This is a genomic window from Pandoraea sp. ISTKB (assembly GCF_001721285.1).
In the GTDB taxonomy this organism is placed as follows: Bacteria; Pseudomonadota; Gammaproteobacteria; order Burkholderiales; family Burkholderiaceae; genus Pandoraea; species Pandoraea capi.
On sequence record NZ_MAOS01000041.1, the window covers coordinates 1 to 57,139 of the forward strand.

Genomic DNA, 57,139 nt, shown 5'->3' on the forward strand with positions numbered 1-57,139 from the left:
GTGGCCGCGACACGGGATTCGCCGGCAAGCGTTTCGGCGGGAATGCCGATTTTCATAAGATCTCCTGCCATGGCAACGCACTTCCTCGTGCCAATTGGCGTCATTGGTTGGCACCGCGGCATCAAACGGCACACGCGTCATTTATCGACGCAATCGCATCGTTGGTCTCGCCGTGGTCGAACTTGATAAACATGTGCGCAAAAGCGACGCGATCGCCCGAGGGCGATCACGATGTCATGCGCAAGAGGGCTGACCTTATCAATCCGACGCGGCCGCGTCGCCGGTCATGATGGCCTTTTGACCTACAGCGAAGACCTGGAGCGCGAACTGCGACGAGGCGGGTGTTGCCTGCACGCAAGCACGTGCGGGGGCAACGCCGGCGGGAAGCCAGTCGCCCCAGGCACGATTGATCTCCTCCAGATTCTCGAGATCTTTGACGAACAATACGGCGAGCAACATCGACGAGCTGTTCCCTCCAGCGACCTCCAGATACTTCCCGACCTTGTGCATGGCCTCAAGCGTTTGGTCATAAGCAGACGCCGCAGCGTTGTCGGGGACTTGCCCGGAAACGAAGATAAATGAACCTGAAGCGACGGCCTTGCTCAGCTTTTCAGTGGTGTTGAATCGTTCGATAGGAAACATACGGGTCTCTTACAGTGGGGCGTTTAATACATACGTCTGATATGACGGGCGCAGACTGAGTGCTTCGTGCCAGCGCGTCAGACTGCGGGGGATGCTGACTAACGGCGCCATTTCGTGCCAGCGCTGAACGGCAGGCCCTAGCGCGTAGTCGGCGATGCCTGGATGTTTGCCACCGATGAATCGTGTGGTTTCCAGGGACTCAGCGAGAATCCGCCATAACGCAGTGGCTCTGCGCCAATGGTGTTCTTCAGCAGCGGCCGGCAAGGTCTTTCCTCGTTTGAGGTAGCCCCACAGGGCGGTCATATGGGTGCCGATCTCGCTGCCGTACCAGTCCATCCAGCGGTCCTGTAACGCTAAGTCACGAGCGTCCCCGATCTCGTGTCCATATGCACGGCAGAGATATCGAACGATGGTGTTCGATTCCCAAATGACGAACGGCCCGTCCTTGAGCGTCGGCACGAGGCGATTGGGATTCAGGGCGAGGAACTCGGGGGTGTCCAGACCGCCACTATTTCCGCCGACGGGGACGTGGTGCACCGGAAGTTGTAAATCGGAGGCGCAGAACAGAACACGCTGTACGTTCAGGGAATTGAGGCGTCCCCAAACCGTCAAGGGCTCGGGAGTCGGGCGCACACGAAAGGCATCTTGCATGATGAGTGTTCTGATGACGTTCATCGGGTTGCTACGATAAACAGGCGGGCAAAGGGAAGCACCACGGTTCCGTCCGGCAATGCAGGGTAGGCGTGCGCGATGCCCCGGCCCGCCCGGGGGCGCTTGCTTTTGCAGACGCCCCCCTTACCGGTCCAATCAACGCAGCGTGCCTTGATTGGAGACGAGTCCCGTCGGATGCTCGATAGGGTGCGCAGGCAAACTCGGCGTGTGCGCAGCGTGCAGCAGGTCGGGTTGCGGGGCTTCCTTGGGAACATGCTTCGATTCCCACTTGGCAAGGGCTGCAGCGGCAACGCCGTTGCCGAGCAAGTTCGTGACGGTGCGGCCCATGTCCACGAAGATGTCCACCGCCAGCAGCAGGACAACGCCTTCCACGGGAATCCCGAACGTCGGCAGCATTGCCGTGAGAATGACGAGGGAGCCCCGCGGCACGCCTGCGCTGCCTTTACTGGCAATCAGCATCACGAGGAGCATGCCGATTTGCTGAGAGAGGGTGACGTCGATGTGATACGCCTGGACGAGGAAGATGGTGGCGAACGCCTGATACATCATCGCGCCGTCGAGGTTGAACGAGTAAGCCAGCGGGAGAATGAACGTGCTGATCTTGCGCGGTACACCGAACTTCTCGAGCCGTTCGAGCAGTTTCGGCAACGCGGCCTCGCTGCTTGCCGTCGAGAAGCCGACCAGCAGTGGCTCGCGCAGCGACTTGATCAGTTCGAAAACCTTCCGTCCGAGAAAGGCATAGCCTGCACACATGATCAACACGCCGAGCAGCAGGAAGCCGCTGTAGACGCCTCCGACAAACTTCCCGTACACGAGCAACACCGAAATGCCGTGCTGAGCAATGGCAGAGGTGACCGCCGCGAACACGCCAATCGGTGCGAAGTACATGACATAGCGCGCCATCTTCATCATGACCTGGAACACTTCTTCGAGCACAGGCACCAACGATTTCGTCGCGTTCGCTTTACACACGGCAGACAGGCCGAAGCCGAAGAACACCGAGAACAGCAAGATGGCCATGATTTCGTTCTGTGCCATGGCCTGCGCGATGCTTTGCGGCACGATCTTGGAGACCATGGCTTTCATGCTGAAAACGGCGCCGTTGAACTCCACGGGCACGCCGGAGTGCGGCATCTTTACGCCGTCGCCCAGACCGTAAAGGTTGGATAACGTCATGCCGAGACCCAGCGACACGAACGACGCGACAATGAACCACAACATGGCCTTGCCGCCAATGCGCCCCAGTTCTTTGGGACCGTCGCTGTTCGTCATGCCCGTGACGATGCCGCTGAACACGAGCGGTGCGATGACCATCTTGATGAGCCGAAGGAAGACATCGGCAATGACGCTGAAACTATCGGCGATTTCCTTGTTCTTCGCCCCTGGCGGAATGTAGATGTTGATCAGGTATCCCGCGATGACGCCGAGGATCAACCCGATGAATATGTAAGTGGAAAGGTGATGACGCTTCATGTTTGTCTCCGGAAGCATGGATATCGCGTGGCCGAACGCTTCGTCGGCCTTTGACGCATTTATTGGGTGGATGTGGCGAATGTGCTCGGCGCTTCGTTAACGTCGTGCATGTCGTGCAGGTGGGCGGGCACGAGGACTCGACCCTCCATGATTCGTCGCGCGGTGCGCAGAATCGATGTCGACATCACTTGCCCGTCATGAGGATCGATGTCGGCCTCAACGCGCATGACGCCCGACGGATGCTGAATATCGACGATGCCGGTGGCATGCCGGGGCGCAACACCCGGTTCGCCTGCGTGGCGCATTGCCGCATGTGCGAGCGTGCCGGGGATGCAGGCAGCCGCAGCGAGCGCCATCGCTGACGTGACCGGTGCGGCGCGATGCGGTTGATCGCAGGAATAGAATCTCGCGCGAATGCCGGTTTCCGAACTGTCGGGACACGACACCAACACAACGTCGGGCACGTTCTTGTATGTGCTTCTCGCTTCATCCCACGTCTTGGCGCAGCCCATCGCGACAGCCGCCGCACATCTCACGTCGGTCAATCGCTGTGTGATGTCGGCGCGTGCGCTCAGCGCGCCGTATGACTCGTCGCCACGCAGGCCGAAAGCCCTGGCATCTACGATCACACAAGGAATGCTGACGTCGATCAGCGTGGCTGCGAGCACTTGCCCATCCGGCACACGGAGTTCGTCGACCGGGTGTCCCGTCGGAAACGTTTCTCCGACCATCGAGCCGCCCGGGTGCTCGAACGTCAGCGAGATTGGCGAGCCTTGCCCGGCAACGCCCGAGATGGCGATGAACGATTGCGTCGGCGCGCTGTTATCGAATCGCGCAACGATCCGCGTGCATGTGTTCTCGTTGAAGATGCGCACGGTCGTCTCGCCGTGGCCGGGAAGTACCCAGCCTTCATCTACCGCATATGGGCCCACGGCCGATGAGATGTTGCCGCAGTTGGCGCCAAGCAAGACGGCCCCGGTCTTCGGGTCGATCTGGGCGAAGAAGTAGTCGACGTCAATGCCGGCTCGCGCGGAGGGAGAAAGGACCGCGATCTTCGAGAGGGATGTGATGCCGCCCCCTAAACCGTCGAGCTGCTTACTCTCGGGATCGGGGCTGCCGAGCACTGCGCGGAAGATGTCGGGCCACGCATGGCGGTCCGCAGGGAGGTCGTCCCGTTTGAACACGACAGCCCGGCTGGTGCCGCCGCGCACATAGACGGCCGGGATGGCGAGATTACCTTGGCGCATGGACCGTCTCCTGAAGCAGTGCGCGCGTCGACATGCCGGCGGACTCGGTCACGCGTAGGTAGGCGAGTCCGGCAATGGCGATATCTTCCAGCCCGACGCCCACCGATTTGTAAACAACGATGCCGTGATGGCCGGGGGGCGGGGCATCGGCCGGCATTGCCAGAGCGTCGGCAAGCTCGATGAGCTTCTCATCCGGAAGGACGGCCTTCGCCGCCAGAATGATGTCGCCCGCTTCGCTTGTCGCTTGGGGTTTCCACTCGACAACCACCCGGGAAGCGCGCGCAAGGGCGACATCGTTCAATTCCCGCGTCGTGGGCAGGCTCGATCCGATGGCGGCGACGAACGCGTTGGGCTTGAGCCAGGCGCCGTCGAACAGCGGGGTCTGCGACCGTGATGCCGTCACCACGATATCGGCCTGTTCGACCGCCGGCTGTGGCGCGCTGACGTGCACAGGCACGTCGCACGCGTTCGCAAGTTCTGCAATGGCATCTGCCGACACGTACGGGTCATGGAGCAGTATCTGCTCGATCGGAAACGCGCGGGACAGCTGGACAGCATGCTGGCGGCCCTGGATTCCGGCGCCGAAGAGCGCAAGGGTGGCAGACCCGGGGATCGCGAACTGTTTCGCAGCAATCACCGAGCACGCCGCAGTGCGCAGGCGTGTGATGGCATTGGCATCGAGTACTGCGAGTGGCTTGCCGTCACGTGCCGAGAAGAGAACGATCACGAACGAAAATTGGCCTGAAATCGTCGTGTAAACCTTGGCGCCGACGACGTCTTGCGTCGGTATGACGGCCCCGAGCGTCGATAGCTTGACGCCATTTGCCTCCGTGCGAACGCGGGCTTGCATTGCCGCGTCGCCACGACCGAACGCGAGAAAGCTCTCTCGCAACGTCGTTTGGGCGTCTGCGGCCGTAACGTGCGCGTCTACCAATTCATCTGTGATGTGAAGCATCTATCCGTTCCTTGTCTGGGATCGTGTCTTCGCGCTTTGCGAATACTGTATCCAGGATTCAGAATGGGGTGTCGTTCTGCGAATGTCAAGAAAACAAAAATGAACGTGCGCCAGATCAACAGTGGTGGCGATGATTATTCGTTATTTATCAGGTGTTTGATTGAAATTTGATTGTCGATTGTAGGCCGGCGCTCCCCGAGAACTTGCTGACCTGTTGCCAAGAAAACACGGCTTGTTGTTTTTTTTATTGCGTTTTATACTCACAAAAAACGCAATTCGACGGTGTGAGGCTATCGCTCGTCGGGTTGCCTTCATTCATCAGGCAAGAGGTATTGCCTCGTCCCCAAGGAAGGAGATGTTCATCATGTCGGAAGCATTGCGGGTGTATTGGCAACCGGGTTGCTCCAGTTGCGTGAAAGTGAAGGAGTTGCTGACGCAACTCAACGTGCCGTTCGAGGCCATCAACATTCAGGAGCAGCCGGAGGCATTCCGGGAGTTGGCGAAGCGCGGGATTCGAAGCGTGCCGGTGCTGATCCGCGGCGACGAGTCGATTTTCGGTCAGTCGCTCAATGACGTTGCGACGTTCGTGGGCAAGAAGCTGGATCATCAACGTTTGCCGGTGCCGGAACTGTTGCAGCGCTGGACATACTTTCTGCACACGGCGCGCGCATTGATCGCACAGATTCCCGATGCGCTCATCGATCAACGTCCGGTGGCGGAGCGGGATCGCACCTACTGCCAGTTGAGCTATCACATCTTCCAGATCGCAGACAGCTTCCTGCTGTCGGTGGAGGAGGGGATGACCGATACGCGTGAAGTGACGGACGCAGTACTGGATCACATCAGAACGGTGCCCGATCTGCTTGCCTATGCCGATCCGATCATTGCGCGCCATGCCCGGTGGTGGGAAAAGCAGGCCGACAAGCATTGCGACTTCAGCATAGAGACGTATTACGGGCCGCAGGATGCCGCTACCGTGATCGAGCGCAGCACGTGGCACACGGCGCAGCACGCGCGTCAGCTCGATCACACGCTGGGGGCGGCGGTGCCCGGCGTAAAATCGCGGATCAATCCCGACATGTTCGTCGGGCTCCCGATCCCTCAAGCCCTGTGGCAATAAGATGACCGATCTGCCGGAAACCCCATTGACCCCGACGCAACAGCGTGTCGTACGCGAAATCGTAGCGATCACCAGGAAGGACGCGTTGGCGGTCGGTGACCGTTTGAACGAATCGAGTCTCGCGACACGAATCGGTACCTCACGGTCGCCCGTCAATGTGGCTTTGCGGCATTTGAGCGCCATTGGCGCGCTGAGTTACGACGCCAATCGCGGATTCTCAATCGCTCGCCCACCGTCCGATATCGACGATGGTCTTGGCATTCAGCCTGACGACGCGCTCTATCTCGCGATGGCGCGCGCACGTCTCGCCAACGACTTGCCCGAGATCGTTTCGGAAGCGGAACTCATGCGCCGCTTCGATGCGCCGAGAACCGCCGTGCTGCGTGTTCTGTCGACGATGCAGCAAGAAGGGTGGGTTGAGCGCTCGGTCGGACACGGATGGCAGTTCATGCCGATGATCGACTCGCTGAGTGCCTACGAAGAGAGCTACGTGTTTCGAAGCGCGGTAGAACCGGCTGCGTTGCTGTCGCCGACGTTCGTCGTCAAGTCCGACGAGTTGCTGGCGCTGCGAAAGCGGCAGCAGCACGTGGCGGAAGACGGCTATCGCACGATGAGTCCGTTGGATCTCTTCGAGGCGAATCGTGAGTTTCACGAGGCGCTGGCCGACTGGTCGAACAACCGTTTCTTCTCGCAGGCGGTGCGTCGCATTCATCGGATGCGTCGGCTGATCGAATACCGAAAAGACAGGGCACGCGAACCGAGGCGTCAAGACGCGCTGGAGCATCTGGCGATCCTTGATGCCATTGAGGCTGGGAATCTGCGGTTTGCCGCGACGTTGATGCGTGACCACATCGAGTCCGGTCGACACATTGCCGAGCAAGCGGGCCCGGCATTCGCAGCGGGCGAGCGCGGTAGTGCGCAGCGCCCCGATTTGAACTAATTCTGCGGGTCGGATCCGCTCGACCTCGCACTACTGTTGCAGATTTCACAGATGAAACATGCCAAGGTGCTGATTCTCGGGTCCGGCCCGGCCGGCTATACCGCTGCGGTATATGCCGCCCGTGCAAACCTATCTCCGTTGTTGGTGACCGGCCCGACGCAAGGCGGGCAATTGATGTCGACGCTTGACGTCGAGAACTGGCCCGCAGATGGCGCGGGTGTGCAAGGCCCCGCGCTGATGCAGCGATTTCAGGAGCACGCGGAGCGATTCCGGACCGAGATCGTGTCGGACCAGATTCGACGTGTGGATCTCAGTGCCCGACCGTTCAAGTTGACGGGCGACTTCGGATCGTACAGTTGCGATTCCCTGATTGTGGCGACCGGTGCGTCGGCGCAGTATCTGGGCCTGTCGTCCGAGCAGCAGTTCATGGGGAGAGGCGTGTCTGCCTGTTCGACCTGCGACGGCTTTTTCTACCAGGGACTGCACGTCGCTGTCGTCGGTGGCGGGAACACTGCGGTCGAAGAGGCGCTCAACCTCTCGAACATCGCCAGCAAGGTGACGGTCATCCATCGTCGTGACCGATTTCGCGCCGAGCCCATTCTCGTGGATCGACTCATGGAGAAAGTACGGTCGGGACGAATCGACCTTCGCTGGAATCACGTGCTGGAGGAAGTGCTGGGTGACGAGTCGGGGGTCAATGCGTTGCGGGTTCGCGATCTCGGGACGAATTCGATTAGCGAACTTTCTCTGCAAGGCGTGTTTATCGCCATCGGTCATAAGCCGAACACCGATCTCTTCGACGGTCAACTCGACATGTGTAACGGTTATCTCGTGACCCGGGGCGGTCATCAGGGATTGGCCACGCAAACGAGCATTCAGGGGGTGTTCGCTGCAGGGGACGTTCAAGACCATATCTATCGCCAGGCGATCACCAGTGCAGGGTCCGGATGTATGGCGGCGCTGGATGCTCAACGCTATTTGGAGGCTTTGGAGTAAACCGCGGCGCATCAAGCGCAGAACATGACGAGAAGGGCGCCGGCGTCGCATGCGATCGGCGCCCTTTTTTTGTCCTTGCCATGGATTGGCAAACCCACTTCGCAGTCAGCCGTCACTCATGATTTCTTCAATTCGAACTTTGATTTCCGCCGTGTGCGTCTTCATCGTCGTGCTCGCACTGGTTATCGCCGGGAGCGCTAACTATTGGGTAACACGCAACTACAACGACGAACAAATCCGCCAGACGGCGCAAGCCGTATTGCGGGGGCATCGGATCGCGATTGACGAGTGGGTCGCCGCCAAAGGTCACTTAATCGATTCCATGCGCGATGTCGCAATGACCGACGATCCAGCGCCGGCTTTTGCGAAGATGGCGGCGGCCGGCGGCTTTACCAAAGTCTACGCCGGCTACCCCGACAAGCGGTTTGTCACATCTGATCGTGCTGGCGTCAAAGCCGATTACGACCCGACGCAGCGCCCCTGGTATCTGCAAGTGATCAAGCTTGGCAAGCCGCTGCTCACGGCCCCCTATGTCAGTTCGAGCACGGGGAAATTGATCGTGACGTTTGCGTCGCCGATCGTCCGAGGCAGCGAGATTGTCGGCGTTGTCGCCGGCGACATGAGCATGGAAAGCGTCGCCGCCAACGTTGACGTGATTCACCCCACCGCTGCAAGTTTTGGTTTCCTGGTGGATGCGACGGGATCGGTGATCGTCCATCCGGATCGAAATCTGACGCTGGCACCGGTCTCAACGTTATCGTCCGAACTGAGTGCGGCGGCGCTTGCACAGTTGAGTGCAGCGCCGGACACGCCGCTTTCCGTGACGATCGATGGCAAGCGGAAGCTGCTGTTTCGTCAAGGCGTGGCAGGAACGGACTGGGCGCTCCTCCTCGCGTTGGACGCGGCCGACGCCAATACCGGATTACGTTCGCTCGTCGCTACGTCGTTGATCGTGCTCGTCATGACAGGCGGCCTGGCGGCACTGGTTCTGACGGTTCTCGTCACGAAGATATTCCGTCGCCTCTCTGTCGTGCGCGATGCCATGGACGCCATCGGTTCGGGAGACGGTGACCTGACGCAGCGGTTGCCTGCTGACGGGCGGGACGAAGTGGCGCAGATCGCCCGGTCCTTCAATGCATTTGCCGACAAGCTCACGGCGGTGCTGGTACGTGTCAAAGGCGGCAGTGACGAAGTGAGCGTCGCAGCCACGGAAATTGCCGCGGGTAACGACGACCTTTCCAAGCGAACGGAAGCGCAGGCGGCCTCGCTCGAGGAGACGGCGTCGAGCATGGAGCAACTGACCAACATGGTCAGGCAAACGAGTGACAACGCGCAAGAAGCGAGAGGGCTTGCCGCCAAGGCGTCGAACGTGGCGGGGCATGGCGGCGAAGTCATGGGGCAAGTCGTCGAGACGATGGGGGCCATTCACGACAGCGCCAAACGGATCGCTGAGATCACCGCAGTTATCGAGGGCATTGCGTTCCAGACCAATATTCTTGCCCTGAACGCAGCGGTCGAAGCCGCGCGGGCCGGCAGCGACGGGCGAGGGTTCGCTGTCGTTGCGGGGGAGGTGCGCAGTCTCGCCCAGCGCTCCGCATCTGCTGCCACCCAGATCAAGTCCCTGATCGACGACTCCGTGAGCCGTGTCGGAGCGGGCACCGAGCTTGTCGAACGCGCCGGCAAGACGATGTCGGACATCATTACCGCAGTTTCCAACCTGACTTCCCTCATGGGGGAAATTTCGCTGGCGTCCGAGCAGCAGAGTGCGGGCATTGAGCAAGTCAATGCAGCGATCGGACAGATGGATCACGCGACTCAGCAGAACGCGGCGCTCGTCGAGCAAGCGTCGGCTGCCGCGACTTCGCTGCGTGAGCAGACCCAGAATCTCAACGAAGCGGTTTCGACGTTTCGGCTGCACGCGGCGTTGGGCGCATAACGCTCGTGCATGTATCGGAGCGATCGAGGCGGTTCGCGTCGCGGAGACCCTTCGGCGTCAAATCATGTGCGACATGTCCGACGAGATCGACGCCAAATATCGGTTCCATGGGCCGTGACGCCAACGGACAACATCTCGTAATCGTGGGGGGGGGGACGCTGATCGGTCGTACAACGCCCGATCAGCGTCGGTTAGTGAGGCCTCAGGATGTTGTGACTTCAATGACTTTGTAGACCACCATTCCGACTGCCACCAGCAGATAGACACGCAGCACACCCAGCCAGACCTTGTTGCTCAGCGACATCGTGAGCGGCTTGAGCTGATGCAGCGGTGGCATGCGCCACTTGCTGGGATCGTCAACGCGCGTCGACGTCGTGGCCGAGCCAACGCGACCGTTGCGCTTGGGTGTCGGGAATTGTGTCGCGGCGACCACGAATATCCCGACGACACTGCCGCCGATGAGGATGCTGGTGATCGTGCTGCCAGAGATGTCCGGCCACATCACTGCGGCGGTCAGAATGATGGAGAGCATCACCAGGACCGACACGATGATGCCGGTAAAGACGTTGGTGAAGCGCTTGTTCACCCACGGCCCGAGGACTTCCTTGTCGTTGCAAAGCAAAAGAAGGAAGACGGATGCGCTTGGCAGCAGCACGCCGGCCAGCGTTTGGACAGCGTTCGTGAGCAAACCGAGCGGAACCCCGGGGATTAGCACGAGCGCGGCTGCCGCAGCGATCAGGAGCGAATAGATCCCGTAAAACGCCTTGGCATCGGTCGGTTTGCGATGCAGCGAGTGCTTCAGGCTAAGCACATCTGCGACCGCGTATGCCGTCGAAAGCGAGACCGCCGATGCACCGATCAGACTGGCATCGATCAACGCGATAGAGAAGAGTGTGCCGGCCAGGGGGCTGTGATACTTGGCCAAGGCCGCAGCCACTGCGCCTGCGTCCTGGAAATTCCCGAACTCTGGACGATTGACGAAGATCTCGGCGGAAATCGCGATGATGGCGACGGCGCCGATGATGACGAGGACGATACCCAGCCAAAGGTCGGCACGCTCATAACGGATGAACCGTGGCGTCACACGTTTGTCGATCACGTAGCTCTGCTGGAAGAACAGTTGCCACGGCGCGACGGTGGTTCCGACAATGCCAATGATAAGCAGCATCACGTCGCTGAGCTTCTCTCCCGCCGGAAAGCCCGGCACTAGCAAGTCGCGACCAATCTGAGCCATCGGTGGGTGAACCATCACCAATACGGGGATAAGCAGCATGCTGGCGAAGACCAGCGTAAGAGAGAATCGCTCGAAACGCCGGAAGTCGCCCGTGCTGACGGCGAGCATGATGAGTCCCGCCGAGGCAATGACGCCGGGGACCTTCGGAACACCGAGATAATTCAAGGCGAGCGAAATGCCAATGAACTCGGTGACTAGCGTCAAGGCGTTGAGTATGAACAAATCGATGGCGCTGAAGGCTCCCCAGAACTTGCCGAACCGTTCAAGAATCAGCCGGGCGTGTCCAACGCCGGTGACGGCTCCCAAACGCAGCACCATTTCCTGATTGACGTAGAGCACGGGGATCAGCAAGGCGAGCGTCCACAGCAGTGTGGTGCCGTAGTTTTGCCCTGCTTGTGCGTAAGTACTGAAGGCGCCGGCATCGTTGTCGCCGACCATGACGATAAGACCCGGTCCAATAATGGCGAGCAACGTTCTGAAACGGTGCCACCAGGTGCGGCGGGCAGCGACATCGCCGTGGGCGATGGTGCCGAGCGCTCCGCGAATGTCGCCGATGTGTGCGTCATCGAGCACGGCGACTTGTTGAGTTTCTTTCTGCATGAATCACATTCCCAATACGTGTGGCGTGGCTGGTGTTCATGAGCGATCTCGAGTCGGTTCGATGGCGGTTGGCGTATCAGGCGCGACGCCTTGAGTGCGCGTCACGGACAGCGCGGCGCAGACAATGCTTCCTGCCGAAGGCGTCACTCGAACGGGCAGCAAGCTGAAGACTTGCCGTCGAAATTCAGTGAGCCTTGCGGGAACAAATGTCGGGAGGCCGGTGAATCAAACCGACTCTAGATGCTCTTGCTTCGGCGAGTTAAGTCACTACTGTCACTGTCGGGCATCAGGTTCTCCTTTGGGGTGAGAGGGGCTTCGTTTGGCGAGTGTCAATTGCCTCGCAAGATGCGCAGGAGGCGGTTCGCCAACTGATGAAGGCGCGTCCGAGCGATCGGTGTTTCGGGATCGACGGCGGGCGCTGGTGCGGGCAATTCGGCGTGGACATTCATGTTGGAAAGGATGTGGAGGATCGTCTTTAACGCTTCCGGGCTATGCACCACGGTGATCCGGCGCTGCTCCATATCCAGGTCTACGTTCCGCAACCCCCGAACGCCATCAAGACTTGCATTGATGCGAAGCATCTCCGCCGGACAGTCCATTTGTCTTACGCGAAGCGATGTCCGAATGTCCTTGCCATCGGGGTCGCCCGACATTGGCATTGACTTCGCGGGCACGATGTCTTCTGAGTGATGCGAAGCGTGTGCCGGTGCCGCCAACGCTCGCCATTCATCGAGCAGGCAATCGGGAGCGGGTACCTGGATGGTCACAATGCCGCGACGGTCGACATCGAATGAGGTGTACTTCATGATCACGTCTCCACTAAACTTGGTGCGTAGTTCACACCATGAAGCCACTTCAAGGTCAAGCAATGTGGCGCGAAGCAGGGAGAACGCGATGAAAATTGGTGAGCTTGCAAAGGCTGCGCGCTGCACGACCGAGACCGTTCGGTTTTACGAGAATCAAGGCTTGTTGCCGGCCCCGCAACGCAACGAGAGCAACTATCGGAGTTACACGCGTGCGCATCTCGAGCGTCTGCGATTCATCCGGAACTGCCGTTCGCTAGACATGACGCATGAGGAGATTCGCGCGTTGCTCGAGGCGGTGGACGGCGTGGAGAGCGCGTGCGGGGCAATCGGTGACTTGTTGCTCGACCACATCGAACATGTGGACGTTCGCCTCAAGGAACTCACGCGTCTCAAAGCGCAACTTCAGGCGATTTACGCGCGGTGTGGCCGCGAGAGCGAAGGGGAGATCTGCGGGATATTGCGAGGGCTCACCGATATGGATGGCGCTGTCGATCCGAAGGGAAACACACATCTCCGGTAGCATGCGCCGCGCCGTGGACTCGCATTCTGGGTGCGAGGCGTGAGCGCTGAGTATTTCGTCGCGTAGAAACGCCGTCGATATGGACGGGCGCTTTTCTAAAATGCCAATCCAGGCAGGGTTTTAAGTTTGTGGCTCAGCCCTGAAAAGGTTGCGGAGCGCATGCTCACATCGGTCGGCAATCTCGCTCAAGAAAGCCCAGAAATTCTGGCCTTAACGGTCCGGTGAACGACTAGGTGCCGGCTACATTTCTCGCCCTGTCGTCGTTTCTGGTTGCCGCCTTTGGCGCACGAAGCCCAGTTCGGTAGCGACGTGCGGGTTGTGTTCAATGAGCGCGCGAGCGAGCTTGGCCGTTACGTTGGTCATCCCAGTCAGTCTCCTGCTGGTCGCCTCCAGTCTGGTTTCCATGGCGTTCTGCTGACCATTCCAGCGGCGAATCTCCATGTGTTTAGCCTTACTTTTTTCGATGCCGCGCTCAAGGCAGTGCGGGTAGCCAACTTGTTGTGCGAAATTGGTTTGCATCTGGGTGAGCGCTTTCGCGCCGCCGAGGAAAGCGCGGCAATTAAGGCGTCCGCGAGAGTCGATGGGTACGACATACGCGTATAGGTGCGGCGTAGTTTCGTCACGGTGAATTTCTGCATAAAAGACGTTTTCGGCTCCGTGTTTCGCGCGAATCCACTCCAGCGTGTCGGAGAAGTACGCGTCCTGTTGCTCGCGCGTCTTCTGGCGCATTGCATCTGGGCTCGCTGTTACTAGATATTCGACCGCAAGAACGGCATTCGAGCGAACCTTGCCGACGGTTTCGAGCCGGATTTGGAGCGCTTCAAGGGCCTCTGCTGTTGATGATGCGCCGATGTGACTGTTGCCACTTGTGCGGGTTGCATCGGCGTTCGGCGTGTCGTTATCGCGAAAAGCGTGCGCGATGGATCGCCGAATGCCGGTCGTGGTCTTCAGTTTTGTTGCCCGGAGAATTGCCTATACCATCGTTCGGATAGGTGAGTTGGACACATTCGGTATAGCTCGACCAGATGGCCGTGTGTTCAGGAATGTGGACTCACTACACAATTTCGAAGAAATTGTCGTTCGCCGCCGCTATGCGGCGGGAGGCTCTGTCATCAGCATTCGTGTCGGGACAGTGTCTGGCCAAGAACTGACGTTCGACATCGTGGTTTAAATCATCGACAATCGCAGCGCAGGTAACAACCACACCTCATCAACCTCTTTCGATGAGGCTGCCATTAAGAGCGGCAGCGCTCTTAATGGGCGGAGTTTGATTTCTCGGGGTTGCATATGAATATCAAGAAAGAAGAAAAATATGGTGGTGGATATTTTTTTGTCAAAAGCTTGCTTTGGATTGCAATCTTTTCGGCATTGATGGCGGCAATATCCATTGTGGTTTCGTTGATATTAATTGACTTCATTCACGGGAATCCAAATAGGTCCAAAAGTAATGCTGGTTTGATGATGGTATTGTTTCCGTTTTTAATCGGTGTGATAGCTATAATTGGCGTATTTATTGTGTTTTCCCCATCCCAGTTTATTCAGGGATTGATGGCGCGAATTCTTTATCCTCGGTTTGGTCGTTATTCGTATATCTTTATTGGTCTTGCGATTCCGTTGATTTCGATTGTGACTTGGTATTGCTATGATTACCTGACGCCCACGAATTTTAATATTGGAATAAATGAGGGGGCGGATTGGGTGCCGTATCGGAACGGTATAACTTTAAAGAGATATCTCCTGGCTTTGGCGTGCCAAGGGGTTGTAACGGCATTTAGCATTCTTTACTTTGATGCCGGAGTCCGGAATCGCTCCAAGAAACCAGTCTTGCTAGGAATTTTGGTCTTGGCGATTATCGTCGGCGCGACTTTGGGGCATCGCGAGGCAATCGCACAATATCAATTCATAGACCATCCGTCTCAATAGTCAAAAGAATCGTCGCTCTGCATAGCAAAGCAAAAACCGCCCATGGCGGCGGTTTTTGCTACGCGAGTAAAAGTCACCTTGTCGGCATGGTCATGGCGATAAGAAAATTGCCCAGCAGGGCGACGACAAGCAGAGGCATGGAGACAGCCTGGACGGGCTGAAACAGCACGCTACCGAGACCAATTTCGAGAATGGCCATGACGACGGCCGCAGACAGGCTTAGGCCCGTATGTAGGACAGTTTTGTAGGTGAGTGGGGACATGTTGCAAGCTCCATAGAGTGGCCGATGTGGCTTATATGTATAGCTCGCTGACAGCCCCATGGCTGGCATCAGAGGGAAGGCTTTAGTGCCGCAGTACCGGCTACGCTCCCGGGCTGTCTGGACCCAAACGCTTGATGAAATTGGCCTTGCCGAGATGGTCTCGCAAGTTTTTGGGAATGGGTCGGACGAACTTGTAACCGTGGACGTCTTTGCGCATGTAGAGAGGCATGTCAGCATCCTGTGCTGACCGAACCTTGCGCCGCCGTTGTGTACCGATCATTTGTACCCGTCAGGGTGAAGAACTCCCTGCTATATCGGCAAATCAACGACTTGGCTTTATCTGGCGGAGGCGGTGAGATTCGAACTCACGGAAGGGTTACCCCTTCGCCGGTTTTCAAGACCGGTCCATTAAACCACTCTGGCACGCCTCCGGGGCGTTGCGCACGACGCGGGGTCGTGGCTTTGGGATGCCATCCCTGCGATGGCTTGAGATGCGTGCGGTCCGGGGAAATCGGCGTCGGAATCCCGGCGCAGGCCGGTACCGCACGGCAGCGCGCATTATACCTGCTCATTCCATCATGTGAAGCCTTCATTCCACCTAAATCGCCTCACACCCCGCTAATTTCCTCGCTTTCCCTACGCTTACCCCCCGTCCCCCTTGTCTTGTCTTCGTCCGGCATGCATCATGCCCCAATGACGTGCGGTGTACGCCCCCGGCGTTACCGTGCGAGGCCAGACATGACCCGGAGACACCGCATGGATGCCGACACCTCCCGCGCCCCCGCCCAAGAGACGTCAAATGACGCCAGTGGCGAGCGCAAGGCGATCGCCCCAACCGACGACGCCCAGACTGCCAAGGCCTTCATCTGGCAGATTCCCACCCTCTACAACATCGGCGTCGATGTCTGCGACAAATGGGCGGACGGCACCAACCGCCTGGCACTCGTCCACGAAAGTGGCGACGGCTCGCACGTGCGCCTCACGTTCGACACCCTCAAACAACTCTCGAACCAACTCGCCAACGAATGGCGCGCTAACGGCGTCAAAGCCGGTGACCGTATCGGCATCTTCCTGCCGCAGTCGCCCGCGACCCTCGTCGCCCACGTCGCCGCCTACAAGCTCGGCGCCATCGCCGTGCCGCTCTTCACGCTCTTCGGACCCGAAGCGCTCGCCTATCGCCTGCAAAACTCCGGCGCCGCCGTCCTCGTCACCGACCTCGCCAGCATCGGCAAGATCGACGACATTCGCGCCGAATTGCCCGATCTGCGCCTCGTGTATGTCGTCCATGACGACCTCCCCGAAGCCCATCACCACGTGTCCGACGATCAGGACTGGGGTGTCGCCGAAGACGGCCTGCTCGCCCTGTGGCCGGCCATCGTGCAGCGCGATGCCCACTTTGAACCCGTCCAGACACGCGCCGACGCCCCCGCGCTGATCATCTACACCTCCGGGACCACCGGCAAACCGAAGGGCGCCCTGCACGCGCACCGGGTGTTGCTCGGTCACTTGCCCGGCGTGGAGACGTCGCACAACGGGTTTCCGCAGGACGGGGATCTGATCTGGACGCCCGCAGACTGGGCCTGGATCGGCGGGTTGCTCGACGTGCTGCTGCCGGCGCTGCATCACGGCGTGCCGGTCCTGTCACGACGCTTCGAAAAGTTCGACCCCGTCGCCGCATTCGATCTGATGGCGCGCCACGGCGTGCGCAACACCTTCCTGCCGCCGACCGCGCTCAAGATGCTGCGCACGGTGGAGGCGCCGCGCACGCACTGGCCGCTGCAACTGCGCTCGGTCGCCAGCGGCGGCGAGTCGCTCGGCCCCGAGCTGCTGGCATGGGGACGCGAACACCTCGGCGTCGATATCAACGAGTTCTACGGGCAGACGGAGTGCAATATGGTCGTGTCGTCGTGCGCGGCCGAATTCCCGGCACTCCCGGGCGCGATCGGGCGCGCGGTGCGCGGGCATGACGTCACCATCGTCGACGACGAGGGCACGCCGCTGCCCATCGGCGCGGTCGGCAACATCGCCATCGCACGGCCCAACCCGGTCATGTTCCTCGGCTACTGGCATAACCCCGACGCCACGATGGACAAATATCGCGGTGATTTCCTGCTCACGGGCGACTCGGGGTTCGTCGACGATAACGGCTACATCACGTTCACCGGCCGCTCGGACGACGTGATCACCAGCGCAGGCTATCGCATCGGCCCGGGGCCGATCGAGGACTGCCTGATTCGCCATCCGTCGGTGCAGTTTGCCGCCGTGATCGGCGAGCCGGACGAATTGCGAACCGAGATCGTGAAGGCCTTCGTGGTGCTGAGGGAAGGCCACGAGCCGTCCGAGACGCTCGCCAGGGAAATCCAGACGTTCGTGAAGAACCGACTTGCGGCGCACGAGTATCCGCGCAAGGTCGTCTTTCTGCCGGAACTGCCGATGACTGTCACCGGCAAGATCATTCGCAAAGCCTTACGGGAGATGGGAGCGGCGTTGGGGTGACGGGCCGTTGACCCTGAACGGCGCGCCGACGACCTGCATCGAGGCACTAAATCAAACGGCGGAACATCTCCGATGAAGATGTCCCGCCGTTTTCGTCAATGCCATCGTCAGACGCTTACTTGTCGTCCCTGTCGAGGAACATCTCCTGAAGATCGTTCAGGAAGCGCTGTCCCAACTCGGTCGGGGCAATGCGTTGCGGATCGTCCACGAGCAGACCTTTCTCGACGCCCGCAGCCAGCACCTTGCCGATCTTCGCCATCGGCAGACCGGTGCGGTCGGCGAATATCTCGCTCTTCACGCCATCGGTCAGACGCAACGCGTTGAGCATGAATTCGAACGGCAAATCGCGCGCGTCTACCTCGCGCTCTTCCTGAATGGCATTGCCCGTCGCCGCCGTCTCCATATACCGCTGCGGATGCTTGTGACGCACCTGCCGCAATACGCGATGGGGAAACGAAATCTTGCTGTGCGCACCCGCGCCGATGCCGAGATAGTCCCCGAATTCCCAATAATTCAGATTGTGCTTCGCGCGTCGGTGAGGCTGCGCGTATGCCGACACTTCATAACGCCCGTACCCCGCGGCGGCCGTGCGCTCTGCAATCCAGTCCTGCATATCGGCTGCCGTATCGTCGTCCGGCACGGTCGGCGGGTACTTATGGAACTGCGTGTTGGGTTCGAGCGTGAGGTGATACAGCGACAAATGGGGCGGCGCGAACGAGATCGCCGTCTCCACGTCCTGCTGACATTGCGCCAGTGTCTGGTTCGGCAGCGCGAACATCAGATCGAGGTTGAAGTTGTCGAAGTTCGCCTGCGCGATCTCGATGGCGTGACGCGCTTCGTCGCCATCGTGAATGCGGCCGAGCGCCTTCAGATGTTCGCTGTTGAAGCTCTGAATCCCGATGGACAACCGGTTGATGCCGCTCGCACGGAAGCTGCGGAATTTGTCCGCCTCGAAGGTGCCGGGGTTCGCTTCCATCGTGATTTCGGCGTCGGCATCGAGCGGCAGCAGGGCGCGCAGATCCGAAAGCAGACGGTCCAGCCCGGCCGCCGACAGCAGGCTCGGCGTGCCGCCGCCGATGAAGACGGTATGCACCGGACGTCCCCACACCAGTGGCAGTGCCTGTTCGAGATCCTGACGCAACGCGTCGAGATAGGCCTGCTCCGGGAACGCCTGCGCACCGCCGTCACCACGCCACTCGTGCGAGTTGAAATCGCAGTACGGACATTTGCGCACGCACCACGGGAAATGCACGTACAGCGACATCGGCGGCAACGCCGGCAAACTGATCTTGCCGGGCCGCAGGAAGTTCTGCACGGGCAGCACGGACTGAGGGATACCGCTCATGCTGCTTACGCCTCCCGCCCCAGCTTTTCCAGCAGTACGCGCAACGCGCGTGCACGATGGCTGTGGGCGTTTTTGACGGCAGGATCCAGCTCGGCAGCCGTCTGATTCAGCGAACGGATGAGGAAGTGCGGATCGTAGCCGAAGCCATGCGCACCGCGCGCCACATCAACGATTTCCCCATCCCAACGACCTTCTGCAATGATCGGTTGCGGATCTTCTGCATGACGCACGAGCACCAGTGCGGCGAAGTAGTAGGCGTCGCGATATCCGGGTTGATCAGCGTGCGGCGCCAGCTGTTCGATCAGATGACGGTTGTTCGCGGCATCCGATTTTTCGCGTCCGGCACGCGCGGCGTAACGGGCGGAATAGACGCCGGGCGCCCCGCCGAGAATCGGCACGCACAGCCCCGAGTCGTCCGCCAATGCCGGCAGACCGGTTGCCGCCGCCGCGTGACGCGCCTTCGTCAGCGCATTCTCGATGAAGGTAACGTGCGGCTCCTCGGCTTCGGACACACCGAGCATGCCCTGCGGCACGAGCTCGATGCCGAGCGGCTCGAACAGCGACGCGAACTCGCGCAGCTTGCCCGGGTTGTTCGAGGCCAGCACGATCTTCTGCATGGCCATCGTCAGACTCCCAGCGCGCGCTTCTGCGCGTCGATCAGTTGACGAATGCCGGCGTCGGCCAGATCGAGCAGCACATTGCTTTGTGCACGCGTGAAAGGTTCACCTTCTGCAGTGCCCTGAATTTCGACGAAACCGCCTTGGCTCGTCATGATGACGTTCATGTCGGTATCGCACGCGGAGTCTTCGACGTAGTTCAGATCGAGGACCGGCTGGCCCTGATACAAGCCGACGGAGACGGCTGCGACATGCGCGCGGATCGGGGACGTTTCAAGCTTGCCGTCGGCGATGAGCTTCGAGACGGCGTCGTGCGCGGCGACGAATGCGCCGGTGATCGACGCGCAACGCGTGCCGCCGTCGGCCTGAATGACGTCGCAGTCGATCTGGATCGTGCGCGGGCCGAACTTCTCCAGGTCGAACACGGCGCGCAGCGAACGGCCGATCAGGCGCTGAATTTCCTGCGTGCGGCCGCTTTGCTTGCCACGCGCGGCTTCGCGGTCGCCACGGGTGTGCGTGGCGCGCGGCAGCATGCCGTACTCGGCCGTGAGCCAGCCCTGGCCGGAATCGCGCAGGAAGCCCGGCACTTTTTCTTCGACGCTGGCGGTGCAGATGACCTTCGTCTCGCCGCATTCGATCAGCACCGAACCTTCGGCGTAGCGGGTGTATTGGCGGGTGATGCGCACGGGGCGCAATGCGTCTTGCGCACGGCCGTCCGGGCGGGTGATTTGCGTCATGAGTGAGTGTCCTGCGAGGTGAATTTATGCGGCAATACCCGAATGGTATCGCTAAACGCCATCGGCTGGCCTGCACGTCATGTCGCCGCAGTTCGATTCGGCAGCGCAATCGCGCGTTCAATCTGGGCGGAATCGGGAGCCTGATCGGGAGCCTTGGGCCGGAAAATGCGATAATCGCGTTTCATCCATTGCATGCGAAACCGGTCGCCGCATTGTTCCGCGAAAATTCTGTCACGGCGCTGTGGTACCGGTCACCCCGATGAAAGACAACAATATCTTCAGTATGACCGGCTACGCCAGCGTCACGCGCGACATTGCGCATGCCGATGGAGCCGCAGGCGCGAGCGTGTCGGTCGAATTGCGCACGGTCAATTCGCGCTTCCTCGATCTGGCATTCCGCATGCCCGAAGAAGCGCGGGCGTGCGAACCGGTGCTGCGCGAAGCGCTCACCGCGAAACTCTCACGCGGCAAGGTCGATATCCGTATCAACGTGCAACGTCCCGAGAACGGCACGAACGGCGCGCTGAATCTCGGCGCCGTCAAACGACTCGCCGATCTCGAACAGCAAGTGCTCGCGCTCTTCCCGGATGCCGAACGCATGCGCACGGGCGAAATCCTGCGCTGGCCGGGCGTGCTGGGCGAAGAGTCGGTAACGGCCGAAGCGCTGCGCGACGCGGTGATCGATGCGGGCCGTACGGCCATCGGCGATCTCGTGGACGTGCGCAAGCGCGAGGGCGCGCAACTCAAGGCGAGCCTGATCGAGCGCATCGAAAAGATGGAGACGATCCTCACCGGCCTGCAACCGCTTGTGCCGGAACTGATCTCGCGCCATCAGCAGAAAATCGTCGATCGCCTTCAGGAAGCGCTGGGCGTCGTCGTGCCGGAAGGTTCGGTTCCGCCGGGCAAGGAAGAAATCGCAGAACGTATTCGTCAGGAAGTGACGATGTACGGCGTGCGCATCGACGTTGCGGAAGAACTCACGCGACTCGACGCTCACCTGAAGGAAACCCGCCACATCCTCGACAAGGGAGGATTGGTCGGCAAACGGCTCGACTTCATGATGCAGGAGCTCAATCGCGAAGCGAATACGCTCGGCTCGAAGGCGGCCTCGAAGGAACTCGCGGATGCCTCGATGGAGCTCAAGCTCTACATCGAGCAGATGCGCGAGCAAGTGCAGAACCTGGAGTAAGTCGTATGTCTTCGCCATCCCAAGCCCCGCATAGCCCCCTGCATGCCGAGTATCCCGGCAATCTGTTCATGGTGGTCGCCCCCTCGGGCGCGGGCAAATCCACGCTCGTCAATGCCCTGCTCGCGCAGGACAGCGACATTCGCCTGTCGATCTCGAGTACTACGCGCGCACCGCGTCCCAACGAGGAAGAGGGCGTGCATTACAACTTCGTCTCGGTCGAGCAGTTTCTGGAGCGCCGCAAGCGCGGCGAATTTCTGGAAAGCGCGGAAGTGCACGGCAACTATTACGGCACCTCGCGTGTGTGGATCGAAGATCAGATGCGCGAGGGCCGGGACGTGCTGCTGGAGATCGACTGGCAGGGCGCACAGCAGGTGCGTAAGCGCTTTTCGAATGCCGTGGGCATCTTCATTCTGCCACCGTCCATCGAGGCGCTCGAAGAGCGTTTGAAGAAGCGGGGGACCGACGAGCCCAAAGTGATTGCGCGACGTCTTCTGGCCGCAGGCGGTGAAATTGCTCACGCGCCCGAGGCGGATTTCATCATCATCAACGACGAATTCCAGCGCGCGCTCGATCAACTGCAATCGGTCTTCACCGCGGTGCGTCTGCGCTTTGCTTCGCAGTACGCGCGGCACAAGACGTTGTTCACGGATCTGGACATCCACGCGCCGAGCGAACATCAGTAACACCCGCAGGACAAGCGGCCTTCGCGTGGTGCGCGCGTTTTGCGCGTGTCTGCGCCGGCTGCGATAGAATACGCTTTATATTGAGAAGGAACCTCCTTATGGCCCGAATTACCGTTGAAGATTGCCTGAAACAAATTCCGAATCGCTTCGAGCTCGCACTCGCCGCGACCTACCGCGCCCGCCAACTGGCGCAAGGTCATACGCCGAAGCTCGAGAACAACAAGGACAAGCCGACTGTCGTCGCGCTGCGCGAAATCGCTGCGGGCCAGGTTGGCATCGAGATGCTCAAGAAAGTGCCGCTCTGATCGGGAGACTGCACTGATGCGATGTGACGTTCCGGGCCGCTCGACGATGCAGGTACACGTATGAGTCACGCGAAATCACCGGCCGCGTCCATCGCTGCGGATGAACCCAAAGCGGGGGAGCCCAAGCCCGAACGCAAGAAGAAAAAGGGCGAAAGCGCCACGCGACAGTACATCGACGCGCTGCTTGAGCAGTCCTATCGGCACCTTTTCGGTCCGACGGCAACGCCTGAGCAGCCGCGCAAGCACGAGGTCGTCTCGATCGCCCGTCTCAAGGGCATGCTTGGGGAATACCTCAAGGAAAGCGACCTCGCGCTGATCAAAGAAGCCTTCCAGTTCAGTGACGAAGCCCACCTCGGGCAATATCGTCAGAGCGGACAGCCTTATATTACCCATCCCGTTGCCGTTGCCGAGATCTGTGCCGAGTGGAAGCTCGACGCGCAGTCGATCATGGCCGCGTTGCTGCACGACGTGATGGAAGACCAGGGCGTGACCAAAGCCGAACTCGCCGAGCGATTCGGGCCGAAGGTCGCAGAACTGGTCGACGGTCTGTCGAAACTCGACAAGATGGAGTTTCGCAGCCGTGAAGAAGCGCAAGCCGAAAGCTTTCGCAAGATGCTGCTGGCGATGGCGCGCGACGTGCGCGTCATTCTCGTCAAGCTCGCAGACCGCCTGCACAACATGCGCACGCTGGGTGTCACGTCGACGGAGAAGCAGCGCCGTGTGGCGCGCGAGACGCTCGACATCTATGCACCCATCGCGCACCGCCTCGGTCTGAACAATACCTATCGCGAGCTCCAGGATCTGAGCTTCGCGAATTACCACCCGCGTCGTTACGCCGTGCTCGACAAGGCCGTGAAGGCCGCGCGCGGCAATCGGCGCGAAGTGGTCGGCAAGATTCTCGACGCGGTCGAGAAGGCGCTCAAGGACGGCGAGGTCAGCGCCGACGTCTTCGGCCGCGAGAAAACGCTCTTCAGCATCTACACGAAGATGCAGGAAAAGCAGTTGTCGTTCTCGCAGGTGCTGGACGTGTACGGCTTCCGTGTCGTGGTCGAATCGAATGCGCAGTGTTATCTCGCGCTCGGCGTGCTGCACGCGCTCTACAAGCCGGTGCCGGGCAAGTTCAAGGACTACATCGCGATCCCGAAGGTCAACGGCTATCAGTCGTTGCATACCACGCTCGTCGGTCCGTTCGGGGCACCGATCGAATTCCAGATCCGCACGCGCCGCATGCACGAGATTGCCGAAGCGGGTGTGGCGGCGCACTGGCTGTACAAGAACGGCGGCGCAGACATGAACGACGTGCAGAAGCACGCGCACCAATGGCTGCAATCGCTGCTCGACATCCAGAGCGAGACGGGCGACTCCACCGAATTCCTCGAACACGTCAAGATCGACCTGTTCCCCGACGCCGTCTACGTCTTCACGCCCAAGGCGCGCATCATGGCGCTGCCGCGCGGCGCGACGGCGCTCGATTTCGCCTATTCGGTCCACAGCGATCTGGGCAACCAGTGCGTGGCCGTCAAGATCAACAACGAGTTGCTGCCGCTTCGCACCGAGCTGAAGAACGGCGACATCGTGGAAGTCATTACCGCCCCCTATTCGAAGCCGAACCCCGTGTGGCTCGGCTTTGTGCGTACGGGCAAGGCACGCTCGGCCATTCGTCATTACCTCAAGACGATGCGGTTTGCCGAGTCGGTGCAGCTTGGCGAGCGTCTCGTCGAGCAGGCGCTCAAGGGCTACGGCCTGACGATGAGCGAAATTTCGCCGGAGATCTGGGACAAGCTCGCGCAGTGGACCGGCAACAAGGACCGTCAGGACATCTTCGCGGACATCGGGTTGGGGCGTCGCGTGGCGGCGGTCATGGCCAAGCGTCTGGCGGTGCTCTTGTCGGGCAAGGAAGGCGAGAACGACGACAGCCCGGACGATCCCGATTCCCCGCGTACGGGGGATGACAATGTCGGCCCGCCGGTCCTCATCACCGGCACCGAAGGCATGTCGGTGCAGTTCTCGGCGTGCTGCCGTCCGATTCCGGGCGATGCGATCATGGGCTACATCGGCATCGGGCTGGGCATGGCGATTCATACGACGGATTGCCCGGTCGCGCGCCGCATCCATCGCAAGGATCCGACCCGCTGGATCGATGTGGCGTGGGCGCCGCAGCCGGGCCGTCTGTTCGACGTCGGCATCAAGGTGCTCGTGCATCACAACCGTGGCGTGTTCTCGCGCGTGGCGGCGGATATCACGGCGTCGGACGCCAACATCGTGCACATCGGCATGGACGAAGTGGTGCCGGACGAGTCGGCCACGCTGCGCTTCCTCATTCAGGTGAGCGACCGCGTGCATCTCGCCAACGTGATGCGCCGGATTCGCGTGAATCCTGACGTGATGCGCGTGGCGCGGGAGCGTCCGAGCGAGCGGCATCAGGAAGAGATCCACGCCAATCACGCCATGCGTATTGCGCGCGAGCGCGGCAACTACTGATCGTCGTGTTGATGACATGAAAAACGCCTCCCTCGGGAGGCGTTTTCGTTGGTGTAAGGACCGACGTGTCAGCGGTGGCGATTACTCCGACGGCGGATAACGCACGTCCAGAATCTCGATCTGATCGAGCCCGGCGGGAGTGCGCAACGGCACGGTGTCGCCGACCTTCGATTTGGTGATGGCGCGAGCGATCGGCGATATCCAGCTGACGTGACCCCGCTCAAGATCGACCTCGTCGATACCGACGATCATGATCGTATGCTCGTCACCTTTGCCGTCGGCATAGGTCACTTCCGCCCCGAAAAACACCTGATCGACGTTTTCCTGACGACGCGTGTCGACCACCTCGGCATTGTCCAGTCGTCGCGTCAGGAAGCGGATGCGACGATCGATCTCGCGTAGGCGTCGCTTACCGTAGATGTAATCGCCGTTCTCCGAGCGGTCGCCGTTCGACGCCGCCCACGACACGATCTTCACCACTTCGGGACGCTGATTGTCGATGAGATCGAGCAACTCGTCTTTCAGACGACGATAGCCCGTCGGTGTGATGTAGTTCTTGGTACCCGCGGGAATCTCCGGGGCGCCGGCGTCGAGATCGTCATCGTCGTCGCCGTTATCTTCCTTGACGAAGGCCTTGTTCATAAGTCGATGCACGCGACATGCGCGTGCCAGAAGCGTTACACAATCCCTGCATTATAGGAGCGATGCCGCGAGCGCATGCGCAACGCTGTGCATTTCCGGTTTTTCCGGCTTTTCCGGCCATCCGGCGCGATGGCAATCATGCTCAGGTGTCATGGAGTGCGTGGGCAATGTCCTCTACAATCGGGCAGCAAGTCCCACACGAACACCGCCACGCAGGAGAACCGCGCCATGACCGATTCCACGAGTCCTTTTCTTGCCGTGCTCAAGCCGCATCAGAGCGATATCGGCGCCTTTACCGTGCAGCGCAGCCTGCCGAGTCTGCCGTTCAAAACCGTTGGCCCGTTCATCTTCTTCGATCACATGGGTCCGGCCACGCTCTCGCCGGGGCAGGGCATGGACGTGCGTCCCCATCCGCATATCGGGCTGGCGACCGTTACGTATCTGTTCGACGGGCAAATCTGGCACCGCGACAGCCTCGGCAGCGACCAGCGCATCACGCCCGGCGCGGTGAACTGGATGACGGCCGGACGCGGCATCGTCCACTCGGAGCGTACGCCGCCCGATGTGCGCGAGCGCGGGGGCGACGTGCACGGTATTCAGACGTGGGTCGCGCTGCCGCAGGCAGACGAAGAGACGGCGCCGTCGTTCGCGCATCACGAAGCGTCATCGCTGCCGGACATCTTCCTGCCGGGCGTTCACATGCGTTTGATTCTCGGCGAGGCATTCGGTGAGAAGGCCCCGGTGAAGGTGTTCTCGCCGATCTTCTATCTCGCGGTGGAGATGGAGCCATGCGCGGCGTTCGTGCTGCCGCCCGAGTATGCCGAGCGCGCCGTCTACACGGTGCAGGGCGAGGTGACGGTGAACGACGAGGCGTTGCCCGAACATCGCATGGGTGTGTTGGCTCAGGGCGGCGATATGCGCATCGTTGCGGGCGACAAACCGGCTCGCCTGATGCTGCTCGGTGGTGCGCCGCTGGACGGCGATCGCTTCATCTTCTGGAATTTCGTGTCGTCGAGCCGCGAGCGTATCGAGCAGGCGAAAGCCGCATGGACCGCGCAGGAGATGGGCACGGTGCCGGGTGAGACGGAGTGGATTCCGCTGCCGGAGCGTAAGCCGTCGGCGAACTGAGAGGTTTGCGCGAGGGACGCGCGGCGTGTGAACGAGCGTGTTCCTGTGCCCTGGGGCCTTAGTACCCGACGCCTGCTGCCGAAATAACCGGCAGCAGGCGTTTTTTATGGATATTGCCGACTCACGCGCTCAACACGATCACCGAGCAGTGTCGCTCTTCGAGCAGACGGTGGGAGACGGCACCGAAGTTGAGCCGGTCGCCGAAGCGCGGTTGCACGCCGAGCACGAGCAGATTGTGTTTGCCGTGACGGATCTGATGCAGCACCGCGTCGTCGATCTTGCCGCCCGCGAGCAGCCGCGTGCGCAGCTTCACGCCGTTGCGCTCGGCCAGCGAGTGCAGGTTGTCCATCATGGCGGCTTCGGCGGCGTCCGGACGCAGCACACGTGGACGCCAGCGGCGATGCAGCATGCCCGGCGCCACGCGCGCGGAAACGTGTAGCGCCGTGACGGGCGCATTGGCGGCCCGCGCAAGCGTGATCGCCAGCTCGGCCGCATGCCGCGAGTAGTCCGTACCTGAGACCGGCACAAGGATGTCGAGCGGCGCGTCGGGCTTGCGCACGTGATCGCCATGAGCGAGCACGATGGCGATGGCGCCGTCGAACGCTTTGGTCAGCGGCAACACGCCAGTCGGCAAGGGCAACGGCGGGACGTCGGAGTCCGATTCCTCGCCGGGGGCGTCGAAGCCCGTGATCACGAAGCCGTAACCCTTGGCGATTTCGTCCGAGATGCGCGTGGCCTCATGACTGCGCTCGGGCTGCTCGGCTTCCTGCTCACGGGCGGTATCCGACGGATCGCTCGCGACGAACTCGCCTTCTTCGGTCGCGTCGCTCACGCGCTTGTCGTCATGCGCCTCGCCGACAGGCTCGTGCTTCGGGATGTTCTTATCCGTGCTATCTGACTTATCTGAAGTGCCGCCGGATGAGGGCTCGTTATCCGTGCCGTCAGACGCTTCTTTGATCGGTCCATGCGGCAATTCGGGCGTCTTTTGAGGCGATTTCCCCGTGCGCTCCCGCAGCACCAGACGCGCCGCTTCCCGCGAAACATCTGTCGGCTTGTCCTCTTCGACACCCGGTGTGCCCGGCGCTCGGGGGATGGCGCGGGTGGCGGCTGCGAGTGCAATGTCGTAGGCGTCCAGCCCGGCACCTTCGTCGTCGCCATCGCTGCTATTGCCGCCATCGCCGTGTTCGGATTTGGCCGGTTTCCCGTTGCGGCGAGGGGATTTACCGGCGGACGTCTCAGGTGTGACGCCCGTCGGGGCCGTCGTGTCCATCTCGTCGGACTTGTCGCGTTTGGGGGATGTGCCGTTCTCCGCGTGGTCGTTGGCGCCTGCCGCAGGGCTTTCTTCTTTGTCCTTGCCCGCGTCCTTTCGCAGCTCGTGGACTTCCCGCGCGACTTTGCCGCCGTTCGTGCCCGCTGGCGCCGGCGCCAGCACGGTGGTGAGTGTGCCGCGCACGCCGGCGGTCAGCCCGGCGATCCACGCGGCGAAGCGTCCGTTGGCGCTGCCGTCGACGGCAGCGAGAATGCGCTCCACGTTCGGGAGAAAGTCCTTCTCCTCCGCCGCTTCCTTCTCCAGGCGCGCTTTTTCCTCCGCCGAGAGAGGAATGCGCACGAGCGCCCGCCGCAACACCGGCGGCATGATGAGTGTGGTGATGAGCGCCATGATGACGATCATCGTGAACAGGTCCTTGCTCAGCACGCCGAGCGACAGGCCGATACTCGCCACGATGATCTCGGTCGAACCGCGCGCGTTCATTCCCGTGGCGAGTGCGAGCGCTTCGGCAGAGGACATGCCGCCGAGGCGTCCGCCGATGAAGCAACCCGTGAACTTGCCGATGCTCGCGATCAGAATCAACCCGGCGACTAGCCCCAGCATGCGCCAGTCGAGCAGAATCGTCAGATCGACCGACAATCCCGCCACGCCAAAGAATACCGGGGCGAAGAGCGCGACGATCAACCCGCGCAATTGGGCTTCGATCTGCTCGGACAAAATGGGTGACTGCCCGATCATTACGCCGGCCATGAACGCACCGAGCGCCGTATGCACGCCGAGCTTGTCGGTTGCGAGCGCCAGCACGAACGTGATGACGAGGATCGCGCTGAGCACGGGCATCTCGACCGTGAAGCGATCGTTCGTCCAGCGAATCGCCACGGCAACGGCGCGTTTGCCGACGGTGAAGCACAACACGATGAACAGTAGCGTGCCCCCGAGACTGATCGACAGATGCCCGAGATCGACCGTTCCGCTGGCCCCCAGCCCGGCGATGGCGGCGATGATGATCCAGCCGGTGGTGTCGTCGAGAATGGCGGCGGCCAGAATGATCTGACCGATGTTGCGGCGCAGGTAATCGACTTCGCGAATGACCATCGCCACGACCTTGACCGATGAGATCGACAGGGCCGTGCCGAGGAACAGCGACGTGACGAGCCGTGCTTCGGGGTGCGGCAGCAGATTGTCGGGCAGATGCCAGCCGAGTGCGAAGCCACACGCGAACGGAATGATCATGCCGCCTGCCGACGCGAAGATCGCCATGCGCTTCATGCGTCGCACGAGCCCCAGATCGGTCTCAAGACCGGTGGAGAGCAGCAGCAACAGCACCCCAAGCTCGGAGACCGCGTCGAGCATCTTTTTCTGGGTTTCGGTGTCGGGGAAGACGGCGTGTTGCCAGGTCGGCAACAGCGCACCGAAGATGGACGGGCCGAGCAGCACGCCGGCGAGCAACTGGCCCATGACGGCGGGCTGACGCAGACGCTGCATGACCTCGCCGAGCAAACGGCCGACGAGGACCAGCAAGAGCAGTTGCGTGAAGAAGATTGCCGTGCCGTGGCCTGCGTGCATGTGCCTCCCTGTCTGTTGTCGGACCGGTCGGGCATGTGACGAGACGCTTGGCCGAGGCGGGAACCTGGGGCGCGTTAGCGCGTCCGTACCGATTTGCCCAGTTTTGCGATTACCATGCTTCAAGCTGGCGGCCGTTTTCTATGAGTGACGGCCGCTATGGACGCAATTTACCACGCTCGATAGGACCTATGATCGATACCAACCTTGCCAGCTTCGATGACGACGTGCTGGCCGTCTCGCATCAGGTGCCGGTGCTGGCCGACTTCTGGGCGCCGTGGTGCGGCCCATGCAACACGCTCGGGCCGATGCTCGAAAAGCTCGAGGCCGAAGCGCAGGGACGCATCCGTCTCGTGAAGATCAACGCCGACGAGAACGCGCAGCTTTGCGCCGAATACGGCGTGCGCAGCCTGCCGACGGTCGTCGCCTTCGTCGACGGTGAACCCGTCGATCAGTTCGTTGGCGCGCTGCCGGAAGGGCAACTGCGCGCGTTCATCGAGCGCATCGTGCCGAATCCCGCAGAGATGGCGCGCAAGGTCGCCCGTACGGCATTGGCCGAAGGGCAGCCCGCCGTGGCGCGCGACGCCTTGCAAGCCGCGCTCGCGCTCGACCCCGCGCACGACGACGTGCGTCTCGATCTCGTCGACGTGTTGCTCGGCATGGGCGACACGCAAGGCGCACGCACTGAGTTGACGCTGGTCTCCCCGCGCACGGCCGCCAGTGGCGACGCCCGCATCGCCGCGCTCAATACGCGTATCGCTGCGGCCGAGCAGGCGAGCCAATTGCCGCCGGCCGACGAGTTGCTCGCGCGGGTGAATGCCGATCCGTCCAATTTGCAGGCGCGTCTGGATCTCGCGAATCGTTATCTGGCCGAGCGTGCCTATGAGCCTGCGCTGGCGGCGCTACTCGACATCGTGCAACGCGACCGGTCGTTTGGCGACGATGCCGGACGCAAGTCGATGCTGGCGATTTTCGACGCGTTGTCCGAATCCGACCCGGCGACGGTGGCCGCATGGCGCCGCAAACTGAGCGCAGCGCTGAACTGAGCGCCGAACTGAGCGACCCACGCCCTCTGACTCTCACCGAACTCCGATGACTGCTTCTTCGACCCCTTCCCTGATTACCTTCGCCCCCGCGCAAGCGGGTGAGGCCATCTTCGATCATCCGGCCGAGGCGCGCCGGGTGAGCGGCAATCCGCAGCGCGTGACGCGTCCCTTTTACACAGACGCTCTCGGTGAATTCGATTGCGGCGAATGGACGTGCGAGCCCGGTGCATGGTGCATCGCCTTCGGCCCACACCGTCAGGAATATTTCTCGATTATCGAGGGACGTATCCGGATCAGCGATCTCGAAGGCAATGCATCGGAGTTCGGCCCCGGCGACGCCTGCGTGATTCCGGCAGGCTTCGAAGGGGTGTTCGAGGTCGTGGAGCCGGTGCGCAAGCACTTCGTGATGTTCGAGCGCAAGGCCACCTGAACCATCTGAATCCTCTGAGGCAGCGTCATGACACGTCTGATCTTTTTCTGCGGTCACGCCGGTGCAGGCAAGACAACGCTGGCGAAGCGTCTGATCCGTCCGCTGATCGCGCGCAGCGGCGAGGCGTTCTGCCTGCTCGATAAAGACACGCTTTACGGGGCCTACAGTGCCTCCGTCATGGGTGCGCTGACGGGCAATCCGAACGACCGCGACAGCCCGCTGTATTTGGAGACGTTGCGCGAGCCGGAGTACGCCGGGCTACTGGAGACGGCGCGTGAGAATCTGCGTCTGGGGGTGAACGTGCTGGTCGTCGGGCCGCTTTCGCGCGAGTTGCGCGAAGGCTTGCTGTTCGATCGCGCGTGGCTGGATGTCGACGACGATGTGGGCGTGCATGTGGTCTGGGTGGATCTGGACGAGACGCATGCGCACGAGCGGATCGTGAGTCGCGGCAATCCGAACGACGCCTACAAGCTGGCGCATTGGGAGGAGTACCGTCTGCGCCGCTTCATGCCGCCTGCGGCTGCGTTCCCCGGGCTCGTGCGATTCGACAACACGGCGCCGACGGCCGAAGACGACGAGCAACTGTTGCAGACGCTGTTGGCGCACACGCGCTGAGCGGGAGGGCAGGCGAGGGCATTGGGCGTGTCATCGACAGGCCAGGAGACGTGGGCGCCGCCGGATGCCGTGACGCGCGCATCGTTCGACGGGAATATTCCGAAAAGACGCGGGGCCGTGAGGATGGGGATCGGCCCATCGCTAAGGTACGGGCATTTTCCTTCCTGGTATCGCGTCGATCATGCCCTTTCTGACCTTTCTGCCCCTTCAGCCCATATCGTCCCGTTCATTCCGTTTGCCCGTCTCGTTTCGCCGGTGGCTTCGCGTCCTCGCGCTTTCCTTGTCCGCAGCAACGTCATACACGGCACTGGCCGACGCGCCGCCAATGGCCGGCATGCCGCGTCTGAGCACGGTATCCGCGCCCTTACAGGAGCCGTCGTCCGCGTTGCTGCCTGCCGGCGACGAGGTGCCTGCGACATCTGCGGCATCTGAGGTATCCGTGAAGACGGACGATACCCTGACCCGCATCCGTGAGCGCGGACGCATCCTGCTCGGCTATCGGCAGACGGCCGTCCCATTTTCGTATGTCGACGCACAGGATCAGCCGATGGGGCTGGCCTGGGCGCTTTGCCAGCGCATCGTGCCCGCGCTGCAACGCGAGATGGCGATGCCCGAGCTGCGCAGCACGCCGGTGCGCATCATCGAACAGATGCGCGGGCCGCTGATCAAGGGCGACGCGATCGACATCGATTGCGCGCCGTCGACGGTCACGGCCGCACGCGAGCAACAGGTGGCGTTCAGCTTGCCGTATTACGCGGCGCACGTCCGGTTGATGGTGCGGCGAGGGGCCGGCATCGACTCGATCGACGATCTGCGCGGATTGCGGCTCGCGGTCGTGCAGGGAACCACGGCCGAGCGCCTCGTTCGCGCGCAGCATGCCCGCGCCGGGTTCCAGCTACTGATGGCCCGTGATTACGACGACGCCTTTCGCATGCTGCGCGAGCGCCGTGCGCAGGCACTCGCGCTTGACGACGTGCTGCTCGAAGGCTTGCGCGCCACGAGCAAGACCCCCGACGCATACCGTATCGTCGGCGAGCCGCTCTCGGGGCAGGCCGAGTATTACGCGTTGGTCATGCCGAAAGACGACCCGGCGTTCAAGGACAAGGTCGATGCCGTGCTGGCCGCGATGTTCCGTAGCGGCGAGATGGCCCGGCTTCAGCGGGAATCATTCCGGGCGGCATTGTCATCCCGCGGGCATGACCTGCCGCTGGCACCCTCTGCTGAAACGATGGCGCTATGGGAAAGGGGCGCGCGCTATGGCGCCGAGCAAGAGGCTTCGGCGTCGTCGCCTGCCGCAGGCAGTTAGTCGGCGCGACGAATGTCCCGATTCCCGTCACGCATAAGCTAATGACGAAGATTTCTTTGTGCGATTGCACACATCTCTGTAAATTCCTATCGTGCTGTTAATCCGATAGGAATTTGCTGTGACCGGTCTCAAGGAAGTCAACTGGAATATCGCCGCCAAGCGCGTCGCGCTCGGCCTCTCTCTGTGGTTCGCCGCTCAGGCGGGGGTATCGACCGCGCTGGCTGCACCTGCCAAGGCAGACGCTGTCGTCGCGCTGCCGACCGTCAGCGGTGAACTGACCGGCACCCTCAAGAAGATTCACGACACCGGGCTGATTACGCTCGGCTACCGTGAGGCCGCCATTCCGTTCGCCTACGTGAACGACAAGGGCAAGCCCGTCGGCTATACGATGGATCTCTGCTATGCGGTGGTCGATGCCGTCAAGACGGCGCTGAACATGCCGAATCTGCGGGTGCGTGAAATGTCGATCACCCCGCAGAACCGTATTCCGCTGGTAAAGAACGGCACGGTCGACCTCGACTGCGCGCCGAATACGATTACGCCGGAGCGCGCCGAGCAGGTGGGCTTCAGCAATCCGTACTACGTCTCGGAAGTGCGTCTGCTGGTCAACAAGAAGGACAACATTCGCGACCTGCAAGACCTGAAGGGCCAGAATCTGGTGGCCTCGGCCGGCTCGACCGGTGAGCGTCTGGCGCGTATGCAGGCCGACAAGTTCGGGTTCCGCGTGATTCCGGCCCGCGACCATGCCGAATCGATGATTACGCTGGAAACCGGCCGCGCCAAGGCGTTCGCCCTCGACGACGTGCTGCTCTCCGGCTTCCGCGCGAATGCCCGCGATCCGGAGTCGTTCGCCATCGTTGGCGCACCGTTGGAGACGGAGCTCAACGCGTTGATGCTGCGTCGCGACGATCCGCAGTTCAAGCGCTTCGTGGACACCACGCTGGCGCACGTCTATAGCTCTGGCGAGATCCGCCGCATTCAGCGCAAGTGGTTCCAGCAACCGATCCCGCCGCGCAATGTGAATCTGAACCTCGAACCGAGCAAGGAAGTGGTCGAGGTCTGGCGCAAGGGGTCGCAAGTGACCGAATGACGCAGCGGGACGCCATGTCCCGCAATGCCACGTAGCGTAAGGCCCGGGAGCCCGCCGATAGCGATATCGGCGGGCTTCGTCGTTTACACATTTCGGCCCCGCGTTTACACGTTGTTTACACCCCCTTTACCCCTTTTGTCCCCGTCTTTATGCGCCCCTACGTATCGTTCAGGGCACGGCTGGCGAGCGCTGAGCAAGGGCGCGTCGCGTCCGTGGCTTGCCGGCCGCCACACGATAGGGAGTTGTCATGGACTGGTTATATCTCGGCGTGATCGTGGTGTTCGTTGCCACGACCGTCGGCTTTGTTGCGTTTTGCGCGTCGGTAGGGGGGCAGCAATGACAGCCATGTATTGGCTGAGCGGCGGACTCACGCTCGCGCTGCTCGCTTATCTCGTCTACGCGCTGTTCAAGCCGGAGGATCTCGCATGACACTCAATGCCTGGATCCAGCTCGGCGTTTTCCTCGTCGTGCTACTGGTGCTGGCGCGCCCGCTCGGCCGTTTCATGGCCGACGTGCTCGCCGGTGAATCGCGCGTGAACCGCTGGTTCGCGCCGCTCGAACGCGGCCTGTATCGCCTGTGCGGTGTGCATCCGGAACAGGAAATGCACTGGCGCGCTTATGCGATTGCGCTGATCGGTTTCAATGCCGTGGGCGCCTTCGCCGTTTATGCACTGCAACGCTGGCAAGTGTGGTTGCCGTTCAACCCGCAAGCCTTCGGTAATGTGACGCCGGATTCGTCGATGAACACTGCCGTCAGCTTCGTGGCGAACACGAACTGGCAGGGTTACGCCGGCGAATCGACGATGAGCTATCTGACGCAGATGCTCGGCCTCGCCGTTCAGAACTTCCTGTCGGCAGCCACGGGTATCGCGGTCGTCGTCGCGTTGATTCGCGGCTTCGCGCGTCATACGGCGCAGACCATCGGCAACTTCTGGGTCGACATGACCCGTATCACGCTCTACATCCTCGTGCCGCTGTCGGTGATTCTTGCCGCGGCGTTCATGAGCCAGGGCGTGATTCAGAACTTCGACGCCTATAAGGACGTGACGACGCTTCAGGTCACGCACTACGACAATCCGGTCCTCGGCCCGGACGGTCAGCCGAAGATGGACGCCGCCGGCAAGCCGGTGACGACCCCCGCCCAGACGCAGACGCAAACCCTGCCGATGGGGCCGGTGGCTTCGCAGGAAGCGATCAAGATGCTCGGCACCAACGGTGGCGGCTTCTTCAACGCGAACTCGGCGCATCCGTATGAGAACCCGACGCCGCTCGCGAACTTCCTGCAAATCCTCGCGATCTTCCTGATCCCGGCGGCGCTGTGCCACACGTTCGGACGCATGGTCGGCGACCGTCGTCAGGGGCTGGCGATTCTGGCGGCCATGACGATTGCGTTCTCGATCGCAGCGGTCGCGACCGTCTCTGCCGAGCAGGCAGGCAACCCGGTGCTCACCACGCTGGGCGTCGACCAGCAGGTCAGCGCGACGCAGTCGGGCGGCAACATGGAAGGCAAGGAAACGCGCTTCGGTATCGTCTCGTCGGGCATTTTCGCGACGGTGACGACGGCGGCGTCGTGCGGTGCGGTCAACGCGATGCACGACTCGCTCACACCGTTGGGCGGGCTGGTGCCGATGCTGTTGATGCAACTGGGTGAAGTGATCTTCGGCGGTGTGGGCTCGGGCCTGTACGGCATGCTCGTCTTCGCCATGCTTGCCGTGTTCGTCGCGGGGCTGATGATCGGTCGTACGCCGGAGTATCTCGGCAAGAAGATCGAAGCCTATGAGATGAAGATGGTCGCCGTGGCCGTGCTGATGACGCCGCTGCTGGTGCTGCTCGGTACCGCGCTCGCCGTGCTCGTGCCGGCTGGACAAGCCGGTGTGCTGAACCCGGCGACACACGGCTTCTCCGAAATTCTGTACGCGTACAGCTCGGCGGCAAACAACAACGGCAGCGCGTTCGCGGGTCTGTCGGCCAACACGCCGTTCTACAACACCACGCTGGGCATCGCGATGTGGTTCGGCCGCTTCTGGGTGATCGTGCCGGTACTGGCGATTGCCGGTGCGCTGGCGCGCAAGAAGCGCATTGCCGCGACGTCGGGCACGTTGCCCACGCACGGTCCGCTGTTTGTCGTGCTGCTGCTCGGCACGGTGCTGCTGGTGGGCGCGCTCACCTACGTGCCGGCGCTTGCACTCGGTCCGGTCGCCGAACATCTGGCGATGATCGGTGCGCATTGAACAATGAAATGAGGCATTCGAGGCACTCATGAATCAAACCTCAGGAAATACTGTCACCCGGCAGGCGGGCGAGGGTCATACATCGGCGACAAAGTCGATGTTCGACCCGGCCATCGTCAAGCCGGCCATCGTGGACTCGTTCCGCAAGCTGCATCCGCTCACGCAGGCGAAGAACCCTGTGATGTTCGTGGTGTACGTCGGCAGTCTGCTCACGACCGTGCTGTTCGGCATGGCCGTGGCGGGCCACGCCGAGGCGAGCGCGCCCTTCATCCTCGCGATCACGCTGTGGCTGTGGTTCACGGTGCTGTTCGCGAACTTTGCCGAAGCGCTGGCCGAAGGGCGCAGCAAGGCGCAGGCAGCATCGCTGCGTCAGGCGAAGAAGAACGTGCCGGCCAAGCAATTGCGCTCGGCGCGTCGCGACGCCGAATGTCTGGTCATCGATAGCGCCAGTCTGCGTCGTGGCGACTTCGTGCTGGTCGAAGCCGGTGACGTCATTCCGGCCGACGGCGAAGTGGTCGAAGGCGTGGCGTCGGTCGACGAATCGGCCATTACGGGCGAATCGGCGCCGGTCATTCGCGAATCGGGCGGCGACTTCTCGGCCGTGACCGGCGGCACGCGTGTGTTGTCCGACTGGGTCATCATGAAGGTGACGGTCAATCCGGGCGAGGCGTTTCTCGACCGCATGATCGCGATGGTGGAAGGCGCGAAGCGTCAGAAGACGCCGAACGAAATCGCGCTCACGATTCTGCTTGTCGCGCTCACGCTGGTGCTGCTGCTCGCCACGGCCACGCTGCTGCCGTATTCGATCTACAGCGTATTCGTCACGCACGCCGGGAATCCGGTCACGATCACGGTGCTCGTCGCGCTGTTGGTGTGTCTGATTCCGACGACCATCGGCGGGCTGCTGTCGGCCATCGGTGTGGCGGGCATGAGCCGCATGATGCAGGCGAACGTGATCGCGACGTCGGGCCGCGCCGTTGAAGCGGCGGGGGACGTAGACGTGCTGCTGCTCGACAAGACGGGCACGATCACGCTGGGCAATCGCCAGGCATCGCAGTTCGTGCCCGCCCCGGGCGTGGACGAGCGTACGCTGGCCGATGCCGCGCAACTCGCCTCGCTCGCCGACGAAACGCCGGAAGGTCGTAGCATCGCCGTGCTCGCCAAGCAGCGCTTCAATCTGCGTGAGCGCGAGATGAGTGGCCTGAATGCACTCTTCATTCCGTTCACGGCGCAAACGCGCATGAGCGGCGTGGACCTCGCCGACAAGCAGATCCGCAAGGGCGCTGCCGAGGCCGTGAAGCGTTACGTCGAAGCGGCGGGCGGCGCATGGCCGGTGGCGCTGGCGAGCGCGGTGGACGACATCGCTCGTCGCGGCAGCACGCCGCTGGTCGTGGCCGAGCAGGATACGAACGGCGCACGTGCACTGGGCGTGATCGAGCTCAAGGACGTGGTCAAGGGCGGCATCAAGGAGCGTTTCGCCGAATTGCGTCAGATGGGGATCACCACGCTGATGGTCACGGGTGACAACCGTCTGACGGCGGCGGCGATTGCAGCCGAAGCCGGGGTGGACGACTTCCTCGCGGAAGCCACGCCGGAAGAAAAGCTCGCGACGATTCGCAAGTACCAGGCCGAAGGCAAGCTGGTGGCCATGACGGGCGACGGCACGAACGATGCGCCGGCGCTCGCACAGGCCGACGTGGCGGTGGCGATGAACTCGGGCACGCAGGCGGCGAAGGAAGCCGGCAACATGGTCGACCTCGATTCGAACCCGACCAAGCTCATCGAAATCGTCGAGATCGGCAAGCAGATGCTGATGACGCGCGGCAGTCTCACCACGTTCTCGATTGCGAACGACGTGGCGAAGTACTTCGCGATCATTCCGGCCGCCTTCGCGACGACGTACCCGCAGCTCGACGCGCTCAACGTGATGCGATTGGCAAGCCCGTCGTCGGCCATTCTGTCGGCGGTGATCTTCAACGCGCTGATCATCGTGGTGCTGATTCCGCTGGCGCTCAAGGGCGTGAAGTATCGCCCGCTCGGGGCCGCGACGCTGCTGCGCCGCAACCTCTTTATCTACGGTCTGGGCGGGATTCTGGTGCCGTTCGTCGGTATCAAGATCATCGACATGTTCATCGCCGCGATGGGCTGGGCCTGATCGTGAAAGGGCCCGGACGCGTTGACCGAACTGGCTGAGCTTCCGGGCCACATCGCAGAAACTCTAAGGAATAGACGTCATGAAAACCCTCTTGCGCCCGATGCTGAGCCTGTTCGTCGTGCTCTCGGTCATCACGGGACTGGTGTATCCGCTGGTCGTGACCGGCATCGGCCGGGCGGCGTTCTCGCGCGAAGCCGCCGGCAGCCTGATCTACAAGGACGGCAAGGCCGTCGGCTCCTCGCTGATCGGTCAGAACTTCGACGAACCGAAGTACTTCTGGGGCCGCCTGTCGGCCACGTCGCCGAATCCGAACAACGCCACGGCGTCGGGCGGCTCGAACTTCGGCCCGCTCAACCCGGGGCTGACCGACGCCGTCAAGGGTCGCATCGCCGCGCTGCGCGAAGCGGATCCGAGCGCCCAACTGCCGGTGCCCGCCGATCTGGTGACGGCGTCGGGCAGCGGTCTCGACCCGGAAATCAGCCCGGCAGCCGCCGAGTATCAGGTGGTGCGTGTGGCCAAGGCCCGCGGGCTGACGCCGGACGCCGTGCGTGAGCTCGTCGCACGCAATACGCAGGGCCGCCAATGGGGAATTTTCGGAGAACCCCGGGTGAATGTTCTGAAGCTCAACCTGGCGTTGGATGGTTTGGCACGCGGCGCCGTCTGAAAGGCGCAGCCGCAGGCGATGCGAACCGGAGAATCGCTGGTTTTGCCCGTCGGCCTGCGGTAGATTGGCGGCACGCCCTGCGCGTGCCGCGTTTTTTTGCATCGACGTGGCTCGCGTCTTCATAGTGGACTGATCCGATGGCTGGCATGGAACGCCCCGATCCCGACGAATTGCTTGGCAAACTGCAACGCGACGAAGCTCGCGAGCAACGCGGCCGTCTGAAGATTTTCTTCGGCGCGTCGGCGGGGGTCGGCAAGACCTTTGCGATGCTTCAGGCGGCTCGCAAGCTGCGCGAGGAGGGCACCGACGTCGTCGTCGGTGTCCTGGAGACGCACGGCCGCGAGGAAACGGCGCAGATGCTCGAAGGACTCGAAGTCCTGCCGCAGAAGTCGGTCGAGTACCGGGGCCGCGTGCTGCGCGAGTTCGACCTCGACGGCATGCTCGCGCGCAAACCGGCCGTCGCGCTGGTCGATGAACTGGCGCACGCGAACGTGGCCGGGGAGCGACATCTCAAGCGTTGGCAGGACGTGCACGAATTGCTCGATGCGGGCATCGACGTCTACACCACGCTCAACGTTCAGCATCTGGAGCGGCTCAACGACGTGGTCGGTCAGATCACGGGGATTCGCGTCTGGGAGACGATTCCCGATCGTGTCTTCGATCTGGCGGACGAAGTGAAGCTGGTCGATCTGCCGCCCGACGAACTGCTCGAACGCATGCGCGAGGGCAAGGTGTATATGGCGGCGCAGGCCGAGCGCGCCGTGCGTAACTTTTTCCGCAAGGGCAATCTGATCGCGTTGCGCGAACTGGCGTTGCGTCGCACGGCAGACCGCGTGGACGCGCAGATGCGCGAGTACCGCGCCGATCAGTCGATCAGTCAGGTCTGGCAGGCGCGCGAGCGATTGCTCGTCGCGATCGGGCCGGGGCCAGAAGGCGTGGCGCTGGTGCGGGCGGCCGCGCGGCTCGCGGCGAGTCTGCGCGCCGACTGGCTGGCGGTGCATGTGGAGACGCCTGCGATTCTGCGTCAATCGACGGCGCGTCGCGAAGGCGTCTATGCCACGCTCAAGCTCGCGCATGAACTGGGCGCCGAGACGCTCACCCTCGATGGCGCGCAAGCGGCGACCACGCTGCTGGCCTATGCGCAGTTGCGCAACGTCTCGAAGCTGGTTGTCGGCGCGAGCGGCGCGCGGCGCTGGTGGACGGCGCGCACGCCGCTGCATGAGGAACTGGTGCGTCTCGCGCGCGGTGTCGACGTCGTGCTGATCGGCCCGGCCGCAGGCGACACGTCGGCCGACAAACGCGTAGTGCGCGGCGATTGGCGTGACTGGTTCGAAACGGCGCCCGAGCTGGGCCTTGTCGGCGGGCCCTGGCGTGCGTATGCGTGGGCGGTCGGGATTTGCGGCGCCGTGTCGGTGGCGGCGGCCGAACTGACATCGTTCCTCGATCTGGCGAACATCGCGATGCTGTATCTGCTCGGCGTGATCGTCGCGGCGATGCGGCTGGGGCGCGGGCCGGGCGTGCTCGCGTCGTTTCTCTCGGTGGTGGCGTTCGACTTCTTCTTCGTGCCGCCGAAGATGTCGCTGTCGGTTTCGGATACGCAGTACCTGCTGACCTTCGCCGTCATGCTGACCGTTGCGCTGGTCATCAGCCATCTCACGACGAGCCTGCGTTTTCAGGCGCGTCTGGCGACGTGGCGCGAGCGGCGCACGGGCGCCGTCTACGCAATGGCCCGTGAGCTGGCGGCGGCACTCACGACGCCGCAGATCGTGGAAATCGGTTCGCGTCACGTGCGCGAGGTGTTTCAGGCGCGTGTGGCGTTGCTGCTGCCCGATAGCCAGAGCAGCGTACGCCAGCCGGTGGAGAACGCACGCGCCGAGACGATGCCGCCCCACATCGATACCGACGTCGCGCAATGGGTGTACGACCGCCAGCAGGCTGCGGGCCGGGGCACCAATACCTTGCCCGGCTCGGATGCCTACTATCTGCCGCTGCGCGCGCCGATGCGTACGCGCGGGGTGCTGGTCGTCGCGCCCGAGGAGGGCGGTGGCGCGATCGGCACGCCGGAGCAACAGCGTCTGCTCGACACGTTCGCCGCGCAAATCGCGCTGGCGCTGGAGCGGGTGCACTACGTGGAAATCGCGCAGGATGCCTTGGTGACGATGGAATCCGAGCGTCTGCGTAATTCGTTGCTCTCGGCGATCTCGCACGATCTGCGCACGCCGCTGACGTCCATTGTCGGTTTCGCCAGCATGCTGAGCCGCGACGCACAGACGCCGGGGCCGCTGCGTATCGATCTCGTCGATGCGATCCACGAAGAAGCGCAGCGCATGACGGGGCTGGTGACGAACCTGCTCGACATGGCGAAGCTGCAAGCCGGGGGCGTGCAGCTCAATCGTCAGTGGCAGATGCTGGAGGAGGTCGTGGGTACGTCGCTACGCGCTTGCCGCCGGATGCTGGCCGGCTATGAAGTGACGACGCGTCTGCCCGCCGATCTGCCACTGCTGCGTTTCGACGCGGTGCTGCTGGAACGGCTCTTTACGAATCTGCTGGAGAACGCGGCGAAGTACTCGCCTGCGGGGTCGCACATCGAGATTGCCGCGCGCGTGGTGGGTGAGGACGTCGAGGTGAGCGTCAGCGATGACGGCCCCGGTTTGCCCGCAGGCATGGAAGGCCGCATTTTCGAGAAATTCATGCGCGGCGAGAAGGAGTCGGCCAAGCCCGGTATCGGGCTGGGACTCGCGATCTGCCGCGCCATCGTGGAAGCCCACGGCGGTAAAATCCATGCCACCAATGTCCCCGACGGGCAAGGCGCGCGTTTCATCTTTACGTTGCCGGTAGAGACGCCGCCGGTGCCCCCCGAGGCACCGGATGGGCCGGAGGGGCTGGAGGCACTAGAGGCACTCGACAGTCCCGATGACGACGGCGTGGCATCGAAAGCCCCGGCAGACGGCGCGGCCCCATCGAACGACCGAAACCAGACAGACGGCACCGGGCAAGCCCCGCGTGCCCCTGACGCAAACGCGACACAACAACATGAGTGAACCGACCATCAACATCGTGGTGATTGAAGACGAACGCCAGATCCGGCGGTTTCTGCGCACCTCGCTGGAAGCGGAAGGCATGGTCGTGCACGAGGCGGAAGCCGGGCGGCAGGGCATGGTCGAGGCGGCCACGCGCAAGCCGGATTTGCTGATCGTCGATCTGGGATTGCCGGACATCGACGGCGTCGAGGTCATTCGTGAAGTCCGCAGTTGGACCGACATGCCGATCATCGTGTTGTCCGCGCGCAATGAGGAAGCGGAGAAGGTCGTCGCGCTCGATGTCGGGGCCGACGACTATCTGACGAAGCCGTTCGGGGTATCGGAGCTGCTCGCACGGATTCGGGCGCAATTGCGGCGTCATCATCGGGGCGGCAATTCGGAGACGCTGGACGAAGCGTTCTCTTTCGGCGAGATCCATATCGATCTGGCGCGTCGCAAGGTTACGCGGGCCGGAGAGCCGGTCCATCTGACGCCCATCGAGTACCGCCTGCTCGTCACCCTCGTGCGCCATGCCGGACGCGTGCTCACGCATCGTCAGTTGCTCAAGGAAGTGTGGGGGCCGTCGCACGTCGAGAGCAATCACTACCTGCGCATCTACATGGGGCACCTGCGTCAGAAGCTGGAGGCCGACCCGGCGCAACCGCAGCACATCCTGACCGAGACGGGCGTCGGTTACCGGCTTGAAGTGGACGTCAACGGTTAAGCCCTGGTTTGTTAAAATCACGCTGTTCCATCCGCAGCGTCAGGCACTCAGCCATTCAATCGACCTTCGATGGAGCCCATTGCCGGGACGACCCGGCAAGCGGTTCGCGCAGACTCGCGCATCTCCCGGGGACGACCCCGCTTTTTCATCGAAGTCTCTCATGGCCTGGATTCTGCTCGTGCTTGCCGGATTCCTTGAAGTGGCTTGGGCCGTCGGCCTCAAGTACACGCAAGGGTTTTCGCGTCTCGTCCCCTCCGTTTTTACCATTGTCTCGATGGTCGGCAGCGTGTGGCTGCTGGCACTCGCCGTGCGGACCTTGCCGTTAGGCACCGCCTATGCGATCTGGACAGGGATTGGGGCCGTCGGCGCCTTCGTCCTGGGGATCGTCCTGTTCGGGGAGTCGGCGTCGGCTGCCCGCATCGCCAGCGTCACCCTCATTCTGGCCGGATTGGTCGGGCTGAAGCTGACGGCGGCGTGATGTGCCACGGGGGCGATGACATCGCCGCCCCCTTTTTGTGTCACCGGTGGTGCGTCGCCGTAACGCGCGGCATAATGGCGCGGTAACGGTCGCGGTCTGATGCGCGCTGTTACCGCGTCGGCAGGACGGGACGCGTGATCGTGCGACGCCGTCATGTCGGCGGCAGCGAGGTCACCATGCTTGAATCGATTGCGCTCGGCGCAGGGCTGTCCTGGGGCAGCGGCCTGCGGTTGTACCTGACGGTGTTCTGCGCAGGGCTGGCGGCGCGGCTGGGATGGTTGCATCTGCCTCCGACGCTCGCCGTGCTGGCGTCGACGTGGGTGATCGCGGCGGCCGGCGTGCTGGCGGCCATCGAGTTCTTCGCCGACAAGATCCCCTTCGTCGACAGTGCCTGGGATGCCGTGCATACCTTCATTCGCATTCCGGCGGGGATCGTGCTGGGTGCGGCGGCGCTCGGGCAGATGGACCCGACGGTCACGGTACTTGCCGGTCTGGCCGGCGGTGCGCTGGCCGGAACGGCCCATCTGGCCAAGGCGGGCAGTCGCGCGCTGATCAATACGTCGCCGGAACCTTTCTCGAATGTCGCGGCCTCAGCCGGCGAAGATGTCTCCACGGTGGGTGGTCTGGCGCTCGCGTTCTTCCTTCCCGCCATTTTTCTCGTGATGTTGTTGGTGTTCGTCGTGCTGGCGTGGTGGTGGTTGCCGCGTGTCTGGCGCGGATGGCGCTCGTTACTGGCGCGGGTCAAAGGATTGAGGAACGATGGGGTTCACTGAGGTTGCCCGCCAGGCATGGCGGATGTTCCTGCGCGATTGGCGCGCGGGCGAGTTGCATCTGCTTCTCGTGGCGTTGTTGCTGGCGGTGGGCGCACTGTCCAGCGTGGGTTTTCTCTCCGATCGGATGCAGGGCGGGCTTGAGCGCGATGCGCGTCAGATGCTCGCCGCCGATCTCGTCGTTCGCAGCGACGCTCCCCTGACCCCCGAATTTGCCCGGCAGGCGCAAGCCGACGGGCTGGCGACGGCCGTCATCGCCAATTTCCCCAGCATGGCCAGTGCTACCGGCCAGAGCGGCGGAAGTGGCCAAAGTGGTGTGAGCGCCGGAACGAACGCGAGCCGTCTGTCCTCGCTCAAGGCGGTCAGCAGCGGTTACCCGTTGCGCGGCCGTGTGCGCATCGCGCCTGACGCCGGTGCCAACACCCCGGACGCCCCCGCCACCGACATCCCCGCCCCGGGCACCGTCTGGGTCGATGCCGCGTTGCTCGACGCGTTGCACGTCAAACCCGGCGACAGCATCCGCGTGGGCAACAGCACGTTGCGCGTGGCGGCGGTCATCACCCGCGAGATGGATCGCGGCTACGGCTTCGGCTCGCTCGCGCCGCGCGTCATGATGCGCTTCGACGAACTGCCGTCGACTGGTCTCGTGCAGTTCGGCAGCCGCATCACCTACCGTCTGCTGGTCGCGGGGACGGACGCCCAGGTCGGCAAGTTCGCCGAATGGGCGCGTCCGGCGGCGGAGCAGGCGCGCGGTGTGCACATCGAATCGCTGGAAGACGGGCAGCCGCAGGTGCGTCAGACGCTTGATCGCGCCGAGCGTTTCCTCTCGCTCGTCGCGTTGCTCGCTGCCGTGCTGGCAGCGGTGGCGGTCGGTATCGCGTCGCGGCGGTACAGCGAACGACATCTCGACGCCTGCGCCGTCATGCGCTGTCTTGGCCTGCCGCGCCGGGCGCTGCGCGGCATGGTGACACTCGAATTCATCGGACTCGGCCTGATCGGCGGCGTGCTGGGCGTGGGCCTCGGCTATGCGGCGCATGAAGTGCTGCTGGCGCAGTTGGGCAATGTGATCCCGGCGGGATTGCCGGCGCCGACGTGGCGTCCGGCGGTGTTCGGTCTGGCCAGTTCGCTGGTGATGCTGCTGGGCTTCGCGCTGCCGCCGTTGCTGCCGCTGTCGGAAGTCGCGCCGCTGCATGTGCTGCGTCGCGATGTGGTTGGCGGGGCACGCCGTCAGGGATGGCTCGCCTATGGGGCCAGCGCGTTGGCATTCGGCGCGCTGTTGCTCTTTGCGGCGCGTGATTTGCGCCTCGGTGCGATGGTGGCGGGCGGTTTTATCGCCGGTGCGATCGTGTTCGGCGTGCTGGCCTGGCTGGCAATCCGTGTGCTTGCGGCGTGGGCGCGACGCCACGGTGCGGCCGGCGGGGCCATGGGCGGCATCGGCTGGCGCTACGCGGTGGCGGGGTTGCGTCGTCGCGGGCTTGGCAGCGCGCTGCAAGTGGTGGCGCTGGGCCTGGGGTTGATGGCGCTGCTGCTGCTCGCCGTCACGCGCAACGATCTGGTGGCCGGCTGGCGTCAATCGACGCCGGCAGACGCGCCGAACCGTTTCGTCATCGACATTCAGCCGGGGCAGGACACGCCGGTTCTCACACAGCTTCACGCGGCGGGACTGCCCGACGTGCAACTCTCGCCGATGATTCGCGCGCGACTCACGGCCATCAACGACAAGCCGGTGACTGGCGAGAGCTATACGGAGGAGCGGGCGAGACGTCTCGCCGAGCGCGAGTTCAACCTGTCGTACACGTCGGCCTTGCCCGACGGAAACCGTGTGACGGCCGGTCAATGGTATGGCGATGCGTCCAAACCGCAGATCTCCATGGAAGAAGGCATTGCGAAGACGCTCGGCCTGAAGCTGGGCGACGTGTTGCGTTTCGAAGTCACGGGGCAGACCATCGACGCGCCGATCACCAGCCTGCGCAAGCTCGATTGGGGATCGATGCGCGTGAACTTCTTTGTCGTGATGCCGCCGGCCGCGCTGCACGATTTTCCGATGACGTGGATTACGTCGTTCCATCTGGAACCGCAGCAGCAGGGCGTGGCGGACGCGCTGGTGCGTCAGTTCCCGAACGTGACGGTGATCGACACGGGCGCCTTGCTCGCGCAGATTCAGCAGATTCTGTCTCAGGTCATCGATGCCGTGCAGGCGCTTTTCCTGTTCACGCTCGCCGCCGGCGTGCTGGTGCTTTACGCGGCACTTGCGGGCACGCGTGACGAACGCATGCGCGAGAGCGGCATTCTGCGTGCGCTTGGGGCGTCGTCGCGACAGCTTCGCGATGTGCATCTGGCCGAGCTGGTGACGGTCGGCGCGCTCGCCGGGCTGCTGGCATCGTTGGGCGCCGGTGCGCTGGGCTGGGCGCTGGCGCGTTATGCCTTCGAGTTTGCGCTGAGCTTCAATCTCTGGTTGCCGGTGCTGGGCATCGGTGCCGGTGTATTGTGTGCGCTGATCGGCGGATGGAGCGGTCTGCGGGCGGTGCTGCGTCAGTCGGCACTGCGCACGTTGCGCGAAATCTGAGTATCTCGAAGGGGCGGCGCGCGACAGCGTCTCGCGCCGCAACCGCAGCCCCCGCGATTTCGAGACGGCGATCATGGCAGGCCTGACGGGCCTCGGGCACAATATCGGCCATGACGACCGAAAACACCTCCCAAACCTCTCCGGCGGACGACGATGTGCAGGACACGCCTGCCCAGCCGACCGCCTTTTCGCTGCTCGGCGGCGAGCAGCGCGTGCGCGAACTCGTCGACCGTTTCTACGACCTGATGGATCTGGAGCCTGAGTTCGCGGGCATCCGTGGCATGCATCCGGCGTCGCTCGACGGATCGCGCGACAAACTCTTCTGGTTTCTGTGCGGCTGGCTGGGCGGGCCGAATCATTACATCGAACGATTCGGTCATCCGATGCTGCGCGCCCGCCATCTGCCGTTTCCGATTGCGTCGAGCGAGCGCGACCAGTGGCTGCGCTGCATGGCGCTGGCGATGCAGGATACCGGTGTCGAAGCCACGTTGCAGGAGCGTCTGATGCAGGCGTTCTACGGCACTGCGGACTGGATGCGCAACAAGGCGGGCTGAGGCGGGCCAAGGTGAGCTAAGACACCTCAGGGCAGATATCAGAGATTCATGACGAGCGGCGTGTCCGAGATGTTCGCCACGCTCGACGACACACTTTTCAGTGATCGGTCGTCCATGCCGCTATCGTCCGAGGCCTCGCCGGCTTCGAGATCCCATTCGGCGTCCCTGACCCGATAACGCCCTTCAGTGCCGAACCCCTCCTCGTAGTTCAAGGCACGTTCGACGACATCCATATTGCGTTTGGCCTCCCTGGCGCTCATCCAGTCGACGACGCTGGTCGTCAAGGCATCGCCGAACAAGCGGTAGGCCAATGCCGCGAATCCGATGCAGTTCTGTAGGGTGTCCAGATGTTGTAACTCGGTGCCTGGTGCGTCGGAGGGTGACGGCAAGCCCAACGGCGCGGAAGTCGCGGTCTCGTCCATTTCCTGTTTGCTTTCATGTCCGCCCGCAAGCACCCCGGTACCGTTGACGAACAGCATCATCGACGTGCCGAGCAGGGTCGTTTGATACTTCCCGCCGTAAGTCTCGAGGTGCTTCGAGCCGACGAGTTTTCCGGCCGACGCCATCCACGCCGTATTTTGAATTTGCGCGCTGGTCGACGACGGATTGCAGTATTTCCCGACGGCGACGGCCAAATCCATCAAGCTCGAAAGCGACGCGGCGGTGGCCGTGCTCAGCGTAATCTGATGGGCCGTGGAAAGCGTACTGCTTTCATAGGTCTCCTTGATCGTGCTCAGGCTGGCCGCGCCCAATGCGCTGGCACTCAGCACGAAATTGCTGATGTGCTGAAACAACGCGGCGAATCGACCGACGGCCGGCGGCGACGGTGCGAAATCCTCCAGCGATCCGGCTTTTCGCGCGAGTGCGCTGAGCGCGTCGCCCGCGTCGGTCTTGAATGATGTCCCGTTGTTGCCGGGAAACCGCGTGCCGGTGGCGAGCGACGGGGAAAGCGATGTGGCGTTGGGGGAGAAGCGAGGGCTGTGCATCGAGGGGCAAATCCTTGATCAAATGGGTGGGACGAGGTGAGTCAGAGGCTGTCGAGCAGGCGCGTCAGGTTGTCGTGCAGACCCGCGTGGCGATTCGAGCACCGCACCATTTCCAGTGCGTCGCAGGCCATCTCGCGAGCCGTGTGCGCATCGCCCAGTTGCTGCATGCAAATGGCGGCGAAGTAGAGCGGCTCGGGATTGCCGTATTCGCGTGACACCGCGACCATGAGCGGCGCCACGGCATGTTCGTAGTCACCGAGTTGGCAGAGCACGTAACCGAACGCCTTGTAGACGTCGGCGTGCTCGGGAAGCGCGCTGCATAGGGCGGCAAAGGCCCGCGCGGCGCCTTCCAGATCGTTCGCGGCATGGAGGGCGTGCGCGTGGGCGAGTGCCTGGGCGTCGACCGGTCCGTTGATGCGTTCATTGATGCGCCCATTGGTGGAGGCGCCGGGTTCGCGTTCCATAAAGTCACGCGCAGGTGGTCGAGCGAAGGTGCCCGGCGCGTAAGGGTTGCGCTGGGCAATGTGGGGTCTCGTCATGGCAGGTTTCCTTGCTGATTCTTCGAATTCGATCGCGTGGATGCGACCGCCACGTAATGTGCGGCTCACACAAAGTTGCGGCTATTGCACCGCGACAAACGGTGTCGAGAATTCGCGCAAGTTGCGGGTGGTTGGGGCGTGACCTACGGGATTTGAGGGGCCGGTGACCAAAGCTGGCGCGGTTGGGCGATGGCTCGGGAACCTGCCGCAGTGGCCGATAACGTCGACCGTACCGGCATCGGGGCGTGCGATTGTGCCTTGCCACGCGAGCGGAAGTCGCGCGAATATGTCCTGTTCCCACAGGAGACACCATGACTACAGAAGCGCTGTTTCGACAAGACGCCTATCTGCGCCAATGTGAGGCGCGCATCACCCATATCGACGAGACGGGCATCATGCTCGACCGCACCGTGTTCTATCCGCTAGGCGGCGGCCAGGCGGGCGACGCCGGTACGTTCGTGCTTGCCGATGGCACGCGTCTGACGATTGCCGACACGCGCAAATCGAAGCGCGAAGGCGCGACGCCGGACGATGCCGTGCATGTGCCAGCCGAAGGGCAGGCGGATGCGTTGGCCGGGTTGTCGGTCGGCGACGTCGTCCAGGCAGAAATCGATTGGGCGCGGCGCTTCCGGCATATGCGGTTTCATACGGCGTCGCATCTGATGTGCGCCGTGCTGCCGCACCCGGTCGATGGTTGCAGCATCACCACGGAATATGCGCGGCTCGACTTCGTGACGAACGATCCCATCGAGCGCGAGACGGTCGAGGCCGGGCTGGCGGCGCTGATCGAGGCCGCGCGCCCGGTGGCGATCGACAGCATCAGCGACGAGGAGATGGCCGCGCGTCCTGAGCTGGTCCGCACGATGAGCGTGAAGCCGCCGGTCGGGCTGGGGCGCGTGCGTCTGGTGCGCATCGAAGGCATCGATTTGCAGCCGTGCGGCGGCACACACGTGGCGAATACGTCGGAAATCGGTGCGCTGCGCGTGGCGAAGATCGAAAAGAAGACCTCTCGCACGCGTCGGGTGGTGTTGGCATTCGCCTGAGTCTGGCATCATCGGCCCATCCCTCATTTCCTTCAGGACGTTCGATGGCGACGCCAGCAGCAGAGATTTCGACGCAATCACAACCGACGCAACCGTGGCAAGCGGTGCTTGATTTCTGGTTCGGAACGCCGGATGCCGAGGTGTACGGGATGGCGCGTCCCGAGTGGTTCCGTAAGTCGGATGCGTTCGACGAGGAGATTCGTGCCCGCTTTGGCGCATTACATGCGCGTGCCGTCGCGGGGGAGTTGAATGATTGGGCCGATACGCCGCTCGGCGCATGCGCGTTGATCGTGATGCTCGATCAGTTCTCGCGCAATCTCTTCCGGCATCGGGCTGAGGCGTTCGCCGGGGACGCGCAGGCGCTGGCGGTGGCGCGGCGTCTGGTGGAGGCCGGGGATGATCGCCGGTTGCCGACGGCACAGCACCGCGTCTTCGTCTATCTGCCCTTCGAGCACGACGAGTCGCTGGAAAGCCAGCATCTCTCGCTGGCGCTATATGAGCAACTGGCGCAGGCGTCGGGGCTCGTGGATAACCTTGATTACGCGCGCAAGCACGCCGTCATCATCGAACGTTTCGGCAGGTATCCGCACCGTAACGCAGCCTTGGGACGTGCATCGAAGCCCGAGGAAATCGCGTTTCTCAAGGAGCCGGGATCGTCGTTTTGACGCGTCGGCTTTGGTGCCAGTGAATGGCGAAGAATCCGATGACGTACGCGAGAATGCCGCCGACCACGGCGAAGGCGGCCAACCCGGCGCAGAGATACAGGGTCGCGGCGCCGAAGTCGAACTGCGTCAGTTGTGTCCAGACGCTCTCGCTCGCATGCGCTGCCGCCGCGACTGTCGCTTCGATCTCGGCCTTGGGGGACCAGTCGAGCATCCAGCGCCCCACGCGATGGGCCCCCAGATAGACGAACGGCACGGTCAGCGGGTTGGTGATCAGCGTGCCGGCGGTGGCAAGAAACAGATTCCCGCGCATGAACGCAGCGACGAGAATCGCCACCGGCATTTGTGCCACGGGTAGCAGGAAACCGAAAAAGACACCACATGCCAACCCGGCCGCGACCCCTCGCGGCGTGGCCTGCCACAAGCTACGGCGCAGCAACAATCCGGCATGCGGGCGCAACCAGCGCGAGCGCAGCAGTCGCATCGGGCGAAGCATCTTTAACATCATGGGCAGGTTGCTCGTCGGAGGATGTGGACCCAGGCGGGCATGGGGGAAGCGGCGCAGCACGGCAAAATGGCCGCATACAACGGATGTCAGAGTGTGACGGGTGGCAAGAGTTCAATGCGGCCGCAGACTCAGGGTGTTGCCGGGAGATGTCACAAGATGCCGGTAAGACGCCGCCGAACAAGCCGACGAACAGCAGGTGCGCGATATCGTTGGAGGGCGTTGGAGGGTCGTACGGGAACCGGGCGTTGATGCGATAAGACGGCAGGAAGGCGAGCGGAGAAGGGACTTGAGAAAGCACTGCGCGGCATGGCTGCCGCGCAGCGATCACATCGACGGGCTTAGATCTGCGAGCGCTGATCCGACCAGCGATCGATTTGCGCCGGCTTGAAGCTGCGCATCGTGTCGAGCAACGCTTCCGGCGACGTGGCGATTTGCAACTGATCGAGTTGCGGCGCCTTCAGGAACTGCTCGGTCACCATCGACTTGAGGAAGACCATCAGCGGATCGTAATACTGCTCGACGTTGAGCAGGCCGATCGGCTTCGCGTGATAGCCGATTTGCAGCCACGTGAACACTTCGAACAGCTCTTCGCAAGTACCGATGCCACCCGGCATGGCGATGAAGGCGTCCGAGAGGTCGGCCATCATCTGCTTGCGCTGGTGCATGTTTTCGACGACGTGCAGCTCCGTCAGCCCGGTATGACCGACTTCCCTGGCCATCAGCGCCTTCGGGATGATGCCGACGGCCTCGCCGCCATGCGCGAGCACGGCGTCTGCGATGATGCCCATCAGGCCGACCTTGCCGCCGCCGTACACCAGACGGATCCCGGCTTCGGCCATGCGACGGCCCAGTTCGCGGGCCGCTTCAGCGTATGCAGGACGCACACCCGTGGCGGCGCCACAGTAGATACAAATGGATTTGACTTCCGACGACATGCCTTACTGCACTCCCTTGGACGAGGATTCCCGAGCCATCTTGTCATAAAGCTCGCGCGACTTGCCCTTCAGATACGGGGCCATCTGCGAGAGGATGTGATAGCTCGACTGATGCAACCCCGCGCCGATTTCTTCAGGATCGTTGTACTTGCGCGGGTTCATCACGAATTGGTACGACAACCAGTACGTGGACAACACCACCATGTTGGTGGTCACGACATCGATCTGCTCCGGCGTAATCTCCATTTCACCGTCGGCCACGAGCAGGTCGCACATCTCGCGTGCGAAACGCTTCTTGTGGCCCACGATCTGCTTGAAATGCGTCTCGAGCGTGCGGTTGCGCGCCAGCAGGTCGTTCAGGTCGCGGTAGAGAAAACGGAAGCGCCACAGGAACTCGGACATGTATTGCAGGTACGTCCAGACTTCGTCGAGCGTGGGCTTGTGGTCATCGGGCAGCCGCAGACGCCGTTCGATTTCCTGCTCGAACTGCGCGAAGATGCTGTTGATGATGTCGTCTTTGTTGCGGAAGTGATAGTACAGATTGCCGGGGCTGATTTTCATCTCCTCGGCAATCGTGGTGGTAGTGACGTTGGGTTCGCCGATTTCGTTGAAGAGTCGCAACGACACTTCAAGAATTCGTTCGCGGGTTCGGCGTGGCGGCTTTGCTTCCATGTCTGTCGGCCCCGGTTAGCGGCAAGCTCGGCGAAGGATGTTCTCCGCTTGCGTTTATGAGTTGAGTATCAGGTATACGGCGACCGATTATACCCGGCAGCCGACCGGTGCCAAGCATGGGGGCGGGGCAGGAAGCGCGATATCAGAAAAACGCCGTACGTACGAGTTCCACGATGACGGGCCCCGCAAGCGAAGCCCAGGTGAGCAGGCACAGGCCGAGGGCGACGAGGACGGCGGCACTGCCGAAATCCTTCGCGCGCTTGGACAGTTCATGCCGTTCCAGTGAAATCCGGTCGATGGCGGCCTCGATACTCGAATTGACCAGCTCGATGATGAGCACCAGCAGGATCGATCCGATCAGCAGGACACGTTCGACGGCGGTGACCGGCAGGAAAATGGCTGCCGGCAGCAGAATGGCGGCGAGCGCGAGTTCCTGACGGAAAGCGCTCTCCTCGAACACGGCAAACTTGAATCCGGACAGCGAGTACTTCAGGGCGCGCCATGCGCGCATGACGCCCCGGTTGCCTTTATACGGATTCGGTTGTTTGTCGCGTGGCGGCGGGTGATCGATGAACAAGCGTCAGGTTCCTCGCCGCAACGGGCATTAACGGTGGATCAGATCGCAGGCGCGAGCGATGGCTCGGGCTTGCGCGGATGCAGATGCGAGGCGAACTCTTCCGAGGCGGCTTGCCACGAGAATCGTTCGGCCCATGCGCGCGCGCTTTCTCGCGACACTTTCAGGGCGTCGAGACACGCTTCGCGCAGATCCTCACGCAGTGCGCCGCCTTCGCCTTCGGGGCAACCGTCGAGTACGTCGACCGGACCGGTCACCGGGAAGGCCGCGACAGGCAGACCACAGGCCATGGCTTCGAGCAGCACCAGACCAAACGTATCGGTGCGGCTCGGGAAGACGAAAACGTCAGCCGACGCATACACCTTCGCCAGTTCGGGCTGCGAAAGCATGCCGAGATAGTTCACATCGGGGTAGCGCGAGCGGAGTTCGGCCAGTTGCGGCCCTTCGCCTGCGACCCATTTCGAGCCAGGCAGATCCAGCTTCAGGAAGGCTTCGATGTTCTTCTCCACGGCAACGCGCCCCACGTAGAGGAAAATCGGATGTGCTGAATTTAGCACATGTGCTTCCTGCACACGGAAGATGTCGAGATCGACGCCGCGCGTCCACAACACGACGTTGTTGAAACCGTTGGCTTCCAGGTCACGCTTGACCACTGGGGTCGGCGCCATGACGGCGCGCGACGGCTTGTGGAACCAGCGCAGGAAACGGTAGGTGGTGGTCAGCGGAAAGCCGAAGCGCGCCTGGACGTATTCGGGGAAGCGCGTGTGATAGGCGGTGGTGAACGGAAAGTCGTTGCGCAGCGCCCACTTGCGCGCGGCCATGCCGAGCGGTCCTTCGGTGGCGATGTGCAGCGCGTCCGGCGCGAATTCCTCGATGCGGCGCGAGACACGGCCGCCGGCGAAGAAGGCGAGACGGATTTCCGGATAAGTGGGGCACGGGATCGTGCGGAATTCCTGCGGCGTGAGCAGCTCGACGCGATGGCCGGCAGCTTCCAACTGAGCGCGCGTGTTCTTCAACGTGCGGACCACGCCGTTGATCTGCGGATCCCAGGCGTCGGTGATGATCATGATTTTCATCGGGCGCTCCTTCGCGCACATGGCGCGGGTGGAATGACACGCGCAGCCGCGCGTGAAGGGGTAAGGGGGAGAGTGCGCCAGTCGTTTCAGGCGCTCACCGGCGTGGCTTTCACGCTCACGCGCGTGTCGCGTTTTTGCGTCCAGTAGATGATCTTCAGCTCGCCCTCCATCGTCTCGACGAGTGCCGACAGACTCTCGACCCAGTCCCCGTCGTTGCAGTAGAGCAGGCCGTCGATCTCGCGGATTTCAGGTTTGTGGATGTGGCCGCAGACCACGCCGTCGCAACCCCGGCGACGTGCTTCGTCCGCCATCACGTTCTCGAAGGCCGAAATGAAGTTCACGGCATTCTTCACCTGATGCTTCAGGTACTGCGAGAGCGACCAGTACGGGAAGCCGAAGCGCGTGCGTACACGGTTGAACCAGCGGTTGAGCAGCAGCGTGAGCGTGTAGAGTGAATCGCCCAGATAGGCGAGCCACTTGGCGTGCTGGATCACGCCGTCGAACAGGTCGCCGTGGGTGATCCACAGGCGTTTGCCCGACAAGGTCGTGTGAAAGGCTTCGTCGCGCACGGCGATGTCGCCGAAGGCCAGCCCGCAGAACTGGCGCGCCGCTTCGTCGTGATTGCCCGGGACATAGATGACTTGCGTGCCCTTGCGCGCGCGGCGCAGCATCTTCTGCACGACATCGTTGTGCGCCTGCGGCCAGTGCCAGCCCTTGCGCAGATGCCAGCCGTCGATGATGTCACCGACCAGATACAGATAATCCGAATCGTGGTGACGCAGGAAGTCGAGCAGGTATTCCGCCTGGCAGCCTTGCGTTCCGAGGTGGATGTCGGAGAGCCAGATCGTGCGGTAGCGGGTGATGCCCTCGGGCGGCGGGTCGAGCGGGTCGGGAGTGTCCGGCGGCAGATCGATCGTGGAAGGCGGCGCGGCGGGTGGGGTGGCGGGCGGGGAGGCGGGGCGGCCCGGCGGGGTGTCTGCGAAGTGACCGGCGCGAGCCGCAGGGGTGGGGATCGGCAACTCGAAGGTGGGTGTCGTCGTCATAGCGGCTCGCACGTCGCGTTGAACATGCGTGCATTGCGCCATGCCTTCGTGAAGGGAAGATGACAGTCATGCGCGTGTCGCGAAAGTGTCTTTTGACGTCGCGCAGATGCGACAGCCGCTTGAGCGGGGCAACGCGCTTGCCATGCCCTCAGATGCCCCGTGCGCCATGCGCGTCAGTTCGGATGACGCAATCCCTGTGCAACGCGTTCGAGCGTTTCCAGCACCAGCGCCCGCGAGCGTGGGTGCGTGCCGAGCGACACGTGACCGAGCCCTTCCAGTGCGATGTTGTGCGCGCCTGGCAGCACCGACGTGCGCACGGGATACACCACGTTGTCGTGCGCGGTGTAGATCGACGTGATGCGCGCGCGTGCCGTGTCGTTTTCGCCGTTGGCGAGCGCCACGAGCCATTCGCTGCCGATGCTCATCTGGCGTACGTTGTGTCCAATGCCATGCCGCGCGTGAAGCGTGCCGAAGTGCGGCGAGCCCAGTGTGACGGTATGCACGACGGGTAGCGTCGGATAGCGCCGCAGGCAGGCGCGTGCCGCGAGGCCACCCATGCTGTGGCCGACGATGACGACCGGTGCTCGTGTGCGTTCGGCAAGCGCCTGTACGGCGCCTGCGATGGTGTCGGCGTAGTCGTCGATGTCGCCGAGCAGCGGGGCGAGATTGATGGCGTCACAGTGATAGCCGGCGTCTGCCAGATGGCGCGAGAAGCGCAGCCAGAACGCCCGGTTACAGCCGTAGCCATGCAGCAACAGAACGGCCACGGGGCGCGCCGGACCACTGGGTGCGGCCAGCGGCGCGGCACTGAACCACGGCTGGTAGATGTCGAGCAACAGGATCGACGCCGCACATTCGTATGCCCAGACCGCGATGTTGGTGCCGGCGAGCGTGCGGCGCTCGGGCGTGGGATCGCCATGCGCGGCCATGACGAAGCCCGCAGCGAGACCCATGGCGTGAGAGACGGGCAACCACAGGATCGTCCACAGGAACGTGGTCCAGGGGCTGTGCCAGGCCGACCAGGTCGCGACGGCAACGACGATCGACAGCGCGATCTCGACGCCGCCATAAACCAGATGCGGGCGGGAGGCGCGCAATGCGACGGCGCTGGCGGCGGGTGGCGTGCTCATCGTCCCGTCATTTGCCGAGGACGCTGACGAGCCGCGTGCCTGCGAGCCGGTCATGCACGAACTGATGGTCGGGCATCACGCGCATGGCCAGCGCCCAGAGCACGATCCAGCCGGCGAGCAGGGCGACGCTGCTCCAGCCCGTCAAGCCGAATGCCCAGTCGATGGCCATGGCCGGGAGCACCCACAGCCAGGCAAGCACGTAGCGCACGATGGCCCGGCCGACGCGCAGCGGCTGCCCGTGCGCATCCACCAGACGGATCTTCCAGGTCTTCATGGCGAGTGTTTGGCCGCCGTGAGTCCAGAACCAGACGAAATAGGCGCCAAGAACGAGAAACAGCCACGTCTGCATGGCATGGCGGTACATGAGACCGCTGCGTTGCTGCGTCAGGGCGCTGAAGAGGTAGCCCGCCAGGAACAGCACGCCGAAGAGCAGCAGCGACTCGTAGACCATCGACAGCAGCCGGCGACGCAGCGTTGGCACGGCATAGCTGCCAGGGGCGCTGCCCTGCGAGGCATTGGGCCCGGACGTCTGCCTGGCAA

53 protein-coding genes, 1 tRNA gene and 1 pseudogene (1 of these 55 cut by a window edge) are annotated in these 57,139 nt (G+C 62.7%); 29 read left to right on the forward strand and 26 right to left on the reverse strand.

Translation table 11 applies throughout. The features are described 5' to 3' along the window. Positions 1 to 258 precede the first annotated feature (258 nt). The 6 genes and pseudogenes from A9762_RS16285 to A9762_RS16305 all read right to left on the reverse strand — a co-directional run bounded on the left by A9762_RS16285 (position 259) and on the right by A9762_RS16305 (position 4,989). A complete protein-coding gene (locus A9762_RS16285) occupies positions 259 to 642 on the reverse strand; it encodes a Rid family hydrolase (RefSeq protein ID WP_069343063.1) in 384 nt (127 codons plus the stop codon). Between the two features lie 9 nt (positions 643 to 651). Beyond that, positions 652 to 1,293: a glutathione S-transferase family protein gene (locus A9762_RS16290; RefSeq protein WP_069343120.1), complete on the reverse strand. Its 642-nt coding sequence runs from the start codon at positions 1,291 to 1,293 to the stop codon at positions 652 to 654. A gap of 20 nt (positions 1,294 to 1,313) precedes the next feature. Then, a pseudogene (locus tag A9762_RS29225) lies at positions 1,314 to 1,394 on the reverse strand (trans-aconitate 2-methyltransferase); the annotation flags it as partial. 55 nt (positions 1,395 to 1,449) lie between these two features. Then, the gene (locus A9762_RS16295; protein ID WP_069343064.1) at positions 1,450 to 2,787 is read right to left on the reverse strand and encodes a dicarboxylate/amino acid:cation symporter; all 1,338 of its coding nucleotides are present in this window, start codon (positions 2,785 to 2,787) and stop codon (positions 1,450 to 1,452) included. Positions 2,788 to 2,846: 59 nt separating this feature from the next. Beyond that, the gene (locus A9762_RS16300) at positions 2,847 to 4,034 is read right to left on the reverse strand and encodes a PrpF domain-containing protein (protein WP_069343065.1); all 1,188 of its coding nucleotides are present in this window, start codon (positions 4,032 to 4,034) and stop codon (positions 2,847 to 2,849) included. Further along, positions 4,021 to 4,989: an ornithine cyclodeaminase family protein gene (locus tag A9762_RS16305; RefSeq protein WP_069343066.1), complete on the reverse strand. Its 969-nt coding sequence runs from the start codon at positions 4,987 to 4,989 to the stop codon at positions 4,021 to 4,023. Before A9762_RS16305 ends, A9762_RS16300 begins: the two co-directional genes overlap by 14 nt. Before the next feature lie 364 nt (positions 4,990 to 5,353). Between A9762_RS16305 and A9762_RS16310 the strand changes: the two genes are divergently transcribed. The 4 genes from A9762_RS16310 (at position 5,354) to A9762_RS16325 (ending at position 9,981) form a co-directional block, all read left to right on the forward strand. Beyond that, positions 5,354 to 6,109, forward strand: coding sequence for a glutaredoxin domain-containing protein (locus A9762_RS16310; protein ID WP_170836256.1), 756 nt, complete (start codon positions 5,354 to 5,356; stop codon positions 6,107 to 6,109). A gap of 1 nt (position 6,110) precedes the next feature. Continuing rightward, positions 6,111 to 7,049 (forward strand): GntR family transcriptional regulator, encoded by a 939-nt coding sequence (locus tag A9762_RS16315; RefSeq protein WP_069343068.1) that lies wholly within the window; start codon positions 6,111 to 6,113, stop codon positions 7,047 to 7,049. Positions 7,050 to 7,100: 51 nt separating this feature from the next. Next, positions 7,101 to 8,045 carry a thioredoxin-disulfide reductase gene (gene trxB, locus A9762_RS16320; RefSeq protein ID WP_170836257.1) on the forward strand — a complete coding sequence of 315 codons (945 nt, stop codon included), beginning with the start codon at positions 7,101 to 7,103 and terminating at the stop codon, positions 8,043 to 8,045. 118 nt (positions 8,046 to 8,163) lie between these two features. Then, complete coding sequence (locus tag A9762_RS16325) at positions 8,164 to 9,981, forward strand: methyl-accepting chemotaxis protein (RefSeq protein ID WP_069343069.1); 1,818 nt, start codon at positions 8,164 to 8,166, stop codon at positions 9,979 to 9,981. Positions 9,982 to 10,183: 202 nt separating this feature from the next. Here A9762_RS16325 and A9762_RS16330 read toward each other — a convergent pair whose 3' ends face one another. Further along, positions 10,184 to 11,815, reverse strand: a complete 1,632-nt coding sequence (locus A9762_RS16330) for an NRAMP family divalent metal transporter (protein WP_069343070.1) — start codon at positions 11,813 to 11,815, stop codon at positions 10,184 to 10,186. Between the two features lie 329 nt (positions 11,816 to 12,144). Then, complete coding sequence (locus tag A9762_RS16335; RefSeq protein ID WP_069343071.1) at positions 12,145 to 12,621, reverse strand: heavy metal-associated domain-containing protein; 477 nt, start codon at positions 12,619 to 12,621, stop codon at positions 12,145 to 12,147. Positions 12,622 to 12,709: 88 nt separating this feature from the next. Between A9762_RS16335 and cadR the strand changes: the two genes are divergently transcribed. Continuing rightward, positions 12,710 to 13,141: a Cd(II)/Pb(II)-responsive transcriptional regulator gene (cadR, locus tag A9762_RS16340; RefSeq protein ID WP_069343072.1), complete on the forward strand. Its 432-nt coding sequence runs from the start codon at positions 12,710 to 12,712 to the stop codon at positions 13,139 to 13,141. Between the two features lie 240 nt (positions 13,142 to 13,381). On the opposite strand, the gene mobV is transcribed toward cadR, so the two are convergent. Beyond that, positions 13,382 to 14,110 carry a MobV family relaxase gene (gene mobV / locus A9762_RS16345; RefSeq protein ID WP_083253992.1) on the reverse strand — a complete coding sequence of 243 codons (729 nt, stop codon included), beginning with the start codon at positions 14,108 to 14,110 and terminating at the stop codon, positions 13,382 to 13,384. Between the two features lie 318 nt (positions 14,111 to 14,428). Here mobV and A9762_RS16355 point away from each other — a divergent pair, with 318 nt between their 5' ends. Beyond that, complete coding sequence (locus tag A9762_RS16355) at positions 14,429 to 15,064, forward strand: hypothetical protein (protein WP_069343075.1); 636 nt, start codon at positions 14,429 to 14,431, stop codon at positions 15,062 to 15,064. Positions 15,065 to 15,137: 73 nt separating this feature from the next. Here the strand turns inward: A9762_RS16355 and A9762_RS28925 are convergent, their stop codons facing one another. Together A9762_RS28925 and A9762_RS16370 are read right to left on the reverse strand one after the other, a co-directional pair. Continuing rightward, the gene (locus A9762_RS28925) at positions 15,138 to 15,326 is read right to left on the reverse strand and encodes a hypothetical protein (protein WP_069343076.1); all 189 of its coding nucleotides are present in this window, start codon (positions 15,324 to 15,326) and stop codon (positions 15,138 to 15,140) included. A gap of 341 nt (positions 15,327 to 15,667) precedes the next feature. Continuing rightward, a tRNA-Ser gene (locus A9762_RS16370) sits at positions 15,668 to 15,757 on the reverse strand. 325 nt (positions 15,758 to 16,082) lie between these two features. Between A9762_RS16370 and A9762_RS16375 the strand changes: the two genes are divergently transcribed. Further along, positions 16,083 to 17,822, forward strand: a complete 1,740-nt coding sequence (locus A9762_RS16375) for an acyl-CoA synthetase (RefSeq protein WP_139133257.1) — start codon at positions 16,083 to 16,085, stop codon at positions 17,820 to 17,822. A gap of 115 nt (positions 17,823 to 17,937) precedes the next feature. Here the strand turns inward: A9762_RS16375 and hemW are convergent, their stop codons facing one another. From hemW to rph, 3 genes are read right to left on the reverse strand one after another with little or no spacing between them, the layout of a single operon-like run. Next, positions 17,938 to 19,167 (reverse strand): radical SAM family heme chaperone HemW, encoded by a 1,230-nt coding sequence (gene hemW / locus A9762_RS16380; protein WP_069343078.1) that lies wholly within the window; start codon positions 19,165 to 19,167, stop codon positions 17,938 to 17,940. Positions 19,168 to 19,172: 5 nt separating this feature from the next. Further along, positions 19,173 to 19,790, reverse strand: coding sequence for an RdgB/HAM1 family non-canonical purine NTP pyrophosphatase (rdgB, locus tag A9762_RS16385; protein WP_069343079.1), 618 nt, complete (start codon positions 19,788 to 19,790; stop codon positions 19,173 to 19,175). A 2-nt stretch (positions 19,791 to 19,792) separates the two neighbouring features. Next, positions 19,793 to 20,521, reverse strand: coding sequence for a ribonuclease PH (gene rph / locus A9762_RS16390; protein ID WP_069343080.1), 729 nt, complete (start codon positions 20,519 to 20,521; stop codon positions 19,793 to 19,795). Between the two features lie 259 nt (positions 20,522 to 20,780). On the opposite strand from rph, the gene A9762_RS16395 reads away from it, so the two are divergent. The 4 genes from A9762_RS16395 (at position 20,781) to A9762_RS16410 (ending at position 25,179) form a co-directional block, all read left to right on the forward strand. Then, a complete protein-coding gene (locus A9762_RS16395) occupies positions 20,781 to 21,710 on the forward strand; it encodes a YicC/YloC family endoribonuclease (protein WP_069343081.1) in 930 nt (309 codons plus the stop codon). 5 nt (positions 21,711 to 21,715) lie between these two features. Next, positions 21,716 to 22,393, forward strand: coding sequence for a guanylate kinase (gene gmk / locus A9762_RS16400; protein WP_069343082.1), 678 nt, complete (start codon positions 21,716 to 21,718; stop codon positions 22,391 to 22,393). A gap of 98 nt (positions 22,394 to 22,491) precedes the next feature. Then, complete coding sequence (gene rpoZ / locus A9762_RS16405) at positions 22,492 to 22,698, forward strand: DNA-directed RNA polymerase subunit omega (RefSeq protein ID WP_039397582.1); 207 nt, start codon at positions 22,492 to 22,494, stop codon at positions 22,696 to 22,698. A gap of 60 nt (positions 22,699 to 22,758) precedes the next feature. Further along, positions 22,759 to 25,179, forward strand: a complete 2,421-nt coding sequence (locus tag A9762_RS16410; RefSeq protein ID WP_069343083.1) for a bifunctional (p)ppGpp synthetase/guanosine-3',5'-bis(diphosphate) 3'-pyrophosphohydrolase — start codon at positions 22,759 to 22,761, stop codon at positions 25,177 to 25,179. Between the two features lie 81 nt (positions 25,180 to 25,260). Here A9762_RS16410 and greB read toward each other — a convergent pair whose 3' ends face one another. Beyond that, the gene (gene greB, locus A9762_RS16415) at positions 25,261 to 25,821 is read right to left on the reverse strand and encodes a transcription elongation factor GreB (protein WP_069343084.1); all 561 of its coding nucleotides are present in this window, start codon (positions 25,819 to 25,821) and stop codon (positions 25,261 to 25,263) included. A gap of 228 nt (positions 25,822 to 26,049) precedes the next feature. Between greB and A9762_RS16420 the strand changes: the two genes are divergently transcribed. Continuing rightward, on the forward strand, positions 26,050 to 26,949 hold the full coding sequence (locus tag A9762_RS16420; RefSeq protein WP_069343085.1) for a pirin family protein: 900 nt from the start codon (positions 26,050 to 26,052) through the stop codon (positions 26,947 to 26,949). Between the two features lie 121 nt (positions 26,950 to 27,070). Here A9762_RS16420 and A9762_RS16425 read toward each other — a convergent pair whose 3' ends face one another. After that, positions 27,071 to 29,785, reverse strand: coding sequence for a cation:proton antiporter (locus A9762_RS16425; RefSeq protein WP_069343086.1), 2,715 nt, complete (start codon positions 29,783 to 29,785; stop codon positions 27,071 to 27,073). Positions 29,786 to 29,976: 191 nt separating this feature from the next. Between A9762_RS16425 and trxA the strand changes: the two genes are divergently transcribed. The 15 genes from trxA (at position 29,977) to A9762_RS16500 (ending at position 47,431) form a co-directional block, all read left to right on the forward strand. Continuing rightward, positions 29,977 to 30,828 carry a thioredoxin gene (trxA, locus tag A9762_RS16430; RefSeq protein WP_069343123.1) on the forward strand — a complete coding sequence of 284 codons (852 nt, stop codon included), beginning with the start codon at positions 29,977 to 29,979 and terminating at the stop codon, positions 30,826 to 30,828. A gap of 46 nt (positions 30,829 to 30,874) precedes the next feature. Next, complete coding sequence (locus A9762_RS16435; RefSeq protein ID WP_069343087.1) at positions 30,875 to 31,258, forward strand: cupin domain-containing protein; 384 nt, start codon at positions 30,875 to 30,877, stop codon at positions 31,256 to 31,258. Between the two features lie 27 nt (positions 31,259 to 31,285). Next, a complete protein-coding gene (locus A9762_RS16440; RefSeq protein WP_069343088.1) occupies positions 31,286 to 31,873 on the forward strand; it encodes an AAA family ATPase in 588 nt (195 codons plus the stop codon). A gap of 280 nt (positions 31,874 to 32,153) precedes the next feature. After that, positions 32,154 to 33,179: an amino acid ABC transporter substrate-binding protein gene (locus tag A9762_RS16445; RefSeq protein ID WP_170836258.1), complete on the forward strand. Its 1,026-nt coding sequence runs from the start codon at positions 32,154 to 32,156 to the stop codon at positions 33,177 to 33,179. Positions 33,180 to 33,297: 118 nt separating this feature from the next. Then, positions 33,298 to 34,269, forward strand: a complete 972-nt coding sequence (locus tag A9762_RS16450; protein WP_240493593.1) for a transporter substrate-binding domain-containing protein — start codon at positions 33,298 to 33,300, stop codon at positions 34,267 to 34,269. A 336-nt stretch (positions 34,270 to 34,605) separates the two neighbouring features. Further along, positions 34,606 to 34,698, forward strand: coding sequence for a K(+)-transporting ATPase subunit F (gene kdpF / locus A9762_RS16455; RefSeq protein ID WP_063389843.1), 93 nt, complete (start codon positions 34,606 to 34,608; stop codon positions 34,696 to 34,698). Then, positions 34,695 to 36,500, forward strand: a complete 1,806-nt coding sequence (gene kdpA / locus A9762_RS16460) for a potassium-transporting ATPase subunit KdpA (RefSeq protein ID WP_069343090.1) — start codon at positions 34,695 to 34,697, stop codon at positions 36,498 to 36,500. Before kdpF ends, kdpA begins: the two co-directional genes overlap by 4 nt. Before the next feature lie 28 nt (positions 36,501 to 36,528). Continuing rightward, positions 36,529 to 38,655: a potassium-transporting ATPase subunit KdpB gene (kdpB, locus tag A9762_RS16465; protein ID WP_083253994.1), complete on the forward strand. Its 2,127-nt coding sequence runs from the start codon at positions 36,529 to 36,531 to the stop codon at positions 38,653 to 38,655. 79 nt (positions 38,656 to 38,734) lie between these two features. Further along, on the forward strand, positions 38,735 to 39,319 hold the full coding sequence (gene kdpC / locus A9762_RS16470; protein ID WP_069343092.1) for a potassium-transporting ATPase subunit KdpC: 585 nt from the start codon (positions 38,735 to 38,737) through the stop codon (positions 39,317 to 39,319). Between the two features lie 146 nt (positions 39,320 to 39,465). Further along, positions 39,466 to 42,360, forward strand: a complete 2,895-nt coding sequence (locus tag A9762_RS16475) for a sensor histidine kinase KdpD (protein ID WP_083254002.1) — start codon at positions 39,466 to 39,468, stop codon at positions 42,358 to 42,360. Then, positions 42,353 to 43,063, forward strand: a complete 711-nt coding sequence (gene kdpE, locus A9762_RS16480; protein WP_069343094.1) for a two-component system response regulator KdpE — start codon at positions 42,353 to 42,355, stop codon at positions 43,061 to 43,063. The genes A9762_RS16475 and kdpE overlap by 8 nt, the downstream gene beginning before the upstream one ends. A 160-nt stretch (positions 43,064 to 43,223) precedes the next feature. Continuing rightward, positions 43,224 to 43,541 (forward strand): quaternary ammonium compound efflux SMR transporter SugE, encoded by a 318-nt coding sequence (sugE, locus tag A9762_RS16485; protein ID WP_069343095.1) that lies wholly within the window; start codon positions 43,224 to 43,226, stop codon positions 43,539 to 43,541. A gap of 176 nt (positions 43,542 to 43,717) precedes the next feature. After that, positions 43,718 to 44,314 carry a DUF4126 domain-containing protein gene (locus tag A9762_RS16490; protein ID WP_069343125.1) on the forward strand — a complete coding sequence of 199 codons (597 nt, stop codon included), beginning with the start codon at positions 43,718 to 43,720 and terminating at the stop codon, positions 44,312 to 44,314. Beyond that, positions 44,301 to 46,877 carry an ABC transporter permease gene (locus tag A9762_RS16495; protein WP_240493594.1) on the forward strand — a complete coding sequence of 859 codons (2,577 nt, stop codon included), beginning with the start codon at positions 44,301 to 44,303 and terminating at the stop codon, positions 46,875 to 46,877. The genes A9762_RS16490 and A9762_RS16495 overlap by 14 nt, the downstream gene beginning before the upstream one ends. 110 nt (positions 46,878 to 46,987) lie before the next feature. After that, positions 46,988 to 47,431, forward strand: a complete 444-nt coding sequence (locus A9762_RS16500) for a group II truncated hemoglobin (protein ID WP_069343097.1) — start codon at positions 46,988 to 46,990, stop codon at positions 47,429 to 47,431. Between the two features lie 38 nt (positions 47,432 to 47,469). Here A9762_RS16500 and A9762_RS16505 read toward each other — a convergent pair whose 3' ends face one another. Both A9762_RS16505 and A9762_RS16510 read right to left on the reverse strand, forming a co-directional pair. After that, on the reverse strand, positions 47,470 to 48,417 hold the full coding sequence (locus A9762_RS16505; RefSeq protein WP_069343098.1) for a hypothetical protein: 948 nt from the start codon (positions 48,415 to 48,417) through the stop codon (positions 47,470 to 47,472). Positions 48,418 to 48,458: 41 nt separating this feature from the next. Then, positions 48,459 to 48,956, reverse strand: a complete 498-nt coding sequence (locus A9762_RS16510) for a hypothetical protein (protein ID WP_139133258.1) — start codon at positions 48,954 to 48,956, stop codon at positions 48,459 to 48,461. A gap of 311 nt (positions 48,957 to 49,267) precedes the next feature. Between A9762_RS16510 and A9762_RS16515 the strand changes: the two genes are divergently transcribed. Further along, positions 49,268 to 49,999 (forward strand): alanyl-tRNA editing protein, encoded by a 732-nt coding sequence (locus A9762_RS16515; RefSeq protein ID WP_069343100.1) that lies wholly within the window; start codon positions 49,268 to 49,270, stop codon positions 49,997 to 49,999. Positions 50,000 to 50,043: 44 nt separating this feature from the next. Further along, the gene (locus A9762_RS16520) at positions 50,044 to 50,664 is read left to right on the forward strand and encodes a DUF924 family protein (RefSeq protein ID WP_069343101.1); all 621 of its coding nucleotides are present in this window, start codon (positions 50,044 to 50,046) and stop codon (positions 50,662 to 50,664) included. Here the strand turns inward: A9762_RS16520 and A9762_RS16525 are convergent. From A9762_RS16525 to A9762_RS16560, 8 genes are all read right to left on the reverse strand, one after another. After that, positions 50,639 to 51,169, reverse strand: a complete 531-nt coding sequence (locus tag A9762_RS16525; RefSeq protein WP_069343102.1) for a DUF2062 domain-containing protein — start codon at positions 51,167 to 51,169, stop codon at positions 50,639 to 50,641. The two genes, A9762_RS16520 and A9762_RS16525, sit on opposite strands and share 26 nt — an antisense overlap. A gap of 338 nt (positions 51,170 to 51,507) precedes the next feature. After that, positions 51,508 to 52,104, reverse strand: coding sequence for a TIGR00730 family Rossman fold protein (locus tag A9762_RS16530; protein ID WP_069343103.1), 597 nt, complete (start codon positions 52,102 to 52,104; stop codon positions 51,508 to 51,510). 3 nt (positions 52,105 to 52,107) lie between these two features. Further along, positions 52,108 to 52,776 carry a TetR/AcrR family transcriptional regulator gene (locus A9762_RS16535; RefSeq protein WP_069343104.1) on the reverse strand — a complete coding sequence of 223 codons (669 nt, stop codon included), beginning with the start codon at positions 52,774 to 52,776 and terminating at the stop codon, positions 52,108 to 52,110. Between the two features lie 142 nt (positions 52,777 to 52,918). Next, positions 52,919 to 53,353, reverse strand: coding sequence for a diacylglycerol kinase (locus tag A9762_RS16540; protein ID WP_069343105.1), 435 nt, complete (start codon positions 53,351 to 53,353; stop codon positions 52,919 to 52,921). Between the two features lie 38 nt (positions 53,354 to 53,391). Continuing rightward, positions 53,392 to 54,426, reverse strand: coding sequence for a glycosyltransferase family 1 protein (locus A9762_RS16545; RefSeq protein WP_069343106.1), 1,035 nt, complete (start codon positions 54,424 to 54,426; stop codon positions 53,392 to 53,394). 86 nt (positions 54,427 to 54,512) lie between these two features. Further along, positions 54,513 to 55,445 (reverse strand): UDP-2,3-diacylglucosamine diphosphatase, encoded by a 933-nt coding sequence (locus A9762_RS16550; RefSeq protein ID WP_083254003.1) that lies wholly within the window; start codon positions 55,443 to 55,445, stop codon positions 54,513 to 54,515. A 197-nt stretch (positions 55,446 to 55,642) separates the two neighbouring features. Next, positions 55,643 to 56,599: a triacylglycerol lipase gene (locus tag A9762_RS16555; protein WP_069343108.1), complete on the reverse strand. Its 957-nt coding sequence runs from the start codon at positions 56,597 to 56,599 to the stop codon at positions 55,643 to 55,645. A gap of 7 nt (positions 56,600 to 56,606) precedes the next feature. Beyond that, positions 56,607 to 57,139, reverse strand: partial view of an RDD family protein gene (locus A9762_RS16560; RefSeq protein WP_083253997.1) — the 3' portion only. 52 nt of this gene lie beyond the right edge of the window; 533 of the gene's 585 nt are visible here — the last part of the coding sequence; its start codon lies beyond the right edge, outside the window; it ends in the stop codon at positions 56,607 to 56,609.

Coding starts and splice junctions, on each gene's coding strand:
- A9762_RS16515 (WP_069343100.1), top strand. CDS start 49,268: ATGACTACAGAAGCGCTGTTTCGACAAGACGCCTATCTGCGCCAATGT.
- gmk (WP_069343082.1), top strand. CDS start 21,716: ATGTCTTCGCCATCCCAAGCCCCGCATAGCCCCCTGCATGCCGAGTAT.
- greB (WP_069343084.1), bottom strand. CDS start 25,821: ATGAACAAGGCCTTCGTCAAGGAAGATAACGGCGACGACGATGACGAT.
- A9762_RS16290 (WP_069343120.1), bottom strand. CDS start 1,293: ATGCAAGATGCCTTTCGTGTGCGCCCGACTCCCGAGCCCTTGACGGTT.
- A9762_RS16315 (WP_069343068.1), top strand. CDS start 6,111: ATGACCGATCTGCCGGAAACCCCATTGACCCCGACGCAACAGCGTGTC.
- A9762_RS16435 (WP_069343087.1), top strand. CDS start 30,875: ATGACTGCTTCTTCGACCCCTTCCCTGATTACCTTCGCCCCCGCGCAA.
- A9762_RS16505 (WP_069343098.1), bottom strand. CDS start 48,417: ATGCACAGCCCTCGCTTCTCCCCCAACGCCACATCGCTTTCCCCGTCG.
- A9762_RS16495 (WP_240493594.1), top strand. CDS start 44,301: ATGGGGTTCACTGAGGTTGCCCGCCAGGCATGGCGGATGTTCCTGCGC.
- trxB (WP_170836257.1), top strand. CDS start 7,101: ATGAAACATGCCAAGGTGCTGATTCTCGGGTCCGGCCCGGCCGGCTAT.
- A9762_RS16305 (WP_069343066.1), bottom strand. CDS start 4,989: ATGCTTCACATCACAGATGAATTGGTAGACGCGCACGTTACGGCCGCA.
- A9762_RS16355 (WP_069343075.1), top strand. CDS start 14,429: ATGAATATCAAGAAAGAAGAAAAATATGGTGGTGGATATTTTTTTGTC.
- A9762_RS16535 (WP_069343104.1), bottom strand. CDS start 52,776: ATGGAAGCAAAGCCGCCACGCCGAACCCGCGAACGAATTCTTGAAGTG.
- A9762_RS16555 (WP_069343108.1), bottom strand. CDS start 56,599: ATGAGCACGCCACCCGCCGCCAGCGCCGTCGCATTGCGCGCCTCCCGC.
- A9762_RS16395 (WP_069343081.1), top strand. CDS start 20,781: ATGAAAGACAACAATATCTTCAGTATGACCGGCTACGCCAGCGTCACG.
- A9762_RS28925 (WP_069343076.1), bottom strand. CDS start 15,326: ATGTCCCCACTCACCTACAAAACTGTCCTACATACGGGCCTAAGCCTG.
- A9762_RS16325 (WP_069343069.1), top strand. CDS start 8,164: ATGATTTCTTCAATTCGAACTTTGATTTCCGCCGTGTGCGTCTTCATC.
- A9762_RS16490 (WP_069343125.1), top strand. CDS start 43,718: ATGCTTGAATCGATTGCGCTCGGCGCAGGGCTGTCCTGGGGCAGCGGC.
- A9762_RS16500 (WP_069343097.1), top strand. CDS start 46,988: ATGACGACCGAAAACACCTCCCAAACCTCTCCGGCGGACGACGATGTG.
- cadR (WP_069343072.1), top strand. CDS start 12,710: ATGAAAATTGGTGAGCTTGCAAAGGCTGCGCGCTGCACGACCGAGACC.
- A9762_RS16510 (WP_139133258.1), bottom strand. CDS start 48,956: ATGACGAGACCCCACATTGCCCAGCGCAACCCTTACGCGCCGGGCACC.
- A9762_RS16475 (WP_083254002.1), top strand. CDS start 39,466: ATGGAACGCCCCGATCCCGACGAATTGCTTGGCAAACTGCAACGCGAC.
- A9762_RS16330 (WP_069343070.1), bottom strand. CDS start 11,815: ATGCAGAAAGAAACTCAACAAGTCGCCGTGCTCGATGACGCACACATC.
- A9762_RS16545 (WP_069343106.1), bottom strand. CDS start 54,426: ATGAAAATCATGATCATCACCGACGCCTGGGATCCGCAGATCAACGGC.
- A9762_RS16530 (WP_069343103.1), bottom strand. CDS start 52,104: ATGTCGTCGGAAGTCAAATCCATTTGTATCTACTGTGGCGCCGCCACG.
- kdpF (WP_063389843.1), top strand. CDS start 34,606: ATGACAGCCATGTATTGGCTGAGCGGCGGACTCACGCTCGCGCTGCTC.
- kdpB (WP_083253994.1), top strand. CDS start 36,529: ATGAATCAAACCTCAGGAAATACTGTCACCCGGCAGGCGGGCGAGGGT.
- A9762_RS16520 (WP_069343101.1), top strand. CDS start 50,044: ATGGCGACGCCAGCAGCAGAGATTTCGACGCAATCACAACCGACGCAA.
- sugE (WP_069343095.1), top strand. CDS start 43,224: ATGGCCTGGATTCTGCTCGTGCTTGCCGGATTCCTTGAAGTGGCTTGG.
- rpoZ (WP_039397582.1), top strand. CDS start 22,492: ATGGCCCGAATTACCGTTGAAGATTGCCTGAAACAAATTCCGAATCGC.
- kdpE (WP_069343094.1), top strand. CDS start 42,353: ATGAGTGAACCGACCATCAACATCGTGGTGATTGAAGACGAACGCCAG.
- A9762_RS16285 (WP_069343063.1), bottom strand. CDS start 642: ATGTTTCCTATCGAACGATTCAACACCACTGAAAAGCTGAGCAAGGCC.
- A9762_RS16335 (WP_069343071.1), bottom strand. CDS start 12,621: ATGAAGTACACCTCATTCGATGTCGACCGTCGCGGCATTGTGACCATC.
- A9762_RS16425 (WP_069343086.1), bottom strand. CDS start 29,785: ATGCACGCAGGCCACGGCACGGCAATCTTCTTCACGCAACTGCTCTTG.
- A9762_RS16310 (WP_170836256.1), top strand. CDS start 5,354: ATGTCGGAAGCATTGCGGGTGTATTGGCAACCGGGTTGCTCCAGTTGC.
- A9762_RS16410 (WP_069343083.1), top strand. CDS start 22,759: ATGAGTCACGCGAAATCACCGGCCGCGTCCATCGCTGCGGATGAACCC.
- A9762_RS16525 (WP_069343102.1), bottom strand. CDS start 51,169: ATGATGTTAAAGATGCTTCGCCCGATGCGACTGCTGCGCTCGCGCTGG.
- rdgB (WP_069343079.1), bottom strand. CDS start 19,790: ATGGCCATGCAGAAGATCGTGCTGGCCTCGAACAACCCGGGCAAGCTG.
- kdpA (WP_069343090.1), top strand. CDS start 34,695: ATGACACTCAATGCCTGGATCCAGCTCGGCGTTTTCCTCGTCGTGCTA.
- A9762_RS16375 (WP_139133257.1), top strand. CDS start 16,083: ATGGATGCCGACACCTCCCGCGCCCCCGCCCAAGAGACGTCAAATGAC.
- A9762_RS16295 (WP_069343064.1), bottom strand. CDS start 2,787: ATGAAGCGTCATCACCTTTCCACTTACATATTCATCGGGTTGATCCTC.
- A9762_RS16440 (WP_069343088.1), top strand. CDS start 31,286: ATGACACGTCTGATCTTTTTCTGCGGTCACGCCGGTGCAGGCAAGACA.
- A9762_RS16300 (WP_069343065.1), bottom strand. CDS start 4,034: ATGCGCCAAGGTAATCTCGCCATCCCGGCCGTCTATGTGCGCGGCGGC.
- hemW (WP_069343078.1), bottom strand. CDS start 19,167: ATGAGCGGTATCCCTCAGTCCGTGCTGCCCGTGCAGAACTTCCTGCGG.
- A9762_RS16420 (WP_069343085.1), top strand. CDS start 26,050: ATGACCGATTCCACGAGTCCTTTTCTTGCCGTGCTCAAGCCGCATCAG.
- kdpC (WP_069343092.1), top strand. CDS start 38,735: ATGAAAACCCTCTTGCGCCCGATGCTGAGCCTGTTCGTCGTGCTCTCG.
- rph (WP_069343080.1), bottom strand. CDS start 20,521: ATGACGCAAATCACCCGCCCGGACGGCCGTGCGCAAGACGCATTGCGC.